The following is a 56123-nucleotide window of genomic DNA, read 5'->3' on the forward strand; positions in this document are numbered from 1 at the left end:
CGTGGATGAGCGAGATCATGGACTTGAAGAAAGAGAAGAACTTCTTCGAGACGCGAGTGATCGAGTATCAGACCGGTGGGGCGTTGAGCTGGGATTGATCGACCCACCTCCAGTAGGAGCGAGCTTGCTCGCGAAGATCGTCAACGATAACGCAGGCATCCTGGATAAACGCGGCGCCTAGGCGTTTTTCGCGAGCAAGCTCGCTCCTACAATCAGTTGCGGTGTACGGCCTCAGTTGGACACTTGCTCAAGAAAGATCAGTTTCAGTGGTTCGTTGAGCAAGTCATCCGCCGTGGCGGCAAAGCGCTGGAAGTACGGCATCGCAAAGTGCGCATCGAGGGCCGCCTGGTTCTTGAACGCTTCACGCATATAGAACGTGCCGGGATCATCACGCAGTTCGAACAACACGTAATCCAGGTTGCCTGGCTCGGTACGGGTCGGCTCGACCAGGGCCAGCAAACCGGCCTTGAGCGCTTGTTCCTGGCCTGGCTTGGCCTTGAGTACGGCGATGGATATCAAGGGTTTGGTCATGCTGGCGACTCCATTGGTAGATTGGCTGGCGCATCCGGCAAGCATTGCGCACAGCGATAAGCCCAAGGCTTTGATCAGGGTGTTCATTGAAAATTCTCCAGCACAATCTTGCCCCGCGCCTTGCCGCTTTCCACCAGGGCATGGGCGCTGCGCATGTTGGCCGCGTTGATCGACCCAAAATGCGCCCCCAGCGTGGTATGCAACACGCCTTGGTCGACCAGTTGCGCAACGCGGTTGAGCAGATGGTGTTGCTGGATCATGTCCGCTGTTTCAAACAGCGAGCGGGTGAACATCAGCTCCCAGTGCAAGGACAAGGACTTGAGCTTGAGCGGCATGACATCCAGGCTGGCGGGATCGTCGATCAAACCCAGTCGCCCTTGGGGGCGCAGCACTTCGACCAGTTGCGCAAGGTACTCCTGGGTATGGGTGAGGCTGGCAACATGACTGACCCCATCAACCCCCAGCGCTTGAAGCTGGGCCAGCATCGGCCGGTGATGGTCAATCACATGATGGGCGCCCATGCGCTGGACCCACTCGACAGTCTCCGGGCGCGAGGCGGTACCGATCACCGTCATTTTTGTCAGTTGACGGGCCAGTTGCACCAGGATCGAACCCACGCCGCCACCGGCACCGACCACCAACAGCACATCACCCTCGCTGCCGCCTTCGCTCACGCCAAGGCGATCGAACAGCAACTCCCAGGCGGTGATCGAGGTCAGTGGCAAGGCGGCGGCGTGGGCGGCATCCAGGGTACGTGGCCGGTGGCCGACGATGCGCTCATCAACCACCTGGAATTCGCTGTAGCTGCCGGAACGGATCAAGGAACCTGCGTAGTACACCGCGTCGCCCGGTTTGAACAGGGTGACGTCGGCGCCGACCTGGCGCACGATGCCCGCCGCATCCCAACCGAGGATTTTCGGCTCCTTGGCGAAGGTGCCGGAGCGCACCTTGGTATCGACCGGGTTGACCGCCACGGCCTGCACTTCTACCAGCAGGTCCCTGGGGCCTGGCTGGGGAGCATCGATGTTCACGTCGATCAGCGAGCGCGGGTCGTCAATGGGCAGGCCATGTTGGGTAAAGGAGATTGCTTTCATGGGGACTCACGGTTGATGAGGGGCGATGGCCCTCGATGGCTTATATCTTTACCGTTCCCAGAGCGAAGAAAAATCGACAAAATGCAGCAACACTTTCATTTTTGGAGTGAAAATGATCCGCATCGATGATCTCGGCCTGTTCCTGCGCAGTGCCGCTTTGGGCAGTTTCACTGCGGCTGCCGTGGAGGCGAATCTGTTGCCAGGCCAGGTGGCAGCGGCGATCAAGCGCCTGGAACGGGAGCTGGAGGTACGCCTGTTTACCCGCACCACCCGCAGCCTGCGCTTGAGTGCCGAGGGCGAACAGTACCTGCCCACCGCCCGTGGCGTGCTGGAACAACTGGAGCTGGGTCGCGAACGCTTGCGGGGCGATAACGCGCCGCTGCGGGGCACGCTGCAGATTGCTGCGCCTTCGGACCTGGGGCGCAATATCCTGCTGCCGATGCTCACCGAGTTCCGGCGCCTGCACCCTGAACTGGCCTTACGGTTCCTGGTGTCGGACCAGGTCACCAACCTGTTTCGTGACCCGGTGGACGTCGCCCTGCGTTACGGCTGGAACACAGACGCCAACTACATCGCCCTGCCCCTGGCCCCCTGGAACCGCCGGGTGCTGGTGGCGTCACCGGATTACGTGGCGCGCCACGGTGCGCCCACGTCGATCAACGAGCTAACCCGCCACCCGTGTCTGTTGTACCTGCAAAACGGTCGCCTTCACGACCGTTGGGAACTGGGCGAGCAGACCGTGCAGGTCGCCGGCCCCTTGTTCAGTGACGACGCCGATGTGGTGCGGCGCTGGGCGGTGGCAGGTGAAGGCATCGCCTACAAATGCTGGCTGGATGTATACGCCGATGTGCAGGCCCAGCGCCTGGTGGTGCTGTTGCCCGAGATTCCCGGTGATGTGTACCCCTTGAGTTTTGCCTGCCCCCATCGCGGGCAGATGTCACGGGCAGTCACCCAGTTGTATCAATGGTTGAACCAGCAGTTCAGCGCCCTGGAGCGCCTGTGAACCCTTTTGTCGTGGATTAGGAAAGACGCGGTTTTTATGCCAAATCAAACCATCAAGACGCCGTGCGTCGGCCTGTGTTCCACCGTTTATGGCGACCTGGTCTGCCGTGGCTGCAAGCGATATCACCATGAAGTCATTCAGTGGAACGGCTACAGCGCCGAGGAAAAACAAGCGGTCTGGCTGCGCCTTGAACAGTTACTGGTGCAAGTCATGGCCAGCAAGCTGCAAGTGCTGGATGCCCCACGCCTGCGCCAGCAGTTGGAGGAGCGCAAGATCCGTTTTATGCCGCACCAGTCACCTTACTGCTGGGCTTATCAGTTGATTGCCCGCGGTGCGCGGGTGATTTCCAGGCTCGATGCCTATGGCCTGGCGCTGCTGCCGGAGTTTCGCGAGCGGCACCTGGCGGATTTGCGCGATGCGATTGACCGGGAGTTTTTCCTGTTGTCAGAGGCGCATTACCAGCGCTACATCGCGCCGCAGTTTTTGCGTGAGGCGTTTGGGCCGGCGTTGATTGCCACTCTCTAAAACACACCGAAAAACCCTGTAGGAGCGGGCTTGTGTGGGAGCGGGCTTGCTCGCGAAAGCGGTGGGTCAGTTGGTGCATAGGTGACTGACCCACCGCTTTCGCGAGCAAGCCCGCTCCCACATTTGTTCCTCATTTACCTTGAGGGTCAGTGGGTCCAGGACGCCGCCCGCTCGGTGTGCAGGCCATAGCGCTCAATCGCCTGCTGGCACACCTGCGCCTCCAGGCTGCCCTTCTCCACCAAGGCCGCCAGCGCAGCGAGGACGATGTGGTGACGGTCCACCTCAAAAAAGTCGCGTAACGCCGCACGGGTGTCGCTGCGCCCGAAGCCATCGGTCCCCAGCACGGTGTAGCTCGACCCCAGGTATGAACCGATCATCTGTGGCACTGCGCGCACATAGTCCGACACCGCCACCACTGGCGCGCCTAGCGGCAGGCAGGTTGCCAGGTGGCTGCGCTGTGGGGCTTGCAGCGGATGCAGGCGATTGTAGCGCTCCACCTCACGCGCCTCGCGGGCCAGTTCACTGAAGCTGGTCACGCTGAACACCTCGCTGTCGACCTGCCAATCGTCGGCCAGCAACTGCGCGGCAGCCTGGGCCTCGCGCACCAGCGTGCCGGAGCCAAGCAGGCGCACCTTGGCGCCGGCACTGCCGTCGAGGCGATACATGCCCTTGATAATCGCTGCTTCGACGCCCGCCGGCAGGCTCGGCTGCGGGTAGTTTTCATTCATCAGGGTCACGTAGTAGAACTCGTCCACATCGTGCTCAAGCATCTGGCGCATGCCGTGGTCGAGAATCACCGCAAATTCGCCGGCGAACGCCGGGTCGTAGGCGCGGCAGTTGGGCACGGTCGCGGCCATCAGGTGGCTGCTGCCGTCTTGATGCTGTAACCCCTCACCGCCCAGGGTGGTACGGCCCGCCGTGGCTCCGAGCAAGAAGCCCCGGGCGCGCTGGTCGGCGGCGGCCCAGATCAGGTCGCCCACGCGCTGAAAGCCGAACATCGAGTAGTAGATGTAGAACGGCAGCATGCGCAAACCATGTACCGAGTAACTGGTGGCCGCCGCGACCCAGGAACTGATGGCGCTGGCTTCGCTGATACCTTCTTCAAGGATCTGCCCATCGGTTGCTTCGCGATAGCTGAGGATCGAGCCGATATCTTCCGGCTCGTAGCGCTGGCCGACGCTGGAGTAGATGCCGATCTGCTTGAACAGGTTGGCCATGCCAAAGGTGCGCGCTTCGTCGGCGACAATCGGCACGATCCGCGGGCCCAGGGCCTTGTCTTTGAGCAGGTTGCTGAGCATCCGCACAAAGGCCATGGTGGTGGACATTTCCTTGCCTTCAGCCTGGGTGGCAAAACCGGCGTAGCCACTCACGGGCGGAACGGGCACCGGCTCGGCGCCCTGGCTGCGGCTGGGCACATAGCCGCCGAGGGCGGCGCGACGCTGGTGCAGGTAGCGCATTTCCAAGCTGTCGGCGGCAGGTTTGTAGAAACTCAGGGATTCGGTCTGCTCGTCGGTCAAGGGCAACTGGAAGCGGTTACGAAAACCGATCAACGCCTCGCGGTCGAGTTTTTTCTGCTGGTGGGTGGTCATCTTGCCCTGCCCGGCCTCGCCCATGCCGAAGCCTTTCTTGGTCTGGGCCAGGATCACCGTAGGGCGCCCCTTGACCCGGCGCGCGGCGTGGTAGGCGGCATGGATTTTCAGCATGTCGTGGCCGCCGCGCTTGAGGCGGTCGATCTGCTCATCGCTCAAGCCCGCCGCCAGCTTGGCCAGGGATTCACTCTGGCCGAAGAAGTGCTCACGGTTATAGGCACCGTCCTTGGCAGCAAAGGTCTGGAACTGCCCGTCCACGGTCTGGGACAAGGTGCGCACCAACGCACCGTCTTCATCCTTGGCCAGCAAGGCGTCCCAGTCCGAACCCCAGACCAGCTTGATCACGTTCCAGCCGGCACCGGCAAACAGCGCCTCTAATTCATCGATAATCCGCCCATTGCCGCGCACCGGGCCATCGAGGCGTTGCAGGTTGCAGTTGACCACCCAGGTCAGGTTGTCCAGGCCTTCGCGGGCGGCCAGGGTCAGGGCCGACATGCTTTCCGGCTCGTCCATCTCGCCATCGCCGAACACGCCCCACACGTGGCGGTCGGTGGTGTCTTGCAAGCCACGATGGTGCAGGTAACGCATAAAGCGCGCCTGGAAAATCGAGCTGATCGGGCCGATGCCCATGGAGCCGGTGGGGAACTGCCAGAAGTCCGGCATCAACCACGGGTGCGGGTAGCTGGACAGGCCACGGGCACCCGCCTTGACGGCGCCCAGTTCCTGTCGGTAATGGGCCAGGTCCTGCTCGCTCAAGCGGCCTTCAAGAAACGCCCGCGCATAGATGCCGGGCGCGGAATGGGGCTGGTAGAACACCAGGTCGCCGCCCTCATTGTTGTGGCGCGCACGGAAGAAATGGTTGAAGCCCACTTCAAACAGGTCCGCCGCGCTGGCATAGCTGGCGATATGGCCACCCAGTTCGCCATAGGCCTGGTTGGCCCGCACCACCATGGCCAGGGCATTCCAGCGGACCAACGAGGCCAGACGCTCTTCAGTGGCCAGGTCGCCGGGGAAGTGTGGCTGCTGATCCACGTCGATACTGTTGATGTACGGCGTGCCATGGCGCGGCTTCCAGCCGATGGCCGGGGTGTTGCCGGCGTCGGCCAGCATATCGAGGATCTCCCGCGCGCGCTCAGGGCCCGCATGGCGCACCAAGGATTGCAGGGCGTCGCGCCACTCGGTGAGCTCCTGCTGGTCAATGGCTGAGTGATTGACTGTCTTTACGAAACCGTTCATGGGCACCTCCGAGCTGTTTTTTCCAGTTTATGTCTGCCCAAAAGGATTTTTTGACTGTTCTGGGTAGATTGCTGGGCGATTTGCAGCACGAAATGCTCAAATGCAGCTGATTAAAAGCACGTTGTGCTTCAGGCACCTGAAACACCGCAATTGTGTTTAAAATGCCGCCCGCTCAACGATCGACACTGCCCGATGACCCCAGACGCCCTCGCCCTGCTCCACACTCATCTGCTCGCCGCCCTGCGCGACGTACCCGCAGAAACCCGTCGCCTGTTCCACGGCCGGGGCCGCTGCTGGCCGGGTCTGGAACAACTGACCGTGGATTGGCTGCAAGGCGTGGTGCTGGTCTCGTTGTTCAAGGAACCCGAGGCGGTGCAACTGGATGCCTTGCAGCACTTGCTGCGCGACCTCTGCACCAGCAACGAATGGCAGCAGGCCGGCGCCCACACCCTGGCGTTGCAACATCGCTACCTGCCGCAAAGCACCACCGAATGGTTGTGGGGGCAGATGGTCGAGGAATTGACCATCACCGAAGGCGGCCTGCGCTATCGCATCGACCTGGGCAAAAAGCAGAACAGCGGGCTGTTCCTCGACATGCGCTACGGCCGCAACTGGGTGCGCGAACACGCACGCGACCTGCGGGTGCTGAACCTGTTTGCCTATACCTGCGGGTTTTCCGTGGCCGCCATCGAGGGCGGGGCCGAACATGTGGTCAACCTCGACATGGCCCGTGGCGCCCTGAGCCGGGGCCGCGACAATCATCGGCTCAATGGCCATGACCTGGGCAAGGTGAGCTTTTTGGGGCATGACTTGTTCAAGTCCTGGGCCAAGGTCACGGGCAGCGGGCCCTATGACCTGGTGATCATCGACCCGCCGTCGTTTCAAAAGGGCAGCTTTCTGCTGACCAAGGATTACCAGCGTGTGCTGCGGCGCCTGCCGGACCTGCTGACACCCCAGGGCACGGTATTGGCCTGCATGAACGACCCAGCGCTGGGCGAAGACTTCCTGATCGAGGGCGTCACCCGCGAAGCACCAGCGCTGCGCTTTGAGCAGCGCCTGGAAAACCCACCGGAGTTTCCCGATATCGACCCGCAAAGCGGCTTGAAGGCCCTGGTGTTCCGTCAGGGTTGATGCCGAATGTGTCAACGCTTGCTACGCTAAACCTAACGCCGTGGTGGTGAACCTTATCCCCACCTTTCCGGTCGATACCTGCATCCCTTGGCCAGATTCGACGCTCAATCGCCGTCGGCTGCCGTGTTTCACCTTTTGGAGAACGCCCCTGTGATATCGACCCTGCATGTAGCCAGACTCAAAGCCTGGGGCGCCCATGGTTTTACCGCCACCGGCGTGGTGCTGGCCTTCCTCGCGACGCTGGCGCTGCTGGAGAACCAACCCAAGGCCTGCCTGCTGTGGCTGGGCCTGGCGTTGATCGTGGACGGCGTGGATGGGTCGCTGGCGCGACGGGTCAATGTGCAGACCGTGCTGCCGAGCTTCGACGGCTCGGTGCTGGACCTGGTGATCGATTACCTGACGTATGTGTTTATCCCGGCGCTGTTTATCTACCGCTATATCGACCTGCCGGACTTCACCCACCTGTTCACCGTCTCGGTGATCCTGGTGTCATCGCTGTTCTGCTTCTGCAACGTCAACATGAAGAGCAAGGACAACTACTTCCAGGGCTTCCCCGCCGCCTGGAACGTGGTGGCGCTGTGTGTCTACATCATCGATCCACCCGCCTGGATCACCCTGGCCACGGTGATCGGCCTGGCGCTGCTGACGGTGACGCCGATGAAGTTCCTGCACCCATTCCGGGTCAAGCGCTTTATGCCGATCAACATTGCGGTGACCACGGTCTGGCTACTGTGCAGCCTGTTGCTGGTGATCGACCAGCCGTACACCAACACGTTGACCATGGGTTTGTGGTTGTTGATGTCGGCGTATTTCCTGGGGATTTGTATCTGGCGTACAGCGGTGGAGTGGCTGGATAAGTCGCACAAGGCATGATGTGCGGTGCCCTGGCGGGCGCCATCGCCGGCAAGCCGACTCCTACAAAAGTACACGCCCTTGTAGGAACTGGCTTGCCAGCGATAATCGTCAACGATAACGCTCGGTACCTGACACCCTGCGTGCGGCTTGGCTCAGAACGCCAGCTTGAAGCCAATCAACCCCAGCATCACCGCCAGGCACGGGCGCAGCAGTTCGTCCGGCACCCGGCCTGACATGTGGCTGCCGAAATAGATGCCCGGCAGCGAACCCATCAGCAAGAACCCCAACAAATGCCAGTCCATGTTACCCATGCTCGCATGCCCTAGGCCTGCGACCAGGGTCAGCGGTACGGCGTGGGCGATTTCGGTGCCCACCAGGCGCTTGGTGGCCAGGAACGGGTACAGGATAAACAGCGCCACGGTGCCCAGCGCGCCGGCCCCGATGGAGGTCAGGGCGACCATGGTGCCGAGGATCGCGCCGGTGAATACTGTCAGCCCGTTGAGGTTGCGCGGGCTCATATGGTAGCTGTCGCCGGCATGGCGCTGGGCAAAGGCCAAGAGCTTTTTCTTGAACAGGATCGCCAGGGCCGTCAGCAACAGCACCACGCCCAGGGCTTGTTTGATCACCTCGTTCATCGCGCTGGGATCGGTGTGCAGGCTCTTGAGGAACCACAGCGTCAGCAACACCGCCGGGACGCTGCCCAGGGTCAGCCAACCGGTGATGGTCCAGTCGATGTTCTTGTTCTTGCCATGCACCAGCACCCCGCCCGCCTTGGTGATAGCCGCATACAACAGGTCGGTGCCCACGGCCGTGGCCGGGTTGATGCCGAACCACAACAGGATCGGGGTCATGAGCGACCCGCCCCCCACACCGGTCATGCCAACGATAAAACCAACGATCAGGCCCGCCACTACGAAACCAAAATTACCCACATCCATTACAACTACCTGCGGCCTTATAAAATTCTGGCGGCAGCATAGCGATTTTTCTTATAACGACTTATACCAATACGATCTGACTTTATTCCTTTTTGTCTTGCAGATTTATTTGTCCTGGCGTGCATCCAATCCGCCACACCGTGAGTAGTACAGGGAGTAGCCACAGCGCTGCTCTGCTGTTCACCCTGACGGAGAGACACCGATGAACACTAAACCCCTGCTCTGCCTGACCTGCCTGCTGCTCGCCGCACCAGCGGCCTTTGCCCAGACCAGTCTGCCCGACAGCATCAAGGTGCCGGACGGACACAAGGTGACCATGGAAACCACCGGTGTCGGCGAAATCACCTACGAATGTCGTGACAAGGCCAACGCTGCCGGCCAGACCGAATGGGTCTTCGTCGGCCCCAAGGCCGTGCTCAATGACCGTAGCGGCAAACAGGTGGGTACTTACTTCGGCCCGCCCGCCACCTGGCAGGCCAAGGATGGTTCGAAAGTCACCGGCACGCAGTTGGCCGTAGCGCCGTCCAGCGCGGGCAACCTGCCTTATCAACTGGTCAAGGCCAATCCGGCTGAGGGCCAGGGTGCAATGACCGGTGTCAGCTTTATCCAGCGCGTGGCGCTCAAGGGCGGCGTAGCACCGAGTGCCGAATGCAGCACCGCCAACAAAGGCAAGCGGGCAGTGGTGAAGTACCAGGCGGACTACATCTTCTGGGCGGCCAAATGATCCGCCCGCAAAGCAAAGTCGTCTAAGCTGCTGCGATAGCCCCCGGCCACTCACGGCCGGGGTTTGACCCTGAAATGGCGGCCCCTGCCTTGCCCGAACCTCTCTTTGACTATGAAGCCTGCCTATTGGCCTGCGCCCGCGGCGAACAGCAAGCCTTGCGTCAGTTGTATGAACACGATTGCGCCCGTCTGCTCGGCGTGGCCAAGCGTATCGCACGGGACACAGCCCTGGCGGAGGACATCGTGCATGACGCCTTTATCAATATCTGGAACGGCGCCGGCGGTTTCGACCCGAGCCGGGGTTCGGCCCGTGGCTGGGTCTACAGCGTGACCCGGCATAGGGCGCTCAACTTTATGCGCAAGACCGGTCGCGAAGTTGCGCTCAGTGACGAGCACGAACACACACTGGTAGCAGAGCCCAGTGTCGAGCATTTCGAGTACCGCGCCCGTAGCGGCAAGGTTTACCAGTGCCTGGATCACCTGGAACCGTCGCGTCGCAGTTGCCTATTGCATGCGTATGTCGACGGCCTGTCCCACAGTGAAATCGCACAGAAACTGGGCACCCCATTGGGGACTGTCAAAGCCTGGATCAAACGCAGCCTTGCGGCATTGCGTGAGTGCATGGCATGACACCTGACGAATTGGACGAACTGGCCAGCGAATACGTGCTGGGCACCCTGGCGCCCGAGCAACGCCTGCACGTGCAGCAACGCCTGGAACACGATGCGCCGTTGCGCGCGGCGGTGGATGCCTGGGAACAGCGCCTGCTGCCCCTGACCGAACTGGCCGAGCCAGTGGCGCCGTCGCCCAATCTATGGCGGCGCATCGAACGCAGCCTGGGCCATCACACTGTGGACGCTGCACCGTCGGTGCCGTGGTGGAACCTGCTCGCCCTGTGGCGTGGCCTGGCCGGTGCAGGCCTGTTGGCCAGCCTGGTCCTGGCTGCGCTGCTGCTGAGCCGCCCCGGCGCAGTCAATCCCACCGCCTATGTCGTGGTGCTGATGGCGCCACAGAGCCAGGCGCCGGGCTGGGTGATCCAGGCCAGCAACGATCAGCATATCCAACTGATTCCACTGGGCGTGATGCAGATACCGGCCGACAAGGCATTGGAGTTCTGGACCAAGGGTGATGACTGGCAAGGCCCGGTTTCCCTCGGGCTCGTCAAGCCGGGGCAGAGCCTGTCGATCCCCCTGGATAAACTGCCGCCGCTGGCGCCCAACCAACTGTTCGAGATGACCCTGGAAGGCCCCAACGGCTCGCCGACTGGCAAGCCCACCGGGCCGATCCAGGCGATTGGTCGTGCGGTGAAGGTGATCTAGCACTGGATTTAAACGCCGACTCGCGCCATCCTCCGCGCTTTACGCCGCCTTATCTGCGGCGCTTGACGCTCAAAGGATATGTTCATGCACGACCAAGCCCTCGCCCCTGCCGATTTCGAGTTCATCGAAGACATTCTGCTCAAGTATGGCGACGACAACTCGGTGTTGAACCTGGCCGAACTCGATGGCTACTTCACCGCCCTGGTGTCCGGCCCGGCTGCGATGGACGTCGCCATCTGGTTCCCGGCCATCTGGGGTGACCAGATCCCAGCCTGGGAAAGCAAGGCAGAACTGGAGAAGTTCATCGACCTGTGCACACGCCATATGAATAACATTGCCCAGCAGTTGGCCAGCGATGCCCAGGGTTTCCAGGCACGCTTTGAACACACCGAACATCAGGACCTGCCGCTGACCCTCGCCGAGGAATGGTGCTTTGGCTATATCCGTGGCGCGGCGATCAGCCAATGGCCAGCCCTGCCGGCCGAGCACGCCGCCCAGTTGGAAGCCATTTCCTGGTGTGCCGAGCAGGACAATTTCGAATTGCCGGCGGACCTGGATGTCGCAGCCCATCAACAACAGGTGGCCCGCATCGAACCGGCGGCCAGGGCCCTGCATGCCTATTGGTTGACCCAACGCGGTTAAACCCACGGCATGATTTGACCCTGCCCCGCCAGATGGTCGATTATTCGTCTCCGCCAGCCGGCCACTCCCAGCCACCGCGCCTTGAATCAGGAGCCTTGTACCTTGAGTTCGCAGAAAACCGTGACCGTGACACCGCCCAACTTTCCATTGCACGGCAAGGTAGCGCCTCCCGGCTCCAAATCCATTACCAACCGCGCCCTGCTGCTGGCAGCCCTGGCCAAGGGCACCAGCCGCCTGAGCGGAGCGCTGAAAAGCGATGACACCCGGCATATGTCCGTGGCCTTGCGCCAGATGGGCGTGACCATTGATGAGCCGGATGATGTGACCTTCGTCGTTACCGGCCATGGCCAGCTGCAGTTGCCGGCACAACCGCTGTTCCTCGGCAACGCCGGCACCGCGATGCGTTTTCTCACGGCCGCCGTGGCGACCGTGGAAGGCACCGTGGTACTGGACGGTGACGAGTACATGCGCAAGCGCCCGATCGGCCCGCTGCTGGCGACCCTGAACCAGAACGGCATCCAGGTTGAAAGCCCCACCGGCTGCCCACCCGTGACCGTGCATGGCACTGGCCGCGTCCAGGCCAAGCGCTTCGAAATCGATGGCGGCCTGTCCAGCCAATACGTCTCGGCGCTGTTGATGCTTGCCGCCTGTGGCGAAGCACCGATCGAAGTGGCGTTGACCGGCAAAGACATCGGCGCCCGTGGTTACGTCGACCTGACCCTGGACTGCATGCGCGCGTTTGGCGCCCAGGTGGAAGTGGTCAACGAAAGCACCTGGCGCGTGGCCCCTACCGGCTACATCGCCAATGATTACCTGATCGAACCCGACGCCTCCGCGGCCACCTACTTGTGGGCGGCCGAAGTGCTCACTGGCGGCAGCATTGACCTCGGTGTTGCGGCACAGGACTTCACCCAGCCCGATGCCAAGGCCCAGGCGGTGATCGCCCAATTCCCGCAGATGCCAGCCACGGTCGTCGGCTCGCAGATGCAAGACGCCATCCCGACGCTGGCGGTGCTGGCAGCGTTCAACAACACCCCGGTGCGCTTCACCGAACTGGCCAACCTGCGGGTCAAGGAATGCGACCGCGTCCAGGCCTTGCATGACGGCCTCAACGAAATCCGCCCGGGGCTGGCGACCATTATCGGTGATGACTTGCTGGTGGCCAGCGACCCCGCGTTGGCGGGCACGGCCTGCACCGCGCTGATCGACACCCATGCCGACCACCGCATCGCCATGTGCTTTGCGCTGGCAGGCCTGAAAGTCTCGGGCATCCGGATTCAGGACCCCGACTGCGTGGGCAAGACCTATCCTGAGTACTGGAACGCCCTGGGCAGCCTGGGCGTGCAATTGACCTACTAAGCCGTCAGCACCCGCGTGGGGAGGGAGTGATCATGACAATTCGCCAACCCTGCCCACCTACCGTGTGTGACTGCGCGCGCGAACAACTGCTGGATGTGCCTGGCACCGACCAGCGCATCCTGCAACTGACCCGCCAGGAAGAAAAGAAACTGCTCGACCGCCTGGAGAACCTGCAAAGCCTGGCAGACCTGGAACGTATGCAACACCTGATGCACCAGCAATTGGGCATCGGCGTACACATCGCCCCAGGGCATACCGAAGTCAAAAGCATGCGCGGGATCCAGATCGTGATCGATGAACTGCCGGGGCTGTGTCGCAAGACCCGGCAGTCGATTCCGGCGGCGATTCGCAAAGGGCTGGAGAGACGGCCGGAAATTGCGTATCGATTGCTGGATGCCCATGACTTGTTTCGAGAAAACTAGGCCTGTCACCGGGCAAACCGGTGACAGGCGTCACATACATGGCTTACCAAGTATAAGTGCCGCCACCCGGCGTTTTAAATGTGAACTTTTGTTCTTTGTCAGAGCCTTGACTCTCGTTATTGTTCGCCGATTGCTCGTTTTCTAATTTGTGTTTTTCAACATTATCCAACGTCTCCAGCCGTGCATCGAACGCAGTGGGTTTGTTCTGTGAGGTATCGATGGTAGGAGCAAGTATTCCTGGGGTATTGGCGGAAATCGAAGACATGTTTTTCTCCATTGGCAATAGTTTTACCAGCCTCGGCTGCATCTCTGTTGCAGCGTGTACGGGCTAGTAATCACTAGTGGCCGAGAAACAAAAACAGTTCCTATGGATCCGGATGCACTCTGTTTGTTGCCATCGAAACCAGCGCCTGACGCAACTGCGTCCGCCTAGTACTCAAAGAACAGGCAGCTACGCCTGCCGGGACTGCACAAACAGTTGGGCCTTGCGGCTCATCTGGTCGAAATGCCGGTCACGCTGTTTCTCGGCGTCAATCATCGCGCGCTTGCCGTGCTTCTGTAGCAGGTAAGTGTGGATCTGCCGCACTTCCAGCGAGCTATAGATCGACGCCACATCCAATACGCCCATCAGGCCATCGGTGCTGTAGTCACGTGTATTCATCAACACTTGGGTGCCACGCACACCACGCACCTGAAAGCCCATGGCCTCGAACGCCGGGACTTTTTCCACGGCGCAGGTCAATTCGCCATGGGGGTAACGGCTGAGCATCTCATCCATCATTGCCCGTGCCACGCCCTGCCGGCGGTGGCTGGCATGCACGGCCATGTAGGCCACGCCGCAAGCCTCGGGATCGTCCTTGACCGGCAGGTACAGCAAGAAGCCGATGACCTTGGCCGGGTCCTGCTCATCCGTCGCCACAATCAGCTCGACCGCAATGCCCTTGGACCCACCCAGCGCCTCCAGGTACAGGTGCACTTCGTAGCCGATTGCATACTGGTAGACGTTGTACAGCAGGTTGCTCGGCGGGATGGCGACCATGCTGATATCGGTCAGGTAGTCGACCACCATCTGCAGGATCTGGCTATTGACCGGCTCGGGGCATGGGGCGGCGTAATGGGTAAGGGTGAACATCGAATTCCTGTTTCCTGGTATTTCGTATCAAGGCGGTGGGGATTGTACCTGTTCTGCGCCACAGACCTGGCGCAAACAACCGCGCAACCAACGATGCGCGAGGTCGGCATCCAGGCGTGGATGCCAGAGCATTGCCACGCTGAACGGTGGCACCTCAACCGGCAGGGCAAAACTGCACAGGCCATCGCGCAGGCCGCTGGTATAGCGCTCGGGAACGCTGGCGATCAGGTCGCTCCTTTGTGCCAAGGCCACGGCCGTAGAGAAGCCGGTGACGATGGTCGCCACGTCTCGCGTCAGGTGCAAGGCCTCAAGCGCATCGTCAATCTGCCCGCGCTCGCGCCCGCGCCGGGACACGTAGACATGCCGGCCGGCGGCGTAGCGCGCGGTGGTGATAGGGCCTTGGCTCAGTGGGTGGCCGGCGCGGACCACACCGATAAAACGGTCGCGAAACAGCAATTGGGTCAGCACTTCTGGGTTGGCCGTGCTATCGACCACACCGGTTTCCAGATCCACACCGCTGTCGCGCAGCGGCGTGCCATCGTGGCCGGATTTATGGACGAAATGCAGGCGCACGCCGGGTGCTTCTTCGGCGACACGGGCGATCAGCGCAGGGCCGAAACTTTCGACAAAACCTTCGCTGGTGCGCAGCACGAAGGTGCGCACCAGGCCCTTGAGGTCCAGTGCCTGATGTGGACGCAGCAGCACTTGGGCATCCTGCACCAGTTGGCTGACCTGCTCGCGCAACTCCAGGGCGCGTGGGGTCGGTACCAGTCCCCGGCCTGCACGCACCAGTAAGGGGTCGCCGGTGGTTTCCCGCAAGCGGGCCAGCGCGCGGCTCATGGCCGACGGGCTCAGGCCCAGGCGTTGAGCGGCACGGGCGACACTGCCTTCGGCCAGCAGCACGTCCAGGGTGACCAACAGGTTGAAGTCAGGCAGCGACACAGGATGATCCTCATCAGGCGTTTGACGCACATATAGAGTGCAACTACTGCGTCTACCGCCATGTTAGGCGAGGCCGTAGAGTGCGGGCAACAACCACGGAGCAGAACGAGAAATGCCCATGACGTCCCCTACCCCACGCGGCGCGCTCGCCGGCTTGTCGTTGTGCATGTTGCTGGCTTCACTGGGCACCAGTATTGCCAATGTCGGCCTGCCCCAGATGGCCGAGACCTTTGCTGCACCTTTTGCAGCGGTGCAGTGGGTGGTGCTGAGTTATTTGCTGGCGATTACTGCGGTACTGGTGAGCGTCGGGCGCCTGGGGGATCGGCTCGGACACCGCCGCCTGTTGCTGACGGGGGTGATGCTCTTCGCCGTGGCTTGCGTCCTGTGCAGTGCCGCGCCCTCCCTCGGTATGCTGGTCGCGGCGCGGGCGCTGCAAGGGTTTGGCGCGGCGATCATGCTGGCAATGACCATGGCGCTGGTCGCGGCCACCGTGCCCAAGGCGCAGACAGGCCGCGTCATGGGTTTGCTGGGGACGCTGTCGGCGGTGGGCACCGGCCTGGGGCCGGCCATCGGTGGCGCGCTGATCGCGGCATCTGGCTGGCGCGCGCTGTTTCTGATCATGTTGCCGTTGGCCGCCCTGGCGTGGGTGCTGGTACACCGCACACTGGCCGACAGCAATCCACAGACATCAGCCGCGGGGCGTTCCAGTGTTTTCGCGGCACTGCATGATCGGGCCCTGGGCGCCGGGCTGGGCATGAGTACGCTGGTGGCGGCCGTGATGATGACCACCCTGGTCGCCGGGCCGTTCTACCTGAGCCATGGCCTGGGACTCGATCCCGCGCAAATGGGCCTGACGATGGCCGTCGGCCCGTGTATCGCGGCGCTGGCGGGCATGCCGGCCGGGCGCCTGACTGACCGCTGCGGCAGCTATGCCACGACGCTTGGTGGCCTGTTGTGCATGCTGGCAGGCTGCCTGGTGCTGGCGTTGATGCCCCTGGGCATCACAGGTTATATCGGCGCATTGGTCATCCTCACCCTGGGCTACGCGCAATTCCAGGCGGCCAACAACACCGCAGTGATGAGTCATGTATCGGCGGATCGACGCGGGGTGATTGCCGGCTGGCTGAACCTGTCGCGCAATCTGGGCTTGATCATCGGCGCGTGGGCGTTGGGCGCGGTGTTTGCCTGGAGCACAGGCGATATCCACTCCGCCCTCCCCATCGCCGTGGGCCACGGGTTGCGCATGACCTTTTGGGTGGCCTCGGGGCTGGTTGCGCTGGCACTGCTGCTGGCCTTCGCGCGCCGGGTAAAAACGCTGCAGGCCAGCACGGCGCCTTGACAAGGGAAAATCGTAACGGCTATTGTCTGACAACCTGATCACCTAGGTTTCGTCATGCTTGAGCTCCAGCGTCCAGATTCCCTCGTCGTGCGTGTTGTCAGCGCCATACGGGCCGAGATTGACTCCGGACAACTGGCGCCCGAGTCGCGCCTGCCTACCGAACAGCAACTGGCTGAACAGTTGAATGTCAGCCGCTCGGTGGTGCGCGAGGCGATTGCCCAGCTCAAGGCCGATGGCGTACTCACCGCCCGGCGTGGCCTGGGCTCGTTCATTTCGCAGACCCCGGCCGGCACGGTGTTCCGCTTTCCGGAAAAGAACGGCCGACGTCCTGACCTCGCGCAAATGTTTGAAGTGCGCCTATGGATCGAAACCCAGGCAGCCTCCATTGCCGCCCAACGCCGCGACGCGGGCGACCTGCAGCGCATGAAACGCGCCCTGCAGGAAATGCACGACAAGCGCGCAGACTTTGCAGCCGCCGCCCTCGCCGACGTGGAGTTTCACCGAGCCATCGCCGACGCCAGCAAAAACGAATACTTCGTGGCCTTCCACGACTTTTTGCGCAACCAGTTGGCCAGCGCGCGCAAGACCGCCTGGGAGAACTCAGCCTCGCGCTTTGCCAGCGGCTCGGCGGATGCCACCGAGGAACACCAGGCGCTGTACCAGGCAATCCTCGACGCAGATCCCCAAGGCGCCGCCGCTGCCGCCGAAGCGCATTTGCGCGCTGCCGCCAAACGCCTGCAACTGGAACTGCCCGCGACCCACTGATCGACCCGATACCGATGAAGCGTACCTGCGGGCGCGTCGTTTTTTTAACAAAAACATTAGTCTGACAACCTGATAAGCAGACTGAAATGTATTGATTTAGGTAGCCCCACACATGATTTATGACTTTTGCATCATCGGCGGCGGCATTGTCGGCCTAGCCACCGCGATGGAGCTGCTCAAGCGCCAGCCCAACGCGTCACTGGTGATCCTGGAAAAGGAACCGGTGCTGGCCAAGCACCAGACCGGCCATAACAGCGGCGTGATCCATGCCGGCATCTACTACGCACCCGGCAGCCTCAAGGCCGACTTGTGCAAGCGCGGCGCCGAGGCCACCAAACAATTCTGCCGCGAACACGGGATCAAGTTCGAGGTGTGCGGCAAATTGCTGGTGGCCTCCACGGCCCTGGAAGTGCAGCGCATGGAAGCGCTCTATGCACGCTCGCAACTCAACGGGATGAACGTCGAGCGCCTGGACGCGGATCAACTGCGCGCCCGCGAGCCGAATATCGTCGGCCTGGGTGGGCTGTTCCTCGACGCCACCGGGATCGTCGACTACCGCCAGGTCTGCGAAACCATGGCCGCGGTGATTCGCCGCAATGGTGGCGAGATCTGCCTGGAAAAAACCGTGACCGCGATTAGCGAAGACACCGACAAAGTCACCGTCAGCACCCACGACGGCGCCTGGCAGGCGCGGCACCTGGTGGTGTGTGCCGGCCTGCAGTCGGATCGCCTGGCGACCCTGGCCGGAATCGATATCGATCACCAGATCATCCCGTTCCGTGGCGAGTACTTCCGCTTGCCGGCGTCGAAAAACAACATCGTCAACCATTTGATCTACCCGATCCCTGACCCTGAACTGCCGTTTCTGGGGGTACACCTCACCCGCATGATCGATGGCAGCGTCACCGTTGGCCCCAATGCCGTACTGGGCCTGGGCCGGGAGAACTACAAGAAGTTTTCCGTCAACTGGAAGGATGTGGCCGAGTACGCGCGTTTCCCCGGGTTCTGGAAAACCATCTGGCAGAACCTCGGCTCCGGCAGCGTGGAAATGAAGAATTCGTTGTTCAAGTCCGGCTACCTGGAGCAATGCCGCAAGTATTGCCCATCCCTGGAGATCGACGACCTGCTGCCCTACGAGGCCGGGATCCGCGCCCAGGCGGTGATGCGCGACGGCACCTTGGTACATGACTTCCTGTTCGCCCAGACGCCACGCATGTTGCATGTGTGTAACGCGCCGTCACCGGCGGCCACCTCTGCCATTCCGATTGGCGAAATGATCGCCGACCGCATGTTCAAGGCCAACTGAAAGCCCTGACACAAATCCTCTGTGGGAGCTGTCTCGCCCGCGTTTGCAACACCCTAATAAATATAATGACTGAGAAGGAAGTACAGCATGACGGCAAAAGCCCACAACCCCGCCACGGTGGAAACCCCGGCACAAACCAAGAAACGCCTGCGCAAGGTCGCTGCCGCCACCATCTTCGGTTCGATGCTGGAGTGGTATGACTTCTACCTCTACGCGACCATGGCGGCGATTGTGTTTTCGAAGATTTTCTTTGATAACAGTGACCCGAAGACCGCGACCCTGATGGCCTTCTCCACCTTCGCCATCGGCTTTATCGCCCGCCCCTTCGGCGGCATTCTATTCGGCTACCTGGGCGACAAGTTCGGCCGTAAACATGTGCTGGTGTTGACCTTCTGCATGATGGGCGTGTGCACCACGCTGATCGGCCTGATCCCCAGCTATGCCTCGATTGGCATCTGGGCGCCGATCATTCTGGTATTTGTCCGCATCATCCAGGGCCTGGGCGCCGGCGCCGAGTTGTCCGGCGCGGCGGTCACGTCCTACGAGCATGCGTCAGAAGGCAAGCGTGGCAGCCAGGGTGCCTGGCCGGCACTGGGGTTGAACCTGGGCCTGTTGTTGTCGTCGCTGACCGTGTACCTGCTGACCATCAATGGCAATGAGTTCCTCCTGGCAGGCGGCTGGCGCATCCCGTTTATCTGCAGCATCGCCCTGGTGGGTGTGGGCCTGTGGGTGCGTAACAGCATCCCGGAAACCCCGGAGTTCAAGGAGTTGAGCAAAGAGCCTGCCAAAGCCAAGGTCTCACCGCTCAAGGCCCTGTTCAAGAATGACCTCAAGGGCCTGGCGGTGGTGTTTTTCGTGGCAATTGGCTACAACGCCCTGAGCTACATCTTCAAGACCTTCTCCCTGGCCTACCTGACGCAGTTCAAGGGTGTCGACGTACATGTCACTTCGTTGTCGGTGACCATCGCAAGCCTGGTGGCCATTGTCGCTGTGCCGTGCTTCGGCTGGCTGTGTGACAAGTGGAGCAGCAAGTCGGTGCTGGTACTCGGCGGTGTGTTGTCGCTGCTGTTCGCCTACCCGTTCCTGGCGCTGTTGAACACCGGTGAAAGCCTGATGATCTACCTGGCCATCGGGATCGGCACCGGGATCCTCGCGCCGATGATGTTCGCCCCACAGGGCTCGTTCCTCAGCCGCCAGTTCCCGACCCAGACCCGTTCTTCGGGCTTCGGCACCGGGCGTGAGATCGGTACGGCCATCGCCGGGGGCCTGGCGCCGCTGGGGGCCCTGTCGATGGTGGCCGCCTCGACCACCCACTCGACGGACGGCGTAGTGATCATCCTCGCCATCGCCTCGGTGTTGGTGGTGGTGTTTGCCCTGTGTGACCAGGGCCGCAAGCACTCGGCATTCAAGAACTGAGGGCAAAATGTTGCCCAAGGGGTGCATCTGCGCCCCTTCATCGCGCATCATGGGCACTTTCATGCTCAAGGGAAACGTCCATGCGCGTTCTGTCATTGATGATAGGTGTTACGACGCTGGCCGCCAGTCTGGTGTTTTGCGCCACGGCGTCGGCGAGCGAAGAGAGTCAATTGATCGACTCGATCAACCAATACCGCAGCCAGGTGCAGCGCTGCGGCGACCAGGGTTCCCAGGAATTGCCGCCGCTGGCGGTCGACCCGCGCCTGGTGTTGCCGGTCAACAATGTTGGCGACTTGCAGCAAGCCCTGGCCCAAGTGGCCTACCCCATGGTCAATGTGCAGGCGATCAGCCTGACCGGTCCTCGCGACTCGCAATCGGCAATGAAAGCGGTGCGTGAGAGTTTCTGCCGGGTGGTGCTGGACCCGCAATTCGTCGATATTGGCGTCAGCAACAGTGGCCAGGACTGGCGCATTGTCCTCGCCCGTCCGCTGTTGAGTCGCGGCCTGGCCAGCTCCGAGACTGCCGGCCAGCAGTTGCTGGAGATGGTCAATGCCGCCCGCAACCAACCTCGCCAATGTGGCACGCAGACCTTCGCCGCGACTACACCGCTGGCCTGGAACGCTCAGTTGGCAGGCGCCGCCGACAGCCATGCGCGCAACATGGCCAACAACAACTTCTTCGACCATCTGGACCGCGACGGCCGCACACCCGGGGACCGTGCGGAACTGGCGGGCTATGTGGCCCAACAGATCGGTGAAAACATTGCAGCCGGCCTGGATACGCCGCGCAAAGTGGTCGATGGCTGGCTCGCCAGCCCCGGTCACTGTGCCAACCTGATGAACCCACAGTTTCGCGAATTGGGCGCCGCCTATGGGCTGGATCCCAAGAGCGATGCAGGCATCTACTGGACGGCGCTATTAGGCACGCAATAGTGCTGAACTGGCCCGCGCTGTCCGGGTCTGTTGCTTGGCATTGCGATGAAATACAGCAAAGTGCGACAAACAGGGTAATCAGCAAATGACAGACTGGCTGCAAGATTGCGGTGAAATGGCCGAACGGGTTCGCCGCCATGACTGGGCCAACACCCCTCTGGGGCCAATCGATCAATGGCCGGATGTACTCAAGACCACCGTTTCGTTGAGTCTTGCTTCGCATTTCCCCCAGGCGGTGGTCTGGGGGCCTGAGCTGATCACCTTATATAACGATGCGTTCCTGCCGATCCTCGGCAACAAGTCCGAAACCCTGGGCCAGCCCTTCAGTGCTATCTGGCAGGAAGCCTGGAGCCAGATCAGCCCCATCGCCGACGCTGCATTCGAAGGCCGGGCCACGTTTATCGAAGACTTTGCGCTGATCATCGAGCGTGGTGATGCGCCGGAACAGGCCTATTTCACCTTTTGCTACAGCCCGATCCGCGATCCTCATGGCAAGGTCGTGGGCATGCTCGATACCGTCACCGAGACCACCAACGCCGTGTTCATGGCCCGCCGCCTCGCCGTGCTGGATGCGATCGGCAACGGTGTGGCCAATGCCACCGATCCGGCGGCGATCATGGCGGCCACCACACGGGTGCTGGCGACCCACCTGAACCTGTCCAACTGTGCCTATGCCGACATGGAAGCCGATGAAGACGGCTTTACCATTCGCGGCAACTGGGCCGCAGAAGGTTCGCCCAGCATCGTCGGGCACTATCGCCTGGCCGACTTCGGCCAATTGGCGGTCAAGCGCCTGCAGGCCGGCGAGCCGCTGATCATCAATGACAACCTGACGGAACTGACGCCCGAGGACGCCGCGACCTTCCAGGCCATTGGCGTGACGGCGACGATTTGCATGCCGCTGATCAAGTCCGGGCGCTTGACCGCGCTCATGGCCATTCACGACCGCGTCCCGCGCCGCTGGTCGTCCTACGACCTGGCGCTGCTGGGTGAAGTCACAGAACGCTCCTGGGCCCATATCGAACGAGTACGCGCCGATGCCATCGTGCGCGAAGGCCTGTCGGCGCTGGCCGATTTGAATGCGACCCTGGAGCAACGGGTCATGGAACGCACCACCTTGCTCAACCAGACGGAAGCGGCGTTGCGCCAGTCCCAGAAGCTCGAAGCCATTGGCCAGTTGACCGGTGGCGTGGCCCACGACTTCAATAACCTGCTGACCATCATCCGCTCGTCGGTCGATTTCCTGCGCATGCCCAACCTGCCCGAAGAACGCCGCCAGCGCTACATGAGTGCCGTGTCCGATACCGTAGAACGCGCCAGTAAACTGACCAGCCAATTGCTCGCCTTCGCCCGGCGCCAACCGCTGAACCCGCAAGTGTTCAACGTGGGCCAGCGCGTGCAGAACATCGGCGACATGTTGGAGACAGTTACTGGCGCGCGGATTCATGTCAGCGTCGAATTGCCTGAACGGGCCTGTCACGTCTGCGCGGATTCCAGCCAGTTTGAAACCGCCTTGATCAACATTGCCCTCAACGCCCGGGATGCGATGGACGGCCAGGGCACGCTGGTGCTGCGCCTTGAAAGAGACCAGCCGCTGCCGTGCATACGCGGGCACGGTGGTTCAGGCAAACCCTTCGTGGCGATCTCCCTGGCGGACACGGGCAGCGGGATTGCCAAGGCGACCTTTGAACGTATCTTCGAGCCGTTCTTCACCACCAAGGAGGTCGGCAAAGGCACTGGGCTTGGCCTGTCGCAGGTGTTCGGGTTCGCCAAGCAATCGGGGGGCAACGTCGATGTCGCCAGCGTGCTCGGCCAGGGCACGGTGTTTACCTTGTACCTGCCACAGGTGGAGCCCGAGGCGCTCCTGGACTGCACCGTCCAGGCCCCGCTCGAACTGGACCCGGACGCCGTGCGGCGGCGCATCCTGATCGTGGAGGACAACCTGGAAGTGGGCCGCTTCGCCAACCAGATCCTGCAAGACCTGGGTTACCAGACGGTCTGGGCCACCCATGCCGAAGAAGCGCTGGAGATGATCGGCCCGGATGCACGGGCGTTCGACGGGGTGTTTTCCGACGTGGTAATGCCGGGCATGGGCGGCGTGGCGCTGGCCAGGGAGTTGCGCCGGCGACGACCCGAGCTGCCCGTGATCCTGACCTCGGGCTACAGCGAGGAGTTGGCCAAGTGCGGCTATGACGGCTTCGAGTTCCTCGCCAAGCCCTACTCCGCCGACCAGGTCTCACGGGTGCTGGCCAAGGCCATGGGCAAAGACTGACTTGCAGGAGCGATCGGGCTCGCGAAAAACGCAAGAGCACCGCGCCTATCCCGTCAGCACGCGTTATCGTTAACGCTCTTCGCGAGCAAACTCGCTCCTACAAAAGGCTGGTTGCTAGGACGCGACCGCCACCTGGTTGCGCCCCATGGCCTTGGCGCGGTACAGGGCTTTGTCGGCGGTGTTCATCAAGTGCTGCAAGTCGTCACCCACGGCATGGGTCGAGGCCACTCCCAGGCTCGCACTCAAGCCGTGCACCGGGTCGATGCTTAAGCCGGCAATGGCGCGGATCAGTTGCTCGCCGATGTCGCGCGCCACTTCAAGGGTCGTATCGGGCAACAACACCGCGAACTCCTCGCCCCCCAGGCGGCCGTGGATATCCGCCTGGCGAAAGGAGGCGCTGATCACCTGGCCAATCTGCCGTAATACCCGGTCCCCGGCCTGGTGGCCGTAGGTGTCGTTGATGGCCTTGAAGTGATCCATATCCAGCATCAGCGCACACAGCGGCTGATGGGTGCGTGTGCATTGGTCATACAGCACCTGGGCTTTATCGAAGAATGCCCGGCGGTTCATCAGCCCGGTGAGTTCGTCGGTCTGCGCCGCGCGCGTTGAAATACTGTGGGCACGCTCTATTTCACGGGTCAGGCGAAAGGCCGTCTCCAGCGCCTCGGACAATTTACGCGAGGCGCCCACCACAAATGATGAGAACACCAGCACGGCGATCGCCATGCCCAGCTGCATCTTGGACGGTTGAAACAGCAACCACAGGGTACACGGCAACAACACCAGCGCCATGGACACCATAGTCATGTAGCGGTAGGCCGAGTAGCACGACACCGCGCTGACCGACATGCCCACGGCAAAGAGCATGACCAGCGCCTGGGTCAACCGATCATCGGCGGGCATCACGGCAAAGGCCCCTATGCCCCAGATACCGGCCGACAGCACCAGGGTGATCCAATAATGACGCTCCCAGCGTTGCGGTGTGCGCTCGCTACGGGGGCTGCGAAAATACTGGAGAAACATCGACAAACGCAGGAGCGACGAGCCTGCCAGCAATACCAGCCAACCGATCATCAGCCGGGGATCAAGCCGGTCCCAGCACAGCCAGCACAGCATGCCCGCGGCCAGATAACTGCCAAAAACCGCAGAGAAGGATTGGCGAAACAGCTGATGCAGGCGATCAGTACGCACCTGCTCTTCGATGAAAAAATCCTGGTCCTGCCCACGCCCAAGGCCATTCATTTGATTTGCCTGATCCAATGCTGCGACAAAATGGCATTGTGGCATCATGGCCGCAGGCGGAACAGCAAAATCACCTGCCCATGTCGCGCAAAGACCCGAGTTAAAGCCTTTGGATTATCACTATCGTAGGGGTAGCCACGTACAGTAAGCGCTGGCAAACCAGCGCCTAGTGCCCGGTCGAGGTGTGTTCAATCCTGAGCCATGGCCAACGAGCCTGATAGCTCCTGGCTTTATGTTCGAACAGTCCTGGCTGCGGGGTGATGGGGTTGAGCCGCAGAATTCCCTGTTCGGTATCGGCCAGGCCGTAGGGCGCATAGATTTCGCCAGTGTCTGCTGCCAAGGCGATACAAGTACCCGCCACCAGGTAGCGATCCACCCCGGCCTTGGCTGAGCGCAACTGGGGGTAAGGCATGCCGAATCGCTGCGGGTACCACAGGTGAACACGCGCCTGGTTTTTCACTTCAATATTCACGCCCAGGTCGTGGAAAAGCTCGGCGGCGCGCGCAATGACTTCATTCTCGGCTTCCCAGGACACATCCGTGTCGAAATAGAACACGTCGTAATCCTTCACTCCCCAGTCGGCGGTTAATCCGGCCTGATGATTCCATACAGCCTGGAACAGGCAGCCGGCGGTCAGCAGGCATTGCTCCAGGCCAAGGGCTGGCAAGCGCTCGATCATTTGCGCATTGATGGGGTTGGCCATCACCAGCTCGACCAGCCTCTGGGGCGTCAGTTTCATATGCATTCCGTTGCCGTTGTTGCGTGTTGAGGATCGACGTTATATCAGGATTTCATCACCCTTTGAGCGCCGCCTCGATGGCCGCGATGTCGATTTTCACCATGCCCATCATCGCCTCGAATGCGCGCTTGGCCGCCGCAGGATCGGGATGGGTGATCGCCGCCGTCAGCACGCGCGGGGTGATTTGCCAGGACAGCCCCCACTTGTCCCGACACCAGCCACAGGCAACCTCCTCTCCGCCGTTGCCGACAATCGCTTGCCACAGGCGATCCGTTTCGGCCTGGTCGTCGGTGGCCACCTGGAAGGAAAACGCCTGGTTGTGCTGGATACCTGGCCCGCCATTGAGGCCCAGGCACGCAATGCCCATGACGGTGAACTCCACGGTCAGGACATCACCCTGCTTGCCCGCAGGGTAATCGCCCGGGGCTTTATGGACAGCCTCTACCGTGCTGTCCGGGAATGTGCGGGCGTAGAAGTTGGCAGCCTCCAATGCGGCGCCGTCGAACCAGAGGCAGATGGTGTTTTTGTGGTTCATCGGGATGCTCCAAAAAAGGCAATTGACTGCTTCAGTCTAGCCCTTACTTTCAAAACATCAGAGCGTGCTGCGTGACGCCAACTTCATTTCCAGCCACGAAAGCGCACGCGTTGCGCTCATGGGGCGCGCGCAGAGATAACCCTGGCCCTGATGGCAACCCAATTTGAGCAAGCGTTGGCGCTGGCTTTCGTACTCCACGCCCTCTACCACGACTCCCATATCCAGAGCTTCAGCCAATGCCAGAGTGCTGCTGATCACCGCACAATTACGGGGGCTGCTATCAAGGTCACGAACGAAGCGCGCATCGAGCTTGATTTCGGTGAAGGGCAACTGGCACAGACGCTCCAACGAAGAGTAGCCAATACCAAAGTCATCGATGGACAGACCGGCGCCCATCATCCGCAGGCGAATCAAGGTTTCAAGCACCCTGGGAGACACCTCCAGCAGCCCGCTTTCGGTGATCTCGAAAGTCAGGCGCGAGGCAGGTATCGCGTAGTGCTCCAGCGCCTTGCACAGATGCGGTAACAGCGACTCACAAGACAGCTGCTCTGCCTCCAGATTAAACGCCAGGGACAACACATGCCCCTGCGCCTGCGCTATTTGCAGGAAGGCCAACGCCTGTTCCAGCAGGGCAAAAAACAGCTCATCCATCAAACCGAACTGGCTAACCTGCGGCAGGAAATCCGCCGGGCATAGCACGCCGTGCTGCGGATGCTCCCAGCGCGCGAGTACTTCAAGGCTGTCGACTTCACCGGTCGCCAAATTGAACTTGGGTTGAAAAAATGCCTTGAGTTCATTCCCTGCAATCGCCTGTTCCAGGCCCGCCTGGCTGGCAAGCGGGTAGCGAGCCTTCGCAGATACATTCCCGGCGGCGACGGTGGTTTCCAGGTATCGGCTTAACAGTGGCGTGATCGCCCCTGCGCGTACCGGCACATCGACATACCCCAGGACGCTGGCTCCAAGCATGCCGACCATACGGTCGATGGCGTCTTGCAGGTCTGGGGCAAGCGCGCTGCAAATGATGAGCGACTTGACCCGGCGGGTGCGGCTGAGTATTTCGAGCGTCGTCAGCCCTTGCATGCCCTCCTCGTTCAAGGCACAGAGCACGATATCCACTGGCCCCGCGTGCTCCAGCAACTGCAGCGCAGCATTCACATCGGCCGCGCCCACCACGCTGTCACAGCCGGCGTCCCTGAAGGCCTGAATGGCAACGAGTTGCTTGAAGGGGTGCTCTTCGATGACCAGAACACGAATCGGGAGAAAGGACATGACACATCACAGATGAGATAGAAGTGCGCCCATTCTCACGACACGTCCTACCGGCGTATTTAGGAAAACGCCTAAATGGAAAGCGAAAACTCCTCGATTTGCTGACTTCTTACGCGGGATGAAAACACTGCAGTTCAACTGTGGGTTTGCTCGTGATAACGGTGTGTCAGCTACAGAAAACGGTGAGGTTACCCACATTGACCGTTAACCGAGGTGTCGTTATCATCCACAAAACCTACCGACCGGTAGGATGTTTTTTAGGTTGGAGACTGTATGAATTCGCAACCCACCCACAGGGCCCCCCTGAGGCTGGCTATTGGCCTGGGACTGATCGGCGCCCTCGGCCCGTCGGCGGTCGATATGTACTTGTCGAGCCTTCCCGAGATTGCCCGCGAGTATCAGAGCAGTTTCGCCAGTGTGCAGTTGACCCTGACGTTCTTCCTCCTGGCTATGGGTGCAGGCCAGTTGATCTTCGGGCCCATCGTCGACGCGTACGGCCGCCGACGACCCCTGCTGGCCGGTCTTGTGCTGTTTACCTTGTGTTCACTGGGCGCTGCGTGGGCACCGACACTTGAGACGTTGATCGCCCTGCGCTTTGTTCAGGGGCTTGGCAGCGCACTGACGCTGGTGGTGATCATGAGCATGGTGCGCGACGTCAGCGAAGGCGTGGCCGCGACCAAGCTCTTTGCATTGCTGATGACCATCGAAGGGGTGGCGCCGATCTTCGCCCCGGCACTGGGCGGGGTGATCGATACACACTACGGCTGGCGTGCCGTGATGTTGGTGCTCGCCGCTTTTGGCCTGGCGGTACTTGGCAACAGTTGGCTGTCGCTACCAGAGACCCTGGCCTCTCGCCACAGAGAACCCTTGCGCCTGGGTGCCGCGTGTCGCACGTACCTGACCATTGCCAGGGACCGGCACTTTCTGCGCCCGACCCTCGCCGTGGCGGCGGTGTTCTTCTTTCTGTTTGCCTACATCGGCGGCGCGACCCTGGTCTATCAACAGACCTACGGCTTGAGCCCACAAGCCTTTGGCATGCTGTTCGGTGTCACAGGTGTAGCCATCCTGATCGGGGCGATGAGCGCCGGGAAACTGGTCAGCCGATTTGGCTTGAGCTGTCTCTCGCTGATCGGCGTGTCGTGCATGGCCGCAGGCTCGGCAATCGCTGTGGTTTGCACCCTGACCCAACTGGGCTTGCCCGGTATAGTGGCGGGCATGGCCGTCGCGTTGTTTGGCTTGGGGATCGCCGAGTCCACGTTGATGTCGCTTGTCATGTCCTCGCAAAAACGCGCGCTGGGCTCCACCGCTGCACTGCTGGGCGCGTTCCAACTGTCGATTTCCGCCAGTGCGACGCCACTCTCGGCATTGGCCCTGACCCAGGGACCAGTGGCCTGGGCAACACTGCTGTTGGCCAGCGCGTTGCTGACCTGCCTGCTGACGACGATCAGCCTTCCCCGGGGGGCAGGCCAAGCCTTTGACCTGACCGGGCACTGATTTGAGGAGCAACACCATGACATCCAATACCCTGACCTCGGCCGCCGAACGCATCGCGTATCTGGCCCTGGATCAATTTGCCGAGCATGGTTACGACGCCGCCTCGCTGAACGATATCGCCGTACGCGCGGGCATCAAAAAGGCCTCGCTATACGCGCACTTTGCGAGCAAGGACGCGCTCTACGTGGTCGCACTCGAACTTGCACTGCAGGCCGAGCGTGACTACGTGCAAAGCCAATTTTCGAAAAACTCACGATCGGTCAAGGCCCCCGGCGAGGTCTATATCGACAACCTGCAACGCCGCTACAGCGCCAATGAATCCCTGCGGTTCTTGTTGAGGGCCGCATTTTACCCGCCGGCGCCGCTGAGGGGCGTGGTCATGTCCGGGTTCGATGATTACATGACCACGATCCGCAGCCATTTCCAGAAGGGGTTGCTCAAAGCCTATCCAGGCATAGACGAACAGGCCAGTGAGGTTCTGGCCGAGGCCTACCTGGTGATGATCGACAGCCTGCATGTAGAGCTGACCTACGGTAATGCACAGGCCTATGCACGTCGCCTTGAGGCGCTGCAACAACTGTCGCGGGCGGTTGGTTACGAGGAGATCATTCGGCGATTGCGCGGGTAAACACCTGACCGGCCTTCGCGTAATACCACTGTAGGAGCGAGCTTGCTCGCGAAGGACGTCAACGATAACGCGTGCTTACAGGGTAAGCGCAGCGTTCTCAAGTTTTTCGCGAGCAAGCTCGCTCCTACAGTGGGCCAGTGGTTTACTTGCTCATCAGCCTGTCTCGTTCAATCCGTATCGAATGACATTGGGGGCACAACAGCCCCAACCGCACTGCACGGGTGAAACGATGCTCGCACTTCTTGCAGCGGAAGAAATACGGCGGACCGTCGACAAAAGCGCTCATGACTGTTTCTTTTTCAGGACCATCTTTCCGGCCTCAAAGGAGATTTCCTCATACCCTTTGAACAGGGCAATGATCAGCCCCAGGCCCAAAGTGGCAGCTGCAATAATGGCCGCGATCTCCAACCCAGTCAGGGTGGCGATGGGCACAGCCGCCGCCATGGAGAGCCCACCGGTAAAAGGCACAGCCGCCAGTGCCGCGGTCAGCAGTCCAATCGTGATCGTCCCCGCTACCGCAATCTTCTTCGACGATTTGAGCTTGTTCGCAAGCTCACCTTCTACCGTGATCTGCTCGTACCCGGCATTCTTGGCAGATTCAAGTTCCGTTTTGGTTCTCACCGTGATGACGCGCATGCCATTTCCCTATTCGATGGTTCCAAACCTCAATGATCGCATAATGCCATACCCCTGAGTAAGCGATCGCATCCATCGGCATGTCGTTAGTCCGCAGTCAGACCCGCGCCACAATGAAGATCCGTTTGAACGGGAACAATGTCAGGCCATCTGTTTCCGGCGGGTACACTTGGCGCACTCGCTCAAGGTAGTGATAGATAAACCTCGCCCGGTCTTGATCATTCAGAGCCAGCAATACAGGGCGCAGGGCCGAGACCTTGACCCAGTCAAAAATCGGCGATTGGCCTTGGACAACTTGCAGATATTCAGTCTCCCAGATATCCAGTTCGTGGCTCATGGGAGCCAGCAAACGGTAGTAGCAATCCAGCGATAGCACTGGGCGAGTCGACATTGCCTGGCGCAATTGGAGAGTACCCAATGGCACGCCTCCGGGCCCCGCATCTTCCAGGGTATCGAGCATCAAGCGATACCAGTGTGCGTCGCGCCAATTGGGCATATGGGCTGCAAAACAACCGCCGGGTTTGAGCTGTCGCAACAGCCGGGGTAACAGCTCATGATGCCCATCAATAAAATGCAACACTGCAGCAGCCAGCAGCAGATCCGCAGGTTGCTCGGCGTGCCAGCCTTGCAGATCACGGCGCTGCCACAGAGCCTTGATTGGCAGGCATTTCGCCTCAGCAAGCATTTCGGCAGAACTGTCGACGCCGGTCAGTTCAGCGTCTGGCCAGCGCTTGGCCAACAACTGGGTGGCAATACCGGTGCCACAGCCCAGGTCGTAGATACAGTGCGGCCGCTCAAGGTGGATGCGCTCAAGAAGCTCAACAACAGGACGTTCTCGCAGGCGGGCAAACTTCAGGTAGGACGCGGGGTCCCATTGGGTACTGGCATTTTGTGCCAGTGGGGAATCGGCGATCATGAGGTGGACCTCCAGGTCGTGTCACAGTTGTCGTCCAATGACGTTCAGCGTTCTCAGAATCAGACCTACGCCCCGCCGGGTGTCCGGTTCGCGAAGTAGGGTCAGCAAGCCATAGAGGCTATCGGGATGTTCCAGGGCCTGGGTTTGCGACTTGGCCATACGCACTGCGTTGCCCAGCTCCCAACTCACGCTGGTGGTTTGCTCAAACAGCGTTGCGAGCTTTTCCACCATTGCGCAATCCAGCAGATCGACGATGTCAGAAGCAATTGAGAGCAGGTCGACCAGGTTGTCCAGCCGGCCGCTATCGAGCAAAGGTTGAAGTTTTTGCACGATTTCGTGTATCGCCAGATCAGGCGTAGCACCCGCCTGGGCACCGTCAGAGGGTATTGCGTCCATGACAAAGACTCCTTCCTTTGTATTGAGTCAAAGCATTCCGCGAGCCACAGCCCAGTAAAGACCGCGGTTAAATCCATTTCGCAGCAAGCCTGCCAACTTGTTCGGTGGGGTCGGCAACACATCGTGCGTATAGTCGTACCAGAGGGGCATACCCGCGTTCAGCCCCATTTGAGCCACGGCCTGGACACGCCCGTCGTAGATTGCATCGGCAGAACCATGGCGAATTTCACCTGCAATATTGTTTGCAATAACCGGTGCCTGGTTATGGCAAGCGCCTCCTGCTTTGCTGACGGGCAAGTCGACGGTATCGCCTATCACATACACATTTTCCAGACCGTAGACTTGCAGGGTCTCGTGATGAGTGGGTAGCCATCCCTCATTGCCTTGCGCCTGGGATACGCCCGACGCTATTACGACATCCACCGCTCGTATCGGCGGGGTCGCCATCAAGATATCGAACGGCTGGGCATCACCCTCTGCGGAATAGGCAATGCGTTGATCGGGATCGACCTTGTCGAGGGTAAAACCTCGCTGAAAGCGGATGCCACGCTGTTCAAACAGGCCAGGCAGAATTTCGCCTGTAGGTCGCTGCAAGAACAAACAGTTGCGCATCAACTGCGCCGTCGTGGGATAGGTGTAGACGATCTCCACCTTGTCGCGAACGCCGCGACGACGCAGAAAATCATCCAGCATCAGGGTGGTTTCAACGGGGGCAATCCCACATTGATGAGGAACATTCGGGGTTTGGGGGAAAGAAACGGTAATGAAAATCCGCCCGCGTTTTATGGTGCCCAGACGCTGGGCCAACTGTCGTGCAGGCCCGTATTGGTAGAAATGATCCCCGGCCTCCTTCAGCCCTTCAATCCTTTCCGGCGCGGGTACACAGCCCGTGGCGATCACCAAGTAATCATAGCCGTGGCGTTGGCCGCTGCGGGTATGCAGGGTCTGCCCGGGGAAATCGAAGCGGGTCACTTCATCGACCTGAAAGTCGATCTCCGGCCGCAACAAAGAACGCTCCGAGCGCTTGAGTTCTTCTTCAAAGAACTGGTTAAACGCCACGTACATGAAGGCAGGCTTGTAAAAGTGCTCCGCCGAGTTTGAGAGCAGGCTGACTTTCACCTTGGCCCTGACGATTTCGGGATACAGCTTTGCCACTAACTGATTGGCGACCATGGTCCCACCAAGACCACCGCCAACGATCATTATCCGGATCACCGCACTGCCTCCATGCATGGTTGGAACTCCTATAAGGGACCTTAGTAAATAACCACGTGGAGGCAGGACTAAAAGGCAATAACGGTTGCAGCGATCATCGCGAATAGGGTTCCTGCAAGCGTCAAGTAGGTGAAATAGACAGCCAACGGGTACGAAATACGGGCCGTGCATGGTTTTCCAATCATCGGTCCCAAGGACTGTGCAGCGATGCGCTACCGAGTCGCATGCTCCTCCTTGGCAAATGTAGATCACTGATATGGTGGGATTTTTTTCTACGCTGGCGCACGTAACCAATCAGAAAAAGACCGCTCGCAAACTTGCACCAACGTGCCTGGATCTATATATTCCCTAGCCTGCTGCACCGCTCAAGCACTTTGCCAGGCAAAGCTTCTTGAGTTGCTTCATCGCGCTGCCGCCCGAATGGCGAAACTGGTAGACGCATGGGACTTAAAATCCCCCGCTCGTAAGGGCGTCCCGGTTCGATTCCGGGTTCGGGCACCATAGATATCAAGGGCTTGCATGATGAACTTCATGCAAGCCCTTATCTTTTCTGTTCCGCAATTTTACAAGCTGTTCCGCAATTATCCTTTCCTTGGCGTCCTGCCGACCGAGCACCACCCCCCCTCATTTGCACGCAACAGACCACAGTTGATCAAGCCTCGTCGTATAGCTCTGGCTCATCATCTCCCGGCGCATTTCCCAGTCGGGTTCGTAGGCACACTGGCCGACCGCAGCGTTCCCCTTCCCCACCGTCCATTGATCTGGTCCAGCACCGTCATCACCCTGGTAGCCTCCGCAGGCTGCGACACGGCGAACAGATCGTCGGTGTATTCGCCCGGCTGGCAAAGGTTGAGCAGCATCACCTCGGCCTTGCTGTATTTGAAGCCTGGCTGGTAGATATGGTCGACCGCATCAACCGCAGCCTTCGTCAGTAGGCGCACGTCGTCGGTTGGATAAGGCAGGTCAACCACCACCCCGTTCGCATACTTGGCCTCTTCCGGATTGAACATGCCGGTCCGGATGCAGACGCGGACCTTCTTGCACAGTGAGCCCTGGGCCCGGAGCTTTTCAGAGGCTCGCATCATGTAGGTGGCCAGCGCCTCCTTGATCGGTGGCAACTCGGTCAGGCGCTTACCGAACATCCGGCTGCAGCAGATCTCCTGCTTCGGTGGGTCGGGCTCATCCAGCTCCAGGCACGACGTGCCGGCCAACTCCCGGGCAGTTTTCTCAATCACGATGCTGAACTTCTTGCGCAGCGTCCACGGGTCAGCCTTGGCCAGGTCCATGGCGGTCTTGATGCCAAGTGCGTCGAGGTGGAGTTTCATTTTTCGGCCGACACCCCACACCTCGGCCACGTCGGTGTTACGCAATACCCAGTCGCGCTTGGCCGGGTCAGTAATGTTTACCACTCCACCTGTCTGAGACTGCAGCCGTTTCGCTGTATGGTTGGCCAGCTTGGCCAAGGTCTTTGTGGGAGCAATGCCGACACCTACAGGGATGCCAGTACCGCGCAGCACCTGGGCTCGAATCCTTCGCCCGAGGCCGTCCAGGTCATCGATGCCGGTCAAATCGGCGAAAGCCTCGTCTAGCTAAAGGAAAGATGTCAACCCATGGACATCGGTTTGAATGAATATTTGTCAGGGTTTAGATCAGGTGTCCGATGTCCATAGACCACACGCATTTTCACAGAAATGGATCACATGGTGTCCATGGCAAATACGCGAATTTTGTGGCGACGAAAGCTAGCGTGACCAAGATGAGCCCGCTCCAATAGTCCAAAGCTCATCCAACCTGGTTGTATAACTAGGGCTCTTAAGCTCTCTCCTCATACCCCATTCAGGTGATACAGGGACGCTGGCAGTCCGCAATGTACCTCGCCCCCACTTGGCATTTATCTCATCCAAAACATTCATCACTCGCCCGCTTGCCTCTGGCTGTGATGGCGCGAATAGGTCGCCGGTGACCATGGCCTTTTCCGTGGCCGAAGATCAGTTGGCAGGGCTGTCGGTTGGAGACCGTGTATCGTTTTCTTTTCGACTAGAGGGTGAAAAAGCAACGATTGTCTCCATCAAAAAGTGATGTTTCAGTAGCCGGCACGTATTGTCGTGCCGGTTTTTACCCCCTACCTTCAGGGTGTGAATGACTGCTTCTCGCCGATATTGTTGAAAAAGTGGCGTTGCCACGGTGGCATCGTCGTCTCAATCAGATCGACTGACGTTACTTGAGGCAATCAGTCAGCGATTGAGGACGGTAACATTCATGGGGTGTCGCATTTCGGCTCCACGGTGAAAGTCCGCGAGGCATCAACCGCTCCAATACGCGCTAAGGTACTGCGCCCAATCAGCACGGGATAATTCATCTTGCCCCGATCCTTCAGCGAGAACTCCTCATCGTACATACGAGATCCGATGCATATTTTCATCATCACAACCGGACGCTGCTCCGCGCCGCCGGCACCACGCACTTTTACGTTGCGGACGACCTTGCGCTCAAAGGATGAATTGGTCATCTTGCCAGTCATGCTGTCTTTGACTTCCACATTAAAGCGGACCCACCTCTGGTTGTCCTTTTCAAACCGTTCCAAATCCTTCGCATCCATGGACGAGGTCAAAGCTCCGGTATCGAGCTTGATTTTCACCGAGATGTTTTCCGGTTGAATCTGCCCTTCCTCCACCCACCCAAATACTTTGGGGGGGGACTTCGTCTCGGCAAATCCGGGCGCCATCGCCAAGGCAATAGTCACCGCAATCAACCATCTTGTCGTTCGATACGGCATAAAGGAAACCTCTTTTATGGGCTGAGAGAGTTGTTTCTTGTGCTGTAGGGAGCTTAGGTTGTCTGCTGCTCCGTCAAAGACGAGCCCTAAACATCCTCGTAACTGCGGCTGTTCGCCCATTCCAACTCATGCTGCACCTCCAGGTGGAAGGCCTCATAAAGCAACCAGGCCTTCTGACAGTTCTGCTCCAGAAGTCTCTCTGCCTCAGCGCTAATGCCCGACTGCTCGCGCAGTGCCATCAACTTCAGGTAGGCAGCATAAGCCGCATCTCGATTCTGGACGGCATACCCTTCCGCGATAGTGCGGTTTAAACCCGCCATTAACTGCTCTATCTCAAGCGTGTAATCATCAGTCATACGTCACGAGCCTCTGGATGGGGAACGGCGTGAAGCAGCAGCCAGCAAATGCCCCCTTGATCACGCTTTCAAGGCCAGGATTCGGCGTGCCCCATTCAAGACAATGAGGCCCACAACGGTACCAATCACCAAATCTGGATAGGCAGAACCTGTCCACGCGACCAGCACACCGGCAACGATAACGCCAAGGTTCGCAAGCACGTCGTTGGCTGAAAAAATCCAGCTTGCTTTCATGTGTGCACCTCCTTCGCGATGGCCATAGATCATCAAGAGACAGCTGACGTTGGCGACGAGCGCAATTACGCCAATCCCCATCATCAGCATCGACTCCGGTTCGCTGCCGTAGAGAAAGCGTCTCGCCACTTCCATGAGTACACCCAGGGCCAACACGATCTGAAAGAACCCCGCCAGGTGCGCAGCGCGAACCTGCAGCCGTGCATTGCGTCCGACGGCATAGAGAGCCAGGCCATAGACGGCAGCATCAGCAAACATGTCCAGTGAATCGGCCACCAGGCCAGCTGACTGGGCGATCAAACCTGCGCCCATCTCGATGACAAACATCGCGCCATTGATACCGAGTAGTATTTTGAGCGTGCTTGCCTCCTTCGAAGTAGTCAGCTCTTCACTGACACTATTGGCCGAGGCTGCTTCCTGACTGGCCGGTTCAGTACCCAGTAACGTTGCGCCCAGGCCAAGTGACTCCAGTTTTGTAGTGATCAGATCAACAGGTCCGTCATGGAAAGCGCGTACCTGCCTGCTGGCCAGATCAAAGGACAATGAATGGAGATCAGGCACGCCATTCAAAACGAGACGAATCATCCGTTCTTCTGACGGACAATCCATCTTGGGCACAAGAAAACTGCTGACCCAGGTGACTTCATTCGACGAGGTTGCCGCTTCAGTGGTTGTTGGCACTGGGCCACAACCACAGGATTTCTCACACGTACCCATGATCCGCTTTACCTATCAGGTTTCATTCTGGCCATTGAAAACCATATAGCAGGTATAGGGTCAAGTGCAGATATACTGGCGTTTTATCGAGGAGCCAGCGATGCGCATCGGTCAACTAGCACAGCTGACGGGAGCGGATATTCAGACCATTCGTTTCTATGAGCGCCAACGTCTGCTTCCACCACCCAATCGTCAGGCCAATGGCTACCGCTCCTATGAAGCGGAACATGTGGAGAGACTGCTGTTCATCCGCCGCTGCCGGTCGTTCGGTATGTCGTTGGAGGAAATCGCTGTTTTGCAGAGCTTTCAAGCACAGCCGCAGCAACCTTGCGCGGCGGTGAATGCGCTGCTTGATAGTCATATTGCTCAGGTCAGAACCCAAATTACGTCCTTGCAAGTCCTGGAAGATCAATTGGTGAGATTGCGCCGCTGCTGCGATAACGAACGACAAAGTTTGGACTGCGGAATACTTTCGGGCTTGGTAGAGGGCGGTACAACACACTCCTGATGCACGCGCCCCTTCGCTTTTGCTCAAAAATTTAGTTCTTGACCATATAGCGACTATAGGGTGTTCACTGCGCAACAACAGAGGAGACGCCATAATGGCTAATTGTTGCGATGACACCCCGAAAAAAAGCTCCTGCAGCAACTCTGCGGAGACAAGCTGCAGTGGGACGGCTTGCGCGACACCGGCAGAACCGGTAGGCGAACTGAGCAGCTTTCGCATTGAACAAATGGATTGCCCTACTGAAGAAGCGCTGATCCGCGGCAAACTGGAGAAGCTGCCCGAAGTGCAGGCGCTGCAGTTCAATCTGCTAAACCGGACCCTCGACGTCCGTCACGAGCCGCTGTCTCCACAGGTGCTTGTGGAGGCCATTGCTTCATTGGGGATGAAGGCTGAGCCATTGACCGCCGCGCAGGGCACTCGTGTGGTAATTGCGCAAATGGACTGTCCCACCGAGGAGCGACTGATCACCGACAAACTGTCCGGTATGCCGGGCATCTCGGCACTGCGGTTCAATCTGCTGCAACGAACACTCACCATCAGCCATGAGCCGGAGGCACTGGCGCCCGCGTTGGACGCGATCCGCGCGCTCGGCTTCACTCCCCAGCTTGCGGCCGAAACCAAATCCTCGACCGAACCGCATCCACCGACCAACGCTTACTGGTGGCGGCTAGGGCTGTCCGGGGCCGCCGCCGCATCCGCGGAGATCTTGCACTTCACCCAGTTGGTGCCCGAATGGGGCGTTGCGGCCATTTCCCTGGCGTCCGTGTTGCTGTGCGGGTTGGCCATCTACAAGAAAGGCTGGATCGCCCTCAAGAACCGCAACCTCAACATCAATGCGCTGATGAGTATTGCCGTTACGGGCGCGATTCTAATTGGGCAATGGCCCGAAGCTGCCATGGTGATGTTCCTGTTTGCGGTCGCGGAGTTGATCGAGGCCAAATCCCTCGATCGCGCTCGGAATGCTATCCGCAGCCTGATGGACCTAGCTCCGGACAAGGCGACGGTGCAGCAACCCGATGGCCGTTGGATCGAGCTGGAGGTGGCCACGGTCGCCGTCGGAAGTCTGGTCCGGGCTCGCCCCGGTGAGCGTATCGGCCTGGATGGGGAGGTGGTCAAAGGTAATTCGACGATCAACCAGGCACCCATCACCGGCGAGAGCCTGCCTGTGGAAAAGGGGCCAGGCGATACGGTGTTCGCCGGCACCATTAACCAAGCTGGCGAATTGGAGTATCGCGTCACGGCGGAAGCCAGCCATACCACCCTGGCTCGGATCATCCACGCCGTCGAAGAGGCTCAGGGTGCCCGTGCGCCAACCCAGCGCTTCGTTGATCAGTTCGCGCGGATTTACACGCCGGCGGTGTTCCTGTTCTCGCTGGCTGTGGCTGTCGTACCGCCCTTGCTGATGAACGGGATGTGGTTCGACTGGATCTATCGTGCCCTGGTATTGTTGGTGGTGGCGTGCCCCTGCGCCCTGGTGATTTCCACCCCTGTCACCATCGTCAGCGGCCTGGCGGCCGCCGCTCGCAAAGGCATTCTGATCAAGGGCGGGGTGTACCTGGAAAGCGGCCGCAAGATCACGCACCTGGCTTTGGACAAAACCGGCACTCTCACCCATGGCAAGCCGGTTCAGACCGACTTCCTACCCATTGGCACAGACCTGCCAGCGGAATACCTCTCGGCGGCGGCGAGTCTGGCCAGTCGCTCTGACCACCCAGTGTCGCAAGCCATTGCCAACCAGGCTGCTGAGCGCTCAATACCGTTGCTGGCCGTAGAGAGTTTCGAAGCTATTGTTGGGCGCGGCGTCCGCGGTGTTATTGACGGTCATCAGTACCATCTGGGCAATCATCGATTGCTTGAGGAGCTCGGTCTTTGTTCGACTGGATTCGAAGCGTTACTCGAACGATTCGAGCGTCAGGGCAAAACGGTTGTCATCCTCTCCAACAAAACTCAGGTGTTGGCCCTGTTCGCCGTGGCCGATACGGTGAAGGACAGCAGCCAGGCTGCCATTGGCGAACTCCACGCACTGGGCGTGAAAACGCTGATGCTGACGGGCGACAATCCGTACACCGCCGAAGCGATCGCCGCGCAGGTGGGTATCGACGAAGCCAAAGGTAACCTGTTACCGACCGACAAGCTCAGCGCCATTGTAGACCTGATCAACAACGGAGCTACCGTGGGCATGGTCGGGGATGGCATCAACGATGCCCCCGCACTGGCTCGTGCCGATGTCGGTTTTGCCATGGGCGCGGCGGGTACCGATACCGCGATCGAGACTGCAGATGTGGCGATCATGGACGATGACCTGCGCAAGATCCCGGCCTTCATCCGCCTCTCCCGGCAAACCGCTGCGGTGCTTATGCAGAACATCGGACTGGCTCTGGGGATTAAGGCGATCTTTCTGGTAGTCACGCTGGCCGGTCACGCCACGATGTGGATGGCGGTATTCGCCGACATGGGGGTAAGTCTGTTGGTAGTCCTGAATGGATTGCGCCTGCTGCGCAAGTGAGGGCGAGATGAACAGCGAACTACATACCGCCATCGGCATGGCCTTCCAGCAAGCCGAGCAGGCACTTGCGGCCAAGGAGCCTTGGCGCGCCTATCCCTGGTTGGAGCGCGCCCACATTCTCAGTCAGCGCCTGCCAGTGCTGCACGTACGCAGCCATTGGTTGATGCTCCGGGCTGGCTGGCAACAGCGCGACTACCGGGAAATGCTTGGCCAAACCACACGGATAATGGCTGCCTTGCTGTTCAGCAAACTCTGGGTACCAATCGGCAACACCGGACGGGCCAGGATCAGTGCATTCCGGTCGATGCCAGTACCAAAGGATCTGCAACGACTACTGCAAGGTAAGCCACCAGTGAAGGCACATCAGGAAGCAACGCAGTACGTCACACCTTGGTTTTGGTGGGGGCTGGCGACTGCAGTTGCCACCCTCGATCAAGGGTTCAAATCCATCGTTGAGCGTCTATTCGCGCTGGGTTCAACGCTTCCCTTGAGTTCATTTTTCAATATCGTGCATGCCCGGAATACCGGCGCAGCCTTCAGCTTCCTGGCTGAAGCGGGCGGTTGGCAGCGTTATTTTTTCATCGCCATCGCTTTGGCCGTGTCCGTGGTGCTCGCCCTGCTGCTTCGTCGTGCGCGCCCCCCGAGCGAAGCCTTGGGTTATAGCCTGATCTTGGGCGGTGCTATCGGTAACCTCATCGATCGGTCGTTCCGCGGCTATGTTGTCGACTACTTGGACTTCTACTACCAGACATGGAGTTGGCCGGCGTTCAACCTAGCAGATATAGGTATCGTCGGTGGTGTACTACTGTTGTTCCTGAGCAGCCTGTCGCAACCGAGTCCACAAGCAGGTCGGGCGGGATGAAGGAGCCCGGTGCGGTCGACTCGCCTCGTTGGTCCGGCCGTGCATGGATTGCCCCTGGCATGGCTATCTTCATCGGCCGCGCCGGGCATCAAGACTGGCACCAACATCAGGCACACCAAATTGCACTGGGATTGAATGCGCTCGTCTTCGTAGAGTCACCTCACGGTGGCTACACCGGGGCTGCGGTCCGCATTCCTGCGGGTGTTCGCCACCGGCTCAGCGGCGACATCGTCATGTCGATCTACCTAGATGTATTGTCGGATGAAGCCAGGGCTCTGCCCGAGGGCAGAACCCTGGCGCCGCTCGAAATTGCTACGGCCGACGTGACGAGGCTGATCGATGCCTTAGACGAGACGACCCTTGGTGTCCGAAGGGCGGTTCGGAGGGCGTTGGGAGTAATCGACCTGCCGACAACCGACCCGCGCCTGGCTGTGGTCAGCGCAGCCGTGCACAGCGGCAGCGTGCGGCGTGACCAACTCGCCGCACTGGTGCACCTGTCTCCGACGCGTTTTTCCCATTGGTTCGTGGAGCAGACCGGCCTGCCGCTGCGCAGCTATGCAAAATGGCTGCGCCTCACCCATGCAGTTCAGCTATTAGCCAGTGGGCTATCGATGACCGAAGCGGCACACGCGGTAGGCTTCTCCGATTCCGCCCATTTTTCACGAACCTTTCGTGCGCTGCTGGGCATAGATCCATCCTCAGCGCTTGCCGAGGTTCGCCTGCAGGAAGGCTAGCTCTTTCGTTCAAGCTGCCAGCGCGTACCCACACATATCGTAAAGGCTCACAATTCGGGAGCCCGATAATGTCCAGCATTTCTCGTTTAGCCATTCGATGGTTGAGCTATCCCTTAGTATTTGGCGGTTGTGCGGCCTTCATGGTGTGGGCGTTATACGCTGGAATGCCCTATTGGCCGACATCTCCCCTTGTCGCTGCGGTCGGGCTGCTGGCCATCGCGGCATTGGAGCATCTTCTGCCGTTTCGGCAGGAGTGGCTGGAAGATCACCAGGACACCCAGACGGACTTGCTGCACTTGCTAGTAAACCTTTCCGTCATTCAGTTCACGGCAGAAATCGTGGCCAAACTGGGGGATGCGGTACCTGCCTCGATGCGTCTATTTCCCAGTGAGAGCCCATTATGGCTGCAGCTGTTGCTAGTTGTGGTGGTGCTCGACCTGAGTCTGTACAGCATCCACCGAATCAGCCACCAGGTGCCCTGGCTGTGGCGTTTCCACATGGTTCACCACAGTGCCGAACGGCTGTACTGGATGAACGGTGAGCGGCGCCACCCCCTCCACGCTGCGCTCATGGCAGGCCCTGGGCTGGTAGTGCTGCTCGCTTCAGGGGCACCCTCGGCGGTGGTCGCGACCTGGTTTGGCATTTTGAGCGTGCACCTGGCCTTCCAGCACTCGAACCTGGATTACCGGGTGGGCTGGTTACGACATGTGTTTGGGGTCGCCGAAATCCATCGTTGGCACCACAAGCGTGACTTCGAAGATGCCCAAGTGAACTTTGGTGAGTTTCTGATGGTATGGGATCGGTTGTTCGGCACGTTCTACGACAGCGCAGGGAAGCTGGGCGCAGAGGTTGGACTGCATGAACAGGGATTCCCGCAGGGCTATTTGGAGCAGCTTGTTGTGCCCTTTGGAAAAGCAACCTTGCCCCAAATAAACCGCGATGATACGTGACATATAATGGCATGACCGTGTGCCTACACCATCACTCGACGGACGAGCTGGTGTTGTTTAGGTTGACGGCCTTTTTTTGATACCCGAGGGGAGCGCTATGGATAGTGACGCACTTGAACAGAACCAAATACCGATCTATTTCGTCGCGGTCATTGCCGCAGCAATCGGTGGGTTCATGGCGCCTGTGGCTGCTCAGGGGTTGAACGCTTTGGTAACGCCAACCATCGCCGTGCTGATGTACGCGATGTTCTTACAGATTCCCTTTCTTAATCTGCGTGAAGGACTGAGCAATAGACGCTTCATGTCAGCCCTGCTGATCGCCAACTTTGTACTGATTCCGCTGTTGGTATGGGGGCTCACTCGGGGACTCACGGATCATCCGGCGATCCTTGTTGGTGCTCTCCTGGTACTGCTGACACCCTGCATCGACTACGTGGTGGTCTTTACTCATATTGGCAAGGGCGACTCTCGTGGAATCCTTGCAGCCACACCAATCCTGCTGCTGCTTCAGCTTGTTCTGCTACCCGTGTACTTGGCCTTCATGTTGGGTGGACAGTCCGAAGTCATGATCTCGGTTGGCCCCTTTGTTGAAGCCTTTCTCGTGCTGATTGTCGCGCCGTTGTTATTGGCGGTGGTAACAGCGGCGCTAGCCAAAAAGTCGAAAATCGTCAGTGGTTGGAATGCCGCCTGGGCTTGGCTACCTGTCCCAGCAATGGCTGCGGTTCTGGTCGCGGTGGTCGGCTCTCAAATCTCCTCGGTCGTTCGCGACATCGACAAACTTGCTCCGGTCATCCCCGTATACATCGGCTTCATGCTATTGGCTCCGTTGGTTGGCGCTTTGGCTTCGAGAGCTTTCAAGCTGCCGTCCACGACTGCCAGAGCAGTGACATTCAGCTCGTCAACACGCAATTCTTTGGTCGTTCTCCCACTGGCCCTGGCATTACCTGAAGAGATTCGAGGCCTTGCGGCGGCGGCGGTGATCACCCAGACGCTAGTCGAGTTGGTGGGTGAGCTGATCTACATCCGCGCAGTACCGGCACTAATTTGGCGAAAAAGTTCGCAGACTGCGTCAATAACGCGATAGAAATCGAAACGTCGCGACATGGTTTTGATCAAGCTTGAATGACTGCTACTGGCCGATTCTGTTGAAAAAGTCGGTCTTTCCCGACCGCCCACGTAGTGACTGCTGAAAATACCTTTTTTGCGTGCAGCTACGCGAAATCTGAGCCTGGAATCCTCTGCTCAAATTAAAGATATCAATCTCAAGCGCGTACTTTACCGGAGGAAACCATGGCCGACTTTTTCAACAGAATCGGCCGATAGCTGCCTGTTTCCATCGGCTGATCGCAGGCAATAGGCAGGAAGCAGAGCGCTCCTTCCGGCTCGCCGCATCAAGGTTGAGCAGCAGAGTGGTCGGAATAGGCCAGTCCCTACACCCAGGCGACTAGCTGCATACGCGCTGTTATCTCAGAGCTTTCTCGGCCCGCGCGGATCCAACGAAATTATATTTGACGCAGGCAACTGCCGCTCAAGCTCAGCGATACGGTCATACAGCTCAATGATTTTCGTATCCGCTTCGCTCAATAAACTTGCGAGTTGGTCGCGCTGCCGGGCTACTTCCTCAATCCGATCACGCAGGGCGCGGCTTTTCTGGCGGGCGAGAAGATTTACCTGGTTCAACGAAGGAGGTCGCTCCTCCGCATTTTGTTCCACGTAGGTTTTTATCTCAGCGATGAGACTCGGGAAACGAGATTTCTTAAGCGCCGACGGATCGCTCCCGGCCTCTTTGGCCACGTTGTTCTGAGTGACCGGTGTCCCCTTCGGTAGAAGCTGTGGCCTATTGAGTTTCAGGCGCTCAAAAGCATCACGATATTGATCAGCCGCGCTGCGGCGAGCAGGGAGTTCAACGTCCATTCGCGCTCCCTACGACACGACGAAAGCTTGCTACGCTTCGCTGTTGAGCCATCAAAGATTCCATTAGCGGACTTCCATCCTGAGCAGTAGCAAGCCGCTCTTTGAGTACATGTTCAAGATCATCTACCGAGCCCAATCGTTCTGAGTCATACAGCACATCAGGGCAAGGTTTTGCATCCACTGAATCACCGCCCCCGCAATGGGCAATGTTGTCAATTCCGCCGTACGGACAAGGCTTGCGACTCGAACAAACGCCAAGAATGATCGGGCGACAGGCAACCGCGCCTTTCTTTGCCAAACCAATCATCTTCTTCGCATCCTCTGGCGAAATCAGCCGAACGATCTCAGCCTTTCGTTTGTCTCCATGGGGACTGACAAAACGCTCACTCGTAAGTTGCTGCAACTCTCTTCCAAGCGTCTCGTACATTGTGCGAACGTACAGAGTGTGAGCTTTCTCCTCTAGACGCAGCCGCGAGTGATTTTGTCCGTAGTAAAGGCTCATCGCTCGAGTGACATGCTTGAGCTGGTACTGAAGCGAAGCATCACTTACGAGCCCGGAAGCTTGCATGTTTACTGCCCCAGTTCTACGCAACTGATGCCACGCCAACGGCCATACAGCGCCCACTTGATACTCCTCCGGCAGTGTAGGGGTAGCTAGCCGGGCCAGTTTCAAATCCTCAGTCGTGATACGCAAACATTCTGAGTCAAAGAGCTTCCCGTACTGCCCCAAAAGGTCGGCATATGACTGAATGCTCGGTCTCAGTGAGTGATTACCTTTATTGCGCAATGAACTCCAGGGCTCGTAAGAAAAATCGGTCAAGTAACGCCCGGCGAGAACTCTCGCGGCTTCGTGAGGTGCGTATAGTGAGCGAAACATAGAAATAACCTCCATCGCCTTCACGGCGACTGCCACAGATGGGGATGTGACCCAAACGGCGTCGCTATCAGAGAGCGTTTTTGTCGTTTGCCCACGTAACAAAAAAATGTCGCCGAAGTTCTTGTCGTGCTCGATGTCAAGGCACCCAGCTCGAAGATTCCATGCTTCCTCGACCCGCATGAGACTGAAATTAAGGATGTAAGCTAATCCCGCGCCGTTGACCAGTTTCAAATAGCTAGTCAGCGCTCTTACTTGTAAGTCGCCACTGCGACCCACCCAACGTTCAAGCAGCTCAAAGATGCCGAAGCGTTTCGCGGTATCTGCAAACGCGCCGAGAAAACGAAGCCCCGTTTTAGCGCCTGATAACTGCATATTATGGCCGCAAAAAGGCGGTGCGTTTACGCACGCCGTTCTCTCTGAAACCCTCTGGTTATGTTCGTAAGCCGCGAAGCAGAACCGGTAACAAGCTTCAACCTGTTCTCGATGGGATAGGAAGTCATCAAGGCACTCTCGCAGCCTAGTAACTTGATAGCGCCAAATACGTGGAGGGATGTACGGTGTTTGAGCTGTGTGGTGAGTTGGAAAAAGCGCAGCCAGACGGGTTAGGGAGCCTGAGTCCAGCAACGTAAACCCTACAGCATCCCTAGACGCGTAAAGCTCATGCATTAACGTCAGAAACTCGGTTTTTCTTGAGGTTGAAAGAAAGGCAGGGATCCGTTCGCATACGCGTGGAAAGTGGCTTAATTCGCTGGCAAGTATTCCTGCCTCCTCGCAAAGAACAAACAGCCGCCGCATCTGATCGAAACGCGTTTTAAGGGATCTGTAGCCACGAGCGCCGTACGGCCCGTATAGCCACCAGCCAGTGATGATTCGAAGTAAATTTGCGTTCTTTGAGCTAATTGGCGTCGCTGATTTTTTAACTGGCCCATCGCCAAAATTCAGCGTCAGCGCCTTCTTGGCCCATGGATCAAGCCTCCAAATTGGATCGCCCCAACGGCTTATTACTTTGCCCTGTGCATCAATTACGACCGGCCAGTCAGGTGGCGGAGGCCAGCTCTCTGGACGGTAATTCGATGCCCCAGGAACGGCGAGAGGCGACTCGATAGAAAGCCCTAACGTCGTGAGCATATTCATAGGGAAGCCCCCCCTGAAACTTCCGCAAGCCGAATAAATCCGTCCCACGCTGGGTGATAGTCCTCCTCAGCTATGCGTGCCAGTGCCTCATCCACCCAAAGCCGACGCACCTCGCTACTCTCTTGAAAGAACCGTAACTTCGCACTCAGACGCTCGACCGCAAGCATCGCTGGATGGTCAGCCTCGTCAGATCTATCCGTGCAAGCTGGGCGATATCTAACTAGCTCCAAGCTCTTTAGCACTCGCAAACTACTCAGAGACCAGACGTGATCCTCGCTTTCAATATCCCGATGATTGACGCAGAAAAGGCAACCCGCAGCGTTGATACAATCGGGATCAGGAGCATTAGTCGGAGCATCCACGACCGATTCTGGTATCGGCGCCACACAAGTACCTGGAGCAGGTGAGCAAACGACGGGATCTGCTTGCCGGTGAAATCGAGTGATTTCAATCATCGCAATTTGCGGATTGGGCTCGGCGTACACACGAATCAAAGTTTCAGCGGTATGCTGTGCGATTTCCGCCACCAGTTCGGGGCGTTGCGACTCACGTAACAGCCAGTTAATACGCGCACCCCGGAGCTTACGAGGTCGAACAAATCGAACACTGGAATCGTTGCAGACGCGCGCAATAGCCGTGAACTGAGGAGCTTCTAAAACAAGACGTCCCCCAGGGCGGACGAGAGGGAAAAGAAGTCCCTCTAGATCGTCAGGAAACCACGTGTTACGCCACTCAATGTAGCGTTCGAACCACTGCTTGTAGCTTGAGAAAACGTCAAACAGCACTTCACCCTGACGGCGATTTTTGTAAGACCTCACTTGGTAACCATCAAAATGACTCGTGTAATGGTATTGGTCGATCCGAAGCTGATGCGCCTGCGACAAATTCATGCCGGTTTGTGCGATGAACATGAGCAGCTCGGCTTCGATTCGCAGATTCACTGCCGGGTATCGAGTCTCGATTGAAACGTCAGCGCTCCGAAGTTCGCGGTTTCTAAGGATGGCCGCAATCTGGAATTTGGTTTGAGGTCGAATCCGTCGTGACGCTTCCTTCTCTGTATCGCGCAGGCCGCACCAGATAGGTAGCGTCGAACCCGACCGCAACTCCACGTGGATGGGAAGTGGCCCCGCCACAGCTTCATAGGTAAGGGACGCACAGACGTCGGCAATGAACTGCCCGAATGAAAAGCTCTCTTCTAAACTTTGCTTATCAGCGCCCCCATTACTGGCCTTTCCGTTGCCTCTAGGCTTGCGGATTCGGGTGCTGTACAGAAGCGTCGAGCTTCGGCCTAGAACTCGGTCGAGCATCGTCGCAGTTAAACTTGCCGCGTCGTATAATGATCCGGCAGTTAGATATCCTTCCACGCGATGACGCTGTAGAAGATGTTCAGCCCACCCCAAGTATTCCTCCGCGACCGTATCAATGCTCAACGGACGCTCGCACTGATCCACCCACTGAAAAAACTTCCTCAACGCACCAATCTTGTTATTTGCCGAAAAGCGGCTCCTCCCGCCGACAAGGTCGTCGGTCAAACAGTCATGGAGCCCCTTCACAAGCTCTACCCGCTCCAGCAAAGGATCACCCAAAGCACCTGATGTGATTTCACTGCGTACAGTCTTCACTTTTGCCTTAGCACCACCGCTGTATAAAAGTGGTGCCAGATCCCAGGGCGTCTCATTTTTCGCGTACTCAAGCATTGGAAACGTTAGGTCTGAAAACGTCAGATTATTCATTGCTTGCTCCCTGCATCGAAGCAATCCCTGTAAACGCAGTCATGAAGCTGTTCGCAATGGCCTGCTTGGCGGGTGCGGCTTGCAAAAATTTGATGTATTTGAAGGTGGTAGCCTCCGAATTTCGACCGTGAAGCAATGCATTGCTGACAGTCGCAATCACTATCGCCACATCAGTGCAATTTGCTAAAGCGAGCCTAGCTAACTCAGTTCCAAAGGTGCATCGGGATTGGTGGAAGCGAAACTTCCTGAGCGCTTTGATGCCCGACGCGATGCCTAGTTTTCTAAGCGATGACATCTCAACGTTTATGGCCGAAGACTGATCACTGTTGCGACGTCCGAAAGGGTTTCCGAAACGTGTCAAGAACACTAAGTCTTGATGCTCGCCAGCAGCAGATGCCTCGCGAGTCAACCTGCGAAGACCCTTGGCGTACTCCAAGACTTCTGAACACAAAGCTTCGGGAATCCATACCTGGCCAGTTACCGCAAATTTGGTATGCACGGGCGGGGACGCACTTGGCCCTACGGATATCAGAAGCAGACCTTTAGCAGACGGATCATGTAGGGCACGCTCCAACGTGTCGATGCGAAGGTCACAGATCGTTCCCAGTCGCATACCCGTAAAGAAACCTAGAGCCAACATCAGGTAAAGCTCGGGTGAGGCGCTCTGTTTTGCGAAATCAAGAATGGCGTCGCGATCAACCGCAGACACTGGAAGTAGCCCACCTTCCAAAGTGACCCCAATGCGTTTTCGGTTTGGAATACCCAGATCGGTGGTGGTGCCAGCGAGCGTTCGCTCGAAGCCGACCTGATCAAAGTATTTGATGAAATAGCGCTTGTCTTTCCACAGCGGCAATAGCGGGTTTAGAAGGCCACGCCTCCTAATCCACCTGTAGAAACTGATGCAGTTACGCATGTACTCGGAAGCCGTGGCAGGACTGATATGACCAGCATCACGAGCCTTGATAAGCGCCCCACGGTACTGAACAAGACATCGATCAGCCTTTCGAGACGGAAACTCAAACCACTGAAGCCCGCGACTCTCCAAAAACTTCGCGTAGTTCAACAGCCCGTTCAGGTTGCTAGAAACGGTCTTAAGGAGTGCCTCACCATTGGTGACTCTCTCCATAGCCCAGAGATTGGCTTCTCTCCAGGGCAAGCCGTCTTCCCAGAATATTTGTGGTAGTCCTTCGATCACTACACGGGAGCTATTCAGCGAGTAGGTAATCAGGCGGTCTTTGACAGAAAGGTCATGCGGACTGAAGTGAATGTGTTCGACGGTAGGCAAGTGAAATCTCTGTAAGAACAAGCGTCAATGTCCATGGGGACACCATCTAACTTTGGGCGTCCACAGTATGCAACTTATTCTTATCGATGCTGTAGATCTCGACCGCCGGGACCATGCTCTCGATCACCGTCATAACCCGCTCGCTCATATCCCCGTACAGGGCATAGTTCGAGGAAAACGGCACGATGCCGTACTGCTTGAGCTTGTGCTTGATCTGGAAATAGGGTTCTCCCATTTTGACGAAAGGCTTCGCGTCGTAGCTGCGGGCAATGACACAGCCATCATTGTATCTGAATGACCCTAACAGTTAGAAGAGCACAAGCCATTGATTTTAGTGGTAATTTTCCTGCTAACAATTTTCGGTCTTTTTTGCCTCATAGACGGGCATCATGTTGAGCGTTTTGCCCTGTTGAAATCGCTAGAGCGATCCTATTTAGGCAGTCCTTCTACGATAAACACGCGGTACTCAGCCCCCTTCAATCGATGCTTTAAGGCATCTTGGTATTGAGGGCTGTCGTACGCAGCTCTAGCGTCGGCCAGCGTTGGAAACTCAAGGATAACCGCACCATCCACCGGCGCACCTTCCAGTGTCTCACCCGCGCCGTAAAAGGCCTGTGGGGTGACCGGATGGCCAGCCGATGCGGCGCCCGTGCTTTCCTCATACTTCTTGAATTCTTCTGGATCGGTGATCCGATCTCGGACGTAACCAAGGCAGCGATCCAAGGACTGGAATTGATTTACCAGCCTGGATTTGCCTTCAGCAAAGCGGAGATTCTGCTGTTGGAGATTTGCCAACCAGACGAGTACACCCCTGATCTCTTTGCCAATGTACAGCCCGCCGCATCGCAGAAAGTCATGCAGGTGATGGATCAGATCAATGCGAAATGGGGACGGGGCACTATGCGACCGGGTCGTGTCCCAGTGACCCCAGACTGGGGAATGAAGCGCGAGATGCTGAGTCCCAGCTACACTGGGTAATTGCACAGACTTGCCCCCCCATTTGCATCCGACCTGACCAGTTATTTGCATTGGATTTGACCAGCATGCTTCGTGGCCATGACCAGCAGAGTACGACCCAACGCAGACATTCGTTTGCGTGTTTGATTGCAGAGTCACTAAGGTTAAAAAGTGGGGCGCCGCGACATGTTTCTCAGTCAGATCTTGTAATGATTCTCCTCGTACGGGCCGTTCCGGACATTGTAGGATCTCATCCCCAATTTTTTTCAGGTCTATATGAGCACCCTCCTGGAGCCTCCCAGTAGCTTTTTTCAATCCACACCTTCTATCAGTTCGCTCTCCGCTATTGAGCGTAGATCTCGTTTTTTAAGGTCGCTTAACCTCGAAATTCCGTCTGTAGGTTTCTCAGCGATTACCTTCTCCAAGACGAACTGTGCCATCTCCAAAACTTCACCTCCTTGTATATGCTCTGGGAAGCCTTTCTCTCTTACGCCTTTCGCCCTGAACATCAAATCCGCTCTGTCGAGCAGGAGTTCGTGTGTTCGTGCAATTCACTCATTTACCCTCACTCTACGAGAGATTGAATAATCCCTATGGAATGGATTGCTGACCCCACGGCATGGCTTGGCCTGCTGACCCTGATCGTGCTGGAGCTGGTGCTCGGCATCGATAACCTTGTGTTCATTGCCATCTTGGCTGACAAGCTGCCGCCCGAGCAGCGAGATCGTGCCCGTGTCATTGGCCTCTCTCTTGCGTTGTTGATGCGTCTTGGCTTGCTGGCCAGCATCTCCTGGATGGTGACCCTGACCGAGCCTTTGTTCGAAGTCTTCGACAAGACGTTCTCGGGCCGAGACTTGATCATGCTGTTCGGTGGCGTGTTCCTGTTATTCAAGGCAACCATGGAATTGCATGAGCGACTCGAAGGACACGTGACCGAGCGTTCAGGTAATGCGGCCTATGCGATGTTCTGGCCTATCGTTGCGCAGATTGTGGTGCTGGATGCGGTCTTCTCGCTGGACGCTGTTATCACGGCTGTGGGCATGGTGGAACATTTGTCCGTCATGATGATCGCTGTGGTGATCTCGATTGGGCTGATGATCATCGCGAGTAAGCCACTGACCAACTTCGTCAACGGGCACCCAACCGTCATCATGCTCTGCTTGGGCTTCTTGATGATGATCGGCTTCAGCCTCACAGCTGAGGGCTTGGGCTTCCACATTCCGAAAGGCTATCTATACGCAGCGATTGGCTTCTCCATCTTGATTGAGCTGTTCAACCAGGTCGCTCGCTCGCGTCGTAAGAAGAGTTTGCAGGGTCATCGCCCAATGCGTGAGCGTACCGCGCACGCCGTCATGCGTTTGCTGGGTGGCCACAAGTTGGGTGCAGATGAAGTCGGAGAGGAAATCGCTGACATGCTGTCAGGCAGGGATTCCGATCAGGTTTTCCATCGACGGGAGCGCGTCATGATCAGTGGGGTGCTTCAGTTAGCGGAGCGACCTATTCGCAGCGTCATGACCCCGCGTGCTGAAATCGACCACATTGACTTGGCCGACACTCCAGAAGAAATCCGCACAACGCTGATGCACTCGTCGTACTCCAGGTTGCCGTTGATCAGAGAGGGAAGAGTTGATGAGCCATTGGGGTTCGTCCATAAGAAAGAGTTGTTGAAAGAGCTGTTGGCAGGTAATCAGCCAAACCTGGAAACCATGGCGCGCAAGGCAATCAATTTGCTGGACAGCTTCACGATTCTCAACGCGCTGGAACAGATGCGTAAAGAGTCGACTCACATCGCTTTCGTGGTGAACGAGTTCGGTGACTTCATCGGTATTCTCACGATGACTGACATCCTCGAATCCATCGCGGGTGAGCTGCCGGATGCCAGTGAAATTGAAGGCCCGAACATCGTTGCTCAGGATGGAGGTTTCCTCGTCAGCGGTGCGTTGAATCTCAGCCAGATTCGCGAACACATCGGCTTCCAGGCTGAAGCGACTGATGACTATCAGACGCTCGCGGGGTTGGTCATGAGCTTGCTGGATCGTCTGCCGATCATTGGAGATAAGCTCAATTGGCAGGAGTGGAGCATGACCGTTGTTTCGGTCGAAGAGCGTCGGGTGACGAGGGTGTTGTTGTCTAAAGAGTAAATGTAGAAAACGAGGCCGCAGTTGCGGCCTCGTTTGTTTAAAGCATGAACCGCTTTTGGCGATCCGGAAACTCAATCGCACCTGGGTTCCCTCGTCTTCACGACTGGTCACACTGACCTTCTCGCCAAAGCGTTCCATTACCCGTCCAGACGGCAGCACTCAATCGTACTCTTTCGTCGAGCGCGAAGGCTTACTGGAGTCGGCAGTCGATATTTCGGAGCCTCATGAATTCAGTGCTCGCTTGTTTTAGGCATGCGGGCCACTCCCATGATTACGATCTGGAGTACCAGGAGCATGATCATGAGCACGCGCATTCCGAACTGGAAGGTCTTGAGTTGTCGATTGATAGCTGTAACGGCTCGCGTTTGAAATCGGCCGCGCTCGCAATCAATGCGATTCCCGGCTCAGACTAACTGCAACTGACGGAGCAGCCGGGCTCACATTCACTGCGAGTGAGCTTGCATTCAGATGCGTCGGCTTGCATTCCATCATCGTGGGCTCACGCTTTCTGCAATTAACCAGAGCCACTTTCCAGAGGCAAAGCGAATTAGTCGTCGTGACGGGTACTGACCTTTTGTGTGCAGGGGCTTTCAGGCTCGAATGCCGCCCTCTTATCCGCGCGAGACATAAAGCGTTGATAGCACTCCAGGCCACAGAAGTGCACGACGTACTCGGAACCTTCCGGCGTAAGCGCGGCGTCAAGGGGAATGTCCTTGCAACATTCGCAGCAACTGATGGTAGGGGTGTTGTTTGCGTTCATGATGGGGTTCCTCCGTCGTCCAAGAAAACCTAGTAACGCTTCCGCACCCGTGATCGAACCTGTGCGCAGATCGACCTGCGACCGGTAGTGCAGAAGAATTCCCGGCGCTCCCAACTCTGCCGCAACTCTGCCGCAACTCGGCAGCGGAGACCGCGCAGTGGTCTGAGCGGATCACGGCCGCTCCCGAAAGGCCCGCAGTGCCGCTCTCAGGAAGAGGATGAAGAGAACCGCCAGCACTAGCGCAGCGAGGCTCCAATGTTCGCTGACGAAGGCCCCGGCCGCAGTCCCCGAAAGCAGCAATGCCAGCACCGGCAAATGGCAGGGGCAAGTGAGCGCGGCGAGCGCACCCCACGTGTAGGCGCGCCAGCGGGGTATCTTGATTGATTCGGATTGGTTGGTGTTACGCATGGGCGTGACCTTCGACGGCGCAATGGGTCAGCCCGGCCAACTCCGTTTTCACTGCGGCTAAAGCCGCCTGCCGTGTCGCGATTTGCCGAAGCAAGCGCTCGATACACCCGATCACATCGGTACTATCGTGCGCATCGAGCGCTCGACAGAGCCGCGCCAATTCGTCGAGCCCGATACCGGACTCGAAGGCGGCACGCACGAAGCACAGCCGCGCCAGGGACCGCTCATCGAAAATGCCGTAACCGCTTTCCGTGCGCCGCGCGGGGTGCAGCAAGCCGCGCAGCACATAATCTCGGACTATATGGACACTAACGCCCGCGTCCTCGGCCAATCTGGATATGGAGTAGGCATTCATCGCCGACACTCCCGATCTTCACCGCAAATTGGGGCGCTCAGATATTTCCTTCCGGCTAGGCGCTCAGGTAGCCAGATGAGCAACGGTGCAGCACCCAGAGCCAGTAGCAGCCACAGCCTGGAGAGATGCTCGCCGTTTTGGTCAAACACATAAGCCAGTAGCGCACCAACCGCGAGCAACAGGAAGTAAGGCCCCGTGATGTAGCAGTGAAGGCGGCGACAACGCGTGGCGTTGACCAGGCAGGCGCCGCCCATCACGGCCAGCGCGGCGCCCGCTGCCAGGAACAACGCGGGGCGTCGATCTGACAGAACAATCGCTATCGTCGCCACGACGGCAGGCAGCCCCCAGAAGCTGACCACCTGCCATGTCTTGCGTAGGCTGTCGCACCTACCGAGATCGCCTGCCGTGTTGCTCATGTTTCAACCTCGCTCTCTCATTACCCTGCGCAGCAGGACAATTGTTTGACGTCCTTGTTAAAGGTCTGTGCGGCGAGCTTCAGCCCCTCGACCATCGTCAGGTAGGGGAACAACTGATCGGCCAGTTCCTGCACCGTCATCCGGGCGCGGATGGCAATGGCGGCGGTCTGGATGATTTCGCCCGCTTCCGGAGTCACCGCCTGCACACCCAGCAGCCGACCGGAGCCCGCTTCGGCGACCAACTTGATGAAACCCCGCGTGTCGAAGTTGGCCAGCGCGCGCGGCACGTTGTCCAGGGTCAAGGTGCGGCTGTCGGTTTCGATCCCGGCGTGGTGCGCTTCGGCTTCGCTGTAGCCGACGGTGGCCACTTGCGGATCGGTGAACACCACGGCCGGCATGACGTCGAGATTGAGCCTTGCCTCGCCGCCGGTCATGTTGATTGCCGCGCGGGTGCCAGCAGCCGCCGCCACATAGACGAACTGCGGCTGGTCGGTGCAGTCGCCGGCCGCATAGATATCCGCTGCGCTGGTGCGCATGCCCTGATCAATCCGGATTCCACCGCGCTCGTCCAGCTTCACGCCGGCGCCGTCCAGATTCATGCCCTGGGTGTTCGGCAAGCGCCCGGTGGCAATGAGCAGTTGGTCGGCACGTAACTCACCATGGTTGGTGGTCAGTACGAACTCGCCGTTGGCGTGGGACACATGGCTGGCTTGCGTTTGCTCCAGCACTTCGATGCCATCCATACGGAAGGCCTCCGTCACCGCCGCGCCGATGGCCGGGTCTTCACGGAAGAACATCGCACTGCGTGCCAGGATCGTGACCTCGCTACCCAGCCGGGCGAAGGCCTGCGCCAGTTCCACCGCCACTACGGAGGCGCCGATCACGGCGAGCCGCTTAGGGATTGTATCGCTCGCCAGCGCCTCGTCCGAGGTCCAGTACGGCGTGTCTTTCAGCCCTGGAATCGGCGGAACGGCAGCGCTTGCGCCGGTGGCGACCAGGCAGCGGTCGAAGGCTACGATGCGCTCGCCCCCCTCGGCCAGTTCCACGCTGAGCGTGTGGCCGTCCTGGAAACGGGCGGTGCCACGCAGCACGCTGATGGCTGGGGTGCTCTCCAGAATACCTTCGTACTTGGCGTGGCGCAGTTCGTCCACACGACCTTGCTGCTGCGCGAGCAGCCGTTCGCGCAGGACGGTCGGCGTCGTGGCGGATAGCCCCGCGTCGAACGGACTCTCGCGGCGCAGATGGGCAACATGCGCGGCACGAATCATGATCTTGGAGGGCACGCAGCCCACGTTGACGCAGGTGCCGCCGATGATGCCACGCTCGATCAAGGTGACGCGGGCACCGCCTTCCACCGCCTTGAGTGCGGCCGCCATGGCGGCGCCACCGCTGCCGATGACCGCAACGTGGAGCCTGCCGTCCTCTTTCCCGGCGCCAGTGCTGCCGCTCAACCAGCCCCGCGCCTTGTCGAGCAGGCCAGGACGGGCTTGTATCGTGGAATCTTCGAACGCCGCTCGATACCCCAGAGCCTCGACGGCGGCCTGCATTTGCTCTCGGCTTACGCCCTCGTCGGCCTTCAATTCGGCTTTGCCGCTGGCATAGGAGACATCCGCCCGGTGCACACCGGGAATTTGCTCCAAGGCCTCTCTGACATGCTCGGCACAGGAGGCGCAGGTCATACCGCGGATTCGTAAGGTGGTCATATTCTTTGTTTCCTCGGAGGGGTTAGTGGCGGTATCACGGTTTTGGCGGCGTCGGACAGGCATTCGGTACGCAACGGCGGTGAGCGGGCGACACCAGATCCCAGATGGACACCCCAAACATGAGAGCCAGGCCGATGTAGAGCAACCAGCCACTCCGCCAGCCGTGAGCCAGCATCAAAAACACCGCTGCCAGCACCAGGACAGGGCCGATCAGACTGAGCGCAGTCCGTCGCCACTGCCGATGATTGAGCCAGCC

General features: G+C 58.9%; 54 protein-coding genes, 1 tRNA gene and 8 pseudogenes (1 of these 63 running past the window's edge). 31 read left to right on the forward strand and 32 right to left on the reverse strand.

Annotation, left to right across the window (positions count from 1 at the left end; translation table 11 throughout):
- The coding region (locus H097_RS28750) for a hypothetical protein (protein ID WP_240462694.1) at positions 1–98 on the forward strand (98 nt) is incomplete at its 5' end.
- A 133-nt stretch (positions 99–231) separates the two neighbouring features.
- On the opposite strand, the gene H097_RS15120 is transcribed toward H097_RS28750, so the two are convergent.
- On the reverse strand, positions 232–531 hold the full coding sequence (locus tag H097_RS15120) for a putative quinol monooxygenase (protein ID WP_032861097.1): 300 nt from the start codon (positions 529–531) through the stop codon (positions 232–234).
- A gap of 83 nt (positions 532–614) precedes the next feature.
- Positions 615–1625 carry a zinc-binding alcohol dehydrogenase family protein gene (locus H097_RS15125; RefSeq protein WP_032860741.1) on the reverse strand — a complete coding sequence of 337 codons (1011 nt, stop codon included), beginning with the start codon at positions 1623–1625 and terminating at the stop codon, positions 615–617.
- A gap of 112 nt (positions 1626–1737) precedes the next feature.
- On the opposite strand from H097_RS15125, the gene H097_RS15130 reads away from it, so the two are divergent.
- Positions 1738–2628 carry a LysR substrate-binding domain-containing protein gene (locus H097_RS15130; protein ID WP_032861098.1) on the forward strand — a complete coding sequence of 297 codons (891 nt, stop codon included), beginning with the start codon at positions 1738–1740 and terminating at the stop codon, positions 2626–2628.
- 36 nt (positions 2629–2664) lie between these two features.
- Entirely contained in the window at positions 2665–3153 is a 489-nt protein-coding gene (locus tag H097_RS15135; protein ID WP_032860742.1) for a DUF1289 domain-containing protein, read from the forward strand.
- Positions 3154–3299: 146 nt separating this feature from the next.
- Here the strand turns inward: H097_RS15135 and mdeB are convergent, their stop codons facing one another.
- A complete protein-coding gene (gene mdeB / locus H097_RS15140) occupies positions 3300–5978 on the reverse strand; it encodes an alpha-ketoglutarate dehydrogenase (RefSeq protein ID WP_032860744.1) in 2679 nt (892 codons plus the stop codon).
- A gap of 192 nt (positions 5979–6170) precedes the next feature.
- Here mdeB and H097_RS15145 point away from each other — a divergent pair, with 192 nt between their 5' ends.
- The gene (locus tag H097_RS15145; RefSeq protein ID WP_032860746.1) at positions 6171–7109 is read left to right on the forward strand and encodes a class I SAM-dependent methyltransferase; all 939 of its coding nucleotides are present in this window, start codon (positions 6171–6173) and stop codon (positions 7107–7109) included.
- Positions 7110–7259: 150 nt separating this feature from the next.
- Positions 7260–7982, forward strand: a complete 723-nt coding sequence (gene pcsA, locus H097_RS15150; RefSeq protein ID WP_032860748.1) for a phosphatidylcholine synthase — start codon at positions 7260–7262, stop codon at positions 7980–7982.
- A gap of 134 nt (positions 7983–8116) precedes the next feature.
- On the opposite strand, the gene H097_RS15155 is transcribed toward pcsA, so the two are convergent.
- The gene (locus H097_RS15155; protein WP_032860749.1) at positions 8117–8902 is read right to left on the reverse strand and encodes a sulfite exporter TauE/SafE family protein; all 786 of its coding nucleotides are present in this window, start codon (positions 8900–8902) and stop codon (positions 8117–8119) included.
- A gap of 202 nt (positions 8903–9104) precedes the next feature.
- On the opposite strand from H097_RS15155, the gene H097_RS15160 reads away from it, so the two are divergent.
- From H097_RS15160 to H097_RS15185, 6 genes are all read left to right on the forward strand, one after another.
- On the forward strand, positions 9105–9626 hold the full coding sequence (locus H097_RS15160) for a DUF3455 domain-containing protein (protein WP_032860750.1): 522 nt from the start codon (positions 9105–9107) through the stop codon (positions 9624–9626).
- 89 nt (positions 9627–9715) lie between these two features.
- Positions 9716–10255, forward strand: coding sequence for a sigma-70 family RNA polymerase sigma factor (locus H097_RS15165; protein WP_032861099.1), 540 nt, complete (start codon positions 9716–9718; stop codon positions 10253–10255).
- Complete coding sequence (locus H097_RS15170) at positions 10252–10944, forward strand: anti-sigma factor (protein WP_032860751.1); 693 nt, start codon at positions 10252–10254, stop codon at positions 10942–10944. The genes H097_RS15165 and H097_RS15170 overlap by 4 nt, the downstream gene beginning before the upstream one ends.
- An 84-nt stretch (positions 10945–11028) precedes the next feature.
- A complete protein-coding gene (locus H097_RS15175) occupies positions 11029–11586 on the forward strand; it encodes a UPF0149 family protein (protein ID WP_032860752.1) in 558 nt (185 codons plus the stop codon).
- Between the two features lie 102 nt (positions 11587–11688).
- Complete coding sequence (aroA, locus tag H097_RS15180) at positions 11689–12945, forward strand: 3-phosphoshikimate 1-carboxyvinyltransferase (protein ID WP_032860753.1); 1257 nt, start codon at positions 11689–11691, stop codon at positions 12943–12945.
- 32 nt (positions 12946–12977) lie between these two features.
- Positions 12978–13367: a hypothetical protein gene (locus H097_RS15185; protein ID WP_032860754.1), complete on the forward strand. Its 390-nt coding sequence runs from the start codon at positions 12978–12980 to the stop codon at positions 13365–13367.
- 43 nt (positions 13368–13410) lie between these two features.
- Here the strand turns inward: H097_RS15185 and H097_RS15190 are convergent, their stop codons facing one another.
- The 3 genes from H097_RS15190 to H097_RS15200 all read right to left on the reverse strand — a co-directional run bounded on the left by H097_RS15190 (position 13411) and on the right by H097_RS15200 (position 15435).
- Positions 13411–13632, reverse strand: a complete 222-nt coding sequence (locus H097_RS15190; RefSeq protein WP_032860755.1) for a hypothetical protein — start codon at positions 13630–13632, stop codon at positions 13411–13413.
- 186 nt (positions 13633–13818) lie between these two features.
- On the reverse strand, positions 13819–14499 hold the full coding sequence (locus H097_RS15195; RefSeq protein WP_032860756.1) for a GNAT family N-acetyltransferase: 681 nt from the start codon (positions 14497–14499) through the stop codon (positions 13819–13821).
- Positions 14500–14526: 27 nt separating this feature from the next.
- Complete coding sequence (locus H097_RS15200) at positions 14527–15435, reverse strand: LysR family transcriptional regulator (RefSeq protein WP_082445615.1); 909 nt, start codon at positions 15433–15435, stop codon at positions 14527–14529.
- A 124-nt stretch (positions 15436–15559) separates the two neighbouring features.
- Here H097_RS15200 and H097_RS15205 point away from each other — a divergent pair, with 124 nt between their 5' ends.
- The 6 genes from H097_RS15205 (at position 15560) to H097_RS15230 (ending at position 23471) form a co-directional block, all read left to right on the forward strand.
- Entirely contained in the window at positions 15560–16780 is a 1221-nt protein-coding gene (locus tag H097_RS15205; protein ID WP_032860760.1) for an MFS transporter, read from the forward strand.
- 54 nt (positions 16781–16834) lie between these two features.
- Complete coding sequence (locus H097_RS15210) at positions 16835–17545, forward strand: FadR/GntR family transcriptional regulator (protein WP_032860761.1); 711 nt, start codon at positions 16835–16837, stop codon at positions 17543–17545.
- 112 nt (positions 17546–17657) lie between these two features.
- Positions 17658–18851 (forward strand): L-2-hydroxyglutarate oxidase, encoded by a 1194-nt coding sequence (gene lhgO, locus H097_RS15215; RefSeq protein ID WP_032860762.1) that lies wholly within the window; start codon positions 17658–17660, stop codon positions 18849–18851.
- Positions 18852–18938: 87 nt separating this feature from the next.
- Positions 18939–20267 (forward strand): MFS transporter, encoded by a 1329-nt coding sequence (locus H097_RS15220; RefSeq protein WP_032860763.1) that lies wholly within the window; start codon positions 18939–18941, stop codon positions 20265–20267.
- 80 nt (positions 20268–20347) lie between these two features.
- The gene (locus H097_RS15225; protein ID WP_032860764.1) at positions 20348–21199 is read left to right on the forward strand and encodes a CAP domain-containing protein; all 852 of its coding nucleotides are present in this window, start codon (positions 20348–20350) and stop codon (positions 21197–21199) included.
- 85 nt (positions 21200–21284) lie between these two features.
- Complete coding sequence (locus H097_RS15230; protein ID WP_032860765.1) at positions 21285–23471, forward strand: response regulator; 2187 nt, start codon at positions 21285–21287, stop codon at positions 23469–23471.
- 114 nt (positions 23472–23585) lie between these two features.
- Here the strand turns inward: H097_RS15230 and H097_RS15235 are convergent, their stop codons facing one another.
- From H097_RS15235 to H097_RS15250, 4 genes are all read right to left on the reverse strand, one after another.
- Positions 23586–24713, reverse strand: a complete 1128-nt coding sequence (locus H097_RS15235; RefSeq protein ID WP_032860766.1) for a diguanylate cyclase — start codon at positions 24711–24713, stop codon at positions 23586–23588.
- 166 nt (positions 24714–24879) lie between these two features.
- A complete protein-coding gene (locus H097_RS15240) occupies positions 24880–25452 on the reverse strand; it encodes a nucleotidyltransferase family protein (RefSeq protein ID WP_032860767.1) in 573 nt (190 codons plus the stop codon).
- A 55-nt stretch (positions 25453–25507) separates the two neighbouring features.
- A complete protein-coding gene (locus H097_RS15245) occupies positions 25508–25987 on the reverse strand; it encodes a VOC family protein (protein ID WP_032860768.1) in 480 nt (159 codons plus the stop codon).
- Positions 25988–26044: 57 nt separating this feature from the next.
- Positions 26045–27256 (reverse strand): EAL domain-containing response regulator, encoded by a 1212-nt coding sequence (locus H097_RS15250; protein WP_032860769.1) that lies wholly within the window; start codon positions 27254–27256, stop codon positions 26045–26047.
- Positions 27257–27529: 273 nt separating this feature from the next.
- Here H097_RS15250 and H097_RS15255 point away from each other — a divergent pair, with 273 nt between their 5' ends.
- Positions 27530–28750 (forward strand): multidrug effflux MFS transporter, encoded by a 1221-nt coding sequence (locus H097_RS15255; protein WP_032860770.1) that lies wholly within the window; start codon positions 27530–27532, stop codon positions 28748–28750.
- Between the two features lie 16 nt (positions 28751–28766).
- On the forward strand, positions 28767–29378 hold the full coding sequence (locus tag H097_RS15260; protein ID WP_032860771.1) for a TetR/AcrR family transcriptional regulator: 612 nt from the start codon (positions 28767–28769) through the stop codon (positions 29376–29378).
- 282 nt (positions 29379–29660) lie between these two features.
- Here the strand turns inward: H097_RS15260 and H097_RS15265 are convergent, their stop codons facing one another.
- The 4 genes from H097_RS15265 to H097_RS15280 all read right to left on the reverse strand — a co-directional run bounded on the left by H097_RS15265 (position 29661) and on the right by H097_RS15280 (position 32541).
- A complete protein-coding gene (locus H097_RS15265; RefSeq protein WP_032860772.1) occupies positions 29661–30014 on the reverse strand; it encodes a hypothetical protein in 354 nt (117 codons plus the stop codon).
- Between the two features lie 97 nt (positions 30015–30111).
- The gene (locus H097_RS15270; protein ID WP_032860773.1) at positions 30112–30930 is read right to left on the reverse strand and encodes a methyltransferase domain-containing protein; all 819 of its coding nucleotides are present in this window, start codon (positions 30928–30930) and stop codon (positions 30112–30114) included.
- 21 nt (positions 30931–30951) lie between these two features.
- Entirely contained in the window at positions 30952–31326 is a 375-nt protein-coding gene (locus H097_RS15275) for a DUF1641 domain-containing protein (RefSeq protein WP_032860774.1), read from the reverse strand.
- A 27-nt stretch (positions 31327–31353) separates the two neighbouring features.
- Positions 31354–32541, reverse strand: coding sequence for an FAD/NAD(P)-binding oxidoreductase (locus H097_RS15280; RefSeq protein ID WP_156356809.1), 1188 nt, complete (start codon positions 32539–32541; stop codon positions 31354–31356).
- 414 nt (positions 32542–32955) lie between these two features.
- Between H097_RS15280 and H097_RS15285 the strand changes: the two genes are divergently transcribed.
- Positions 32956–33042 (forward strand) — tRNA-Leu (locus tag H097_RS15285).
- A gap of 123 nt (positions 33043–33165) precedes the next feature.
- Here the strand turns inward: H097_RS15285 and H097_RS28435 are convergent.
- Positions 33166–34130: pseudogene (locus tag H097_RS28435) on the reverse strand (DUF4113 domain-containing protein); the annotation flags it as partial.
- A gap of 153 nt (positions 34131–34283) precedes the next feature.
- A pseudogene (locus tag H097_RS27765) lies at positions 34284–34502 on the reverse strand (DUF4113 domain-containing protein); the annotation flags it as partial.
- On the opposite strand from H097_RS27765, the pseudogene H097_RS28205 reads away from it, so the two are divergent.
- Positions 34498–34620, forward strand: a pseudogene (locus H097_RS28205) (copper-binding protein); the annotation flags it as partial. The pseudogenes H097_RS27765 and H097_RS28205 overlap by 5 nt on opposite strands.
- Before the next feature lie 178 nt (positions 34621–34798).
- On the opposite strand, the gene H097_RS15295 reads toward H097_RS28205, so the two are convergent.
- The 3 genes from H097_RS15295 to H097_RS15305 all read right to left on the reverse strand — a co-directional run bounded on the left by H097_RS15295 (position 34799) and on the right by H097_RS15305 (position 36588).
- The gene (locus H097_RS15295) at positions 34799–35266 is read right to left on the reverse strand and encodes an ATP-dependent zinc protease (RefSeq protein ID WP_032861100.1); all 468 of its coding nucleotides are present in this window, start codon (positions 35264–35266) and stop codon (positions 34799–34801) included.
- Between the two features lie 137 nt (positions 35267–35403).
- A complete protein-coding gene (locus H097_RS15300) occupies positions 35404–35673 on the reverse strand; it encodes a hypothetical protein (protein ID WP_032860777.1) in 270 nt (89 codons plus the stop codon).
- Positions 35674–35733: 60 nt separating this feature from the next.
- Complete coding sequence (locus H097_RS15305; protein WP_346962900.1) at positions 35734–36588, reverse strand: cation transporter; 855 nt, start codon at positions 36586–36588, stop codon at positions 35734–35736.
- A 136-nt stretch (positions 36589–36724) separates the two neighbouring features.
- Here H097_RS15305 and cadR point away from each other — a divergent pair, with 136 nt between their 5' ends.
- The 7 genes and pseudogenes from cadR (at position 36725) to H097_RS15340 (ending at position 43268) form a co-directional block, all read left to right on the forward strand.
- Entirely contained in the window at positions 36725–37132 is a 408-nt protein-coding gene (cadR, locus tag H097_RS27775; RefSeq protein ID WP_082445601.1) for a Cd(II)/Pb(II)-responsive transcriptional regulator, read from the forward strand.
- A 94-nt stretch (positions 37133–37226) separates the two neighbouring features.
- On the forward strand, positions 37227–39638 hold the full coding sequence (locus tag H097_RS15315) for a heavy metal translocating P-type ATPase (protein ID WP_258558630.1): 2412 nt from the start codon (positions 37227–37229) through the stop codon (positions 39636–39638).
- A gap of 7 nt (positions 39639–39645) precedes the next feature.
- Positions 39646–39984: pseudogene (locus H097_RS28210) on the forward strand (DUF3703 domain-containing protein); the annotation flags it as partial.
- Between the two features lie 60 nt (positions 39985–40044).
- A pseudogene (lspA, locus tag H097_RS28215) lies at positions 40045–40500 on the forward strand (signal peptidase II); the annotation flags it as partial.
- Positions 40501–40559: 59 nt separating this feature from the next.
- On the forward strand, positions 40560–41234 hold the full coding sequence (locus H097_RS15330) for an AraC family transcriptional regulator (protein ID WP_226926347.1): 675 nt from the start codon (positions 40560–40562) through the stop codon (positions 41232–41234).
- Positions 41235–41302: 68 nt separating this feature from the next.
- Positions 41303–42184, forward strand: coding sequence for a sterol desaturase family protein (locus H097_RS15335; RefSeq protein WP_032860784.1), 882 nt, complete (start codon positions 41303–41305; stop codon positions 42182–42184).
- 97 nt (positions 42185–42281) lie between these two features.
- A complete protein-coding gene (locus H097_RS15340; protein ID WP_032860786.1) occupies positions 42282–43268 on the forward strand; it encodes an arsenic resistance protein in 987 nt (328 codons plus the stop codon).
- A gap of 383 nt (positions 43269–43651) precedes the next feature.
- Here H097_RS15340 and H097_RS15345 read toward each other — a convergent pair whose 3' ends face one another.
- The 6 genes and pseudogenes from H097_RS15345 to H097_RS27790 all read right to left on the reverse strand — a co-directional run bounded on the left by H097_RS15345 (position 43652) and on the right by H097_RS27790 (position 49922).
- Positions 43652–44098 carry a hypothetical protein gene (locus tag H097_RS15345; protein ID WP_032860787.1) on the reverse strand — a complete coding sequence of 149 codons (447 nt, stop codon included), beginning with the start codon at positions 44096–44098 and terminating at the stop codon, positions 43652–43654.
- Positions 44088–46109: a hypothetical protein gene (locus tag H097_RS28755; protein WP_229752091.1), complete on the reverse strand. Its 2022-nt coding sequence runs from the start codon at positions 46107–46109 to the stop codon at positions 44088–44090. Before H097_RS28755 ends, H097_RS15345 begins: the two co-directional genes overlap by 11 nt.
- Positions 46106–47842, reverse strand: coding sequence for a hypothetical protein (locus H097_RS15355; protein ID WP_032860789.1), 1737 nt, complete (start codon positions 47840–47842; stop codon positions 46106–46108). Before H097_RS15355 ends, H097_RS28755 begins: the two co-directional genes overlap by 4 nt.
- The gene (locus H097_RS15360; RefSeq protein ID WP_032860791.1) at positions 47835–49148 is read right to left on the reverse strand and encodes a site-specific integrase; all 1314 of its coding nucleotides are present in this window, start codon (positions 49146–49148) and stop codon (positions 47835–47837) included. The genes H097_RS15355 and H097_RS15360 overlap by 8 nt, the downstream gene beginning before the upstream one ends.
- Positions 49149–49206: 58 nt before the next feature.
- Positions 49207–49413, reverse strand: a pseudogene (locus tag H097_RS15365) (DNA polymerase V subunit UmuC); the annotation flags it as partial.
- A gap of 143 nt (positions 49414–49556) precedes the next feature.
- Positions 49557–49922, reverse strand: a complete 366-nt coding sequence (locus H097_RS27790; protein ID WP_241495433.1) for a DUF1330 domain-containing protein — start codon at positions 49920–49922, stop codon at positions 49557–49559.
- A gap of 60 nt (positions 49923–49982) precedes the next feature.
- Between H097_RS27790 and H097_RS29020 the strand changes: the two genes are divergently transcribed.
- From H097_RS29020 to H097_RS27795, 3 genes and pseudogenes are all read left to right on the forward strand, one after another.
- Positions 49983–50105 (forward strand): DUF4113 domain-containing protein, encoded by a 123-nt coding sequence (locus H097_RS29020; protein ID WP_268241172.1) that lies wholly within the window; start codon positions 49983–49985, stop codon positions 50103–50105.
- A gap of 572 nt (positions 50106–50677) precedes the next feature.
- Complete coding sequence (locus H097_RS15380) at positions 50678–52225, forward strand: TerC family protein (RefSeq protein ID WP_032860794.1); 1548 nt, start codon at positions 50678–50680, stop codon at positions 52223–52225.
- Between the two features lie 139 nt (positions 52226–52364).
- Positions 52365–52572: pseudogene (locus H097_RS27795) on the forward strand (nickel/cobalt efflux protein RcnA); the annotation flags it as partial.
- A gap of 200 nt (positions 52573–52772) precedes the next feature.
- Here H097_RS27795 and H097_RS15390 read toward each other — a convergent pair.
- From H097_RS15390 to merC, 6 genes and pseudogenes are all read right to left on the reverse strand, one after another.
- Positions 52773–52985, reverse strand: a pseudogene (locus tag H097_RS15390) (DUF3330 domain-containing protein); the annotation flags it as partial.
- A gap of 171 nt (positions 52986–53156) precedes the next feature.
- Complete coding sequence (gene merE / locus H097_RS15395; RefSeq protein WP_019819729.1) at positions 53157–53393, reverse strand: broad-spectrum mercury transporter MerE; 237 nt, start codon at positions 53391–53393, stop codon at positions 53157–53159.
- Complete coding sequence (merD, locus tag H097_RS15400; RefSeq protein ID WP_010466052.1) at positions 53386–53748, reverse strand: mercuric resistance transcriptional repressor MerD; 363 nt, start codon at positions 53746–53748, stop codon at positions 53386–53388. The genes merE and merD overlap by 8 nt, the downstream gene beginning before the upstream one ends.
- On the reverse strand, positions 53745–54164 hold the full coding sequence (locus tag H097_RS15405; protein ID WP_032860799.1) for a hypothetical protein: 420 nt from the start codon (positions 54162–54164) through the stop codon (positions 53745–53747). The genes merD and H097_RS15405 overlap by 4 nt, the downstream gene beginning before the upstream one ends.
- Positions 54165–54184: 20 nt before the next feature.
- Complete coding sequence (gene merA, locus H097_RS15410) at positions 54185–55867, reverse strand: mercury(II) reductase (protein WP_032860802.1); 1683 nt, start codon at positions 55865–55867, stop codon at positions 54185–54187.
- Between the two features lie 34 nt (positions 55868–55901).
- On the reverse strand, positions 55902–56123 hold the 3' portion of the coding sequence (gene merC, locus H097_RS15415; RefSeq protein ID WP_032860804.1) for an organomercurial transporter MerC. 213 nt of this gene lie beyond the right edge of the window; only the last 222 of its 435 coding nucleotides appear in the window; the start codon falls outside the window, past its right edge — the gene reads right to left on this strand; it ends in the stop codon at positions 55902–55904.

The organism is Pseudomonas sp. FH4, from assembly GCF_000510915.2.
Lineage (GTDB): Bacteria > Pseudomonadota > Gammaproteobacteria > Pseudomonadales > Pseudomonadaceae > Aquipseudomonas > Aquipseudomonas brenneri.

Excerpts from the sequence above, each read along its gene's own strand:
- H097_RS28755 (WP_229752091.1), bottom strand. The coding sequence starts at position 46,109 with ATGAATATGCTCACGACGTTAGGGCTTTCTATCGAGTCGCCTCTCGCC.
- H097_RS15345 (WP_032860787.1), bottom strand. The coding sequence starts at position 44,098 with ATGGACGTTGAACTCCCTGCTCGCCGCAGCGCGGCTGATCAATATCGT.
- mdeB (WP_032860744.1), bottom strand. The coding sequence starts at position 5,978 with ATGAACGGTTTCGTAAAGACAGTCAATCACTCAGCCATTGACCAGCAG.
- H097_RS29020 (WP_268241172.1), top strand. The coding sequence starts at position 49,983 with ATGCAGGTGATGGATCAGATCAATGCGAAATGGGGACGGGGCACTATG.
- H097_RS15315 (WP_258558630.1), top strand. The coding sequence starts at position 37,227 with ATGGCTAATTGTTGCGATGACACCCCGAAAAAAAGCTCCTGCAGCAAC.
- H097_RS15205 (WP_032860760.1), top strand. The coding sequence starts at position 15,560 with ATGACGTCCCCTACCCCACGCGGCGCGCTCGCCGGCTTGTCGTTGTGC.
- H097_RS15335 (WP_032860784.1), top strand. The coding sequence starts at position 41,303 with ATGTCCAGCATTTCTCGTTTAGCCATTCGATGGTTGAGCTATCCCTTA.
- H097_RS15170 (WP_032860751.1), top strand. The coding sequence starts at position 10,252 with ATGACACCTGACGAATTGGACGAACTGGCCAGCGAATACGTGCTGGGC.
- H097_RS15275 (WP_032860774.1), bottom strand. The coding sequence starts at position 31,326 with ATGGACGCAATACCCTCTGACGGTGCCCAGGCGGGTGCTACGCCTGAT.
- H097_RS15330 (WP_226926347.1), top strand. The coding sequence starts at position 40,560 with ATGGCTATCTTCATCGGCCGCGCCGGGCATCAAGACTGGCACCAACAT.
- H097_RS15405 (WP_032860799.1), bottom strand. The coding sequence starts at position 54,164 with ATGAGCAACACGGCAGGCGATCTCGGTAGGTGCGACAGCCTACGCAAG.
- H097_RS15120 (WP_032861097.1), bottom strand. The coding sequence starts at position 531 with ATGACCAAACCCTTGATATCCATCGCCGTACTCAAGGCCAAGCCAGGC.
- H097_RS15260 (WP_032860771.1), top strand. The coding sequence starts at position 28,767 with ATGACATCCAATACCCTGACCTCGGCCGCCGAACGCATCGCGTATCTG.
- H097_RS15300 (WP_032860777.1), bottom strand. The coding sequence starts at position 35,673 with ATGACTGATGATTACACGCTTGAGATAGAGCAGTTAATGGCGGGTTTA.
- H097_RS15250 (WP_032860769.1), bottom strand. The coding sequence starts at position 27,256 with ATGTCCTTTCTCCCGATTCGTGTTCTGGTCATCGAAGAGCACCCCTTC.
- H097_RS15295 (WP_032861100.1), bottom strand. The coding sequence starts at position 35,266 with ATGGCGCCCGGATTTGCCGAGACGAAGTCCCCCCCCAAAGTATTTGGG.
- cadR (WP_082445601.1), top strand. The coding sequence starts at position 36,725 with ATGCGCATCGGTCAACTAGCACAGCTGACGGGAGCGGATATTCAGACC.
- H097_RS15125 (WP_032860741.1), bottom strand. The coding sequence starts at position 1,625 with ATGAAAGCAATCTCCTTTACCCAACATGGCCTGCCCATTGACGACCCG.
- H097_RS15340 (WP_032860786.1), top strand. The coding sequence starts at position 42,282 with ATGGATAGTGACGCACTTGAACAGAACCAAATACCGATCTATTTCGTC.
- H097_RS15195 (WP_032860756.1), bottom strand. The coding sequence starts at position 14,499 with ATGTTCACCCTTACCCATTACGCCGCCCCATGCCCCGAGCCGGTCAAT.
- H097_RS15245 (WP_032860768.1), bottom strand. The coding sequence starts at position 25,987 with ATGAACCACAAAAACACCATCTGCCTCTGGTTCGACGGCGCCGCATTG.
- H097_RS15155 (WP_032860749.1), bottom strand. The coding sequence starts at position 8,902 with ATGGATGTGGGTAATTTTGGTTTCGTAGTGGCGGGCCTGATCGTTGGT.
- H097_RS15175 (WP_032860752.1), top strand. The coding sequence starts at position 11,029 with ATGCACGACCAAGCCCTCGCCCCTGCCGATTTCGAGTTCATCGAAGAC.
- H097_RS15235 (WP_032860766.1), bottom strand. The coding sequence starts at position 24,713 with ATGAATGGCCTTGGGCGTGGGCAGGACCAGGATTTTTTCATCGAAGAG.
- H097_RS15225 (WP_032860764.1), top strand. The coding sequence starts at position 20,348 with ATGCGCGTTCTGTCATTGATGATAGGTGTTACGACGCTGGCCGCCAGT.
- H097_RS15210 (WP_032860761.1), top strand. The coding sequence starts at position 16,835 with ATGCTTGAGCTCCAGCGTCCAGATTCCCTCGTCGTGCGTGTTGTCAGC.
- H097_RS15355 (WP_032860789.1), bottom strand. The coding sequence starts at position 47,842 with ATGAATAATCTGACGTTTTCAGACCTAACGTTTCCAATGCTTGAGTAC.
- H097_RS15190 (WP_032860755.1), bottom strand. The coding sequence starts at position 13,632 with ATGTCTTCGATTTCCGCCAATACCCCAGGAATACTTGCTCCTACCATC.
- H097_RS15380 (WP_032860794.1), top strand. The coding sequence starts at position 50,678 with ATGGAATGGATTGCTGACCCCACGGCATGGCTTGGCCTGCTGACCCTG.
- H097_RS15255 (WP_032860770.1), top strand. The coding sequence starts at position 27,530 with ATGAATTCGCAACCCACCCACAGGGCCCCCCTGAGGCTGGCTATTGGC.
- H097_RS15220 (WP_032860763.1), top strand. The coding sequence starts at position 18,939 with ATGACGGCAAAAGCCCACAACCCCGCCACGGTGGAAACCCCGGCACAA.
- merD (WP_010466052.1), bottom strand. The coding sequence starts at position 53,748 with ATGAATGCCTACTCCATATCCAGATTGGCCGAGGACGCGGGCGTTAGT.
- H097_RS15135 (WP_032860742.1), top strand. The coding sequence starts at position 2,665 with ATGCCAAATCAAACCATCAAGACGCCGTGCGTCGGCCTGTGTTCCACC.
- H097_RS15270 (WP_032860773.1), bottom strand. The coding sequence starts at position 30,930 with ATGATCGCCGATTCCCCACTGGCACAAAATGCCAGTACCCAATGGGAC.
- merA (WP_032860802.1), bottom strand. The coding sequence starts at position 55,867 with ATGACCACCTTACGAATCCGCGGTATGACCTGCGCCTCCTGTGCCGAG.
- H097_RS15160 (WP_032860750.1), top strand. The coding sequence starts at position 9,105 with ATGAACACTAAACCCCTGCTCTGCCTGACCTGCCTGCTGCTCGCCGCA.
- H097_RS15265 (WP_032860772.1), bottom strand. The coding sequence starts at position 30,014 with ATGCGCGTCATCACGGTGAGAACCAAAACGGAACTTGAATCTGCCAAG.
- lhgO (WP_032860762.1), top strand. The coding sequence starts at position 17,658 with ATGATTTATGACTTTTGCATCATCGGCGGCGGCATTGTCGGCCTAGCC.
- H097_RS15145 (WP_032860746.1), top strand. The coding sequence starts at position 6,171 with ATGACCCCAGACGCCCTCGCCCTGCTCCACACTCATCTGCTCGCCGCC.
- H097_RS15130 (WP_032861098.1), top strand. The coding sequence starts at position 1,738 with ATGATCCGCATCGATGATCTCGGCCTGTTCCTGCGCAGTGCCGCTTTG.
- H097_RS15240 (WP_032860767.1), bottom strand. The coding sequence starts at position 25,452 with ATGAAACTGACGCCCCAGAGGCTGGTCGAGCTGGTGATGGCCAACCCC.
- H097_RS15185 (WP_032860754.1), top strand. The coding sequence starts at position 12,978 with ATGACAATTCGCCAACCCTGCCCACCTACCGTGTGTGACTGCGCGCGC.
- H097_RS15230 (WP_032860765.1), top strand. The coding sequence starts at position 21,285 with ATGACAGACTGGCTGCAAGATTGCGGTGAAATGGCCGAACGGGTTCGC.
- merE (WP_019819729.1), bottom strand. The coding sequence starts at position 53,393 with ATGCGTAACACCAACCAATCCGAATCAATCAAGATACCCCGCTGGCGC.